The 55,208-nt window shown below is 59.8% G+C and carries 58 protein-coding genes and 1 tRNA gene (2 of these 59 running past the window's edge); 12 read left to right on the top strand and 47 right to left on the bottom strand.

Features of this window, described 5'->3' with window-relative positions:
• The 3 genes in view from gltB to ACR0K4_RS16060 are tightly spaced (at most 22 nt apart) and all read right to left on the bottom strand, a layout consistent with a single transcriptional unit that may run on beyond the window.
• Positions 1-811: the beginning of a glutamate synthase large subunit gene (gene gltB, locus ACR0K4_RS16070; protein ID WP_480854778.1), read on the bottom strand. Its footprint begins 3,722 nt before the window's first position; the window shows 811 of its 4,533 coding nt (coding positions 1-811); its start codon is at positions 809-811; its stop codon lies off the left edge, out of view.
• Positions 808-1,242: a GFA family protein gene (locus tag ACR0K4_RS16065; RefSeq protein ID WP_480854777.1), complete on the bottom strand. Its 435-nt coding sequence runs from the start codon at positions 1,240-1,242 to the stop codon at positions 808-810. Before ACR0K4_RS16065 ends, gltB begins: the two co-directional genes overlap by 4 nt.
• Before the next feature lie 22 nt (positions 1,243-1,264).
• Positions 1,265-2,698, bottom strand: a complete 1,434-nt coding sequence (locus tag ACR0K4_RS16060) for an NAD(P)-dependent oxidoreductase (RefSeq protein ID WP_480854776.1) — start codon at positions 2,696-2,698, stop codon at positions 1,265-1,267.
• A gap of 231 nt (positions 2,699-2,929) precedes the next feature.
• Between ACR0K4_RS16060 and ACR0K4_RS16055 the strand changes: the two genes are divergently transcribed.
• Positions 2,930-3,733 (top strand): undecaprenyl-diphosphate phosphatase, encoded by an 804-nt coding sequence (locus ACR0K4_RS16055; RefSeq protein WP_480854775.1) that lies wholly within the window; start codon positions 2,930-2,932, stop codon positions 3,731-3,733.
• Here the strand turns inward: ACR0K4_RS16055 and ACR0K4_RS16050 are convergent, their stop codons facing one another.
• The gene (locus tag ACR0K4_RS16050) at positions 3,734-4,714 is read right to left on the bottom strand and encodes a complex I NDUFA9 subunit family protein (protein ID WP_480520059.1); all 981 of its coding nucleotides are present in this window, start codon (positions 4,712-4,714) and stop codon (positions 3,734-3,736) included.
• A gap of 199 nt (positions 4,715-4,913) precedes the next feature.
• Here ACR0K4_RS16050 and ACR0K4_RS16045 point away from each other — a divergent pair.
• Positions 4,914-5,000, top strand: a tRNA-Leu gene (locus ACR0K4_RS16045).
• 249 nt (positions 5,001-5,249) lie between these two features.
• Here the strand turns inward: ACR0K4_RS16045 and ACR0K4_RS16040 are convergent.
• The 9 genes from ACR0K4_RS16040 to ACR0K4_RS16000 all read right to left on the bottom strand — a co-directional run bounded on the left by ACR0K4_RS16040 (position 5,250) and on the right by ACR0K4_RS16000 (position 13,549).
• On the bottom strand, positions 5,250-6,221 hold the full coding sequence (locus ACR0K4_RS16040; protein WP_480854774.1) for a zinc-dependent alcohol dehydrogenase: 972 nt from the start codon (positions 6,219-6,221) through the stop codon (positions 5,250-5,252).
• Between the two features lie 153 nt (positions 6,222-6,374).
• A complete protein-coding gene (locus ACR0K4_RS16035; RefSeq protein ID WP_480854773.1) occupies positions 6,375-7,211 on the bottom strand; it encodes a RibD family protein in 837 nt (278 codons plus the stop codon).
• Between the two features lie 39 nt (positions 7,212-7,250).
• Positions 7,251-8,030: a class I SAM-dependent methyltransferase gene (locus ACR0K4_RS16030; protein ID WP_480854772.1), complete on the bottom strand. Its 780-nt coding sequence runs from the start codon at positions 8,028-8,030 to the stop codon at positions 7,251-7,253.
• Positions 8,014-8,409, bottom strand: coding sequence for a 6-pyruvoyl trahydropterin synthase family protein (locus ACR0K4_RS16025; RefSeq protein WP_480520052.1), 396 nt, complete (start codon positions 8,407-8,409; stop codon positions 8,014-8,016). Before ACR0K4_RS16025 ends, ACR0K4_RS16030 begins: the two co-directional genes overlap by 17 nt.
• A 36-nt stretch (positions 8,410-8,445) precedes the next feature.
• On the bottom strand, positions 8,446-9,483 hold the full coding sequence (locus ACR0K4_RS16020) for a glycosyltransferase family 4 protein (protein ID WP_480854771.1): 1,038 nt from the start codon (positions 9,481-9,483) through the stop codon (positions 8,446-8,448).
• Positions 9,483-10,382, bottom strand: coding sequence for a lysylphosphatidylglycerol synthase transmembrane domain-containing protein (locus ACR0K4_RS16015; RefSeq protein WP_480854770.1), 900 nt, complete (start codon positions 10,380-10,382; stop codon positions 9,483-9,485). The genes ACR0K4_RS16020 and ACR0K4_RS16015 overlap by 1 nt, the downstream gene beginning before the upstream one ends.
• Positions 10,379-11,992 carry a sulfatase-like hydrolase/transferase gene (locus ACR0K4_RS16010; protein ID WP_480854769.1) on the bottom strand — a complete coding sequence of 538 codons (1,614 nt, stop codon included), beginning with the start codon at positions 11,990-11,992 and terminating at the stop codon, positions 10,379-10,381. The genes ACR0K4_RS16015 and ACR0K4_RS16010 overlap by 4 nt, the downstream gene beginning before the upstream one ends.
• Complete coding sequence (locus ACR0K4_RS16005; RefSeq protein ID WP_480854768.1) at positions 11,989-12,714, bottom strand: CDP-alcohol phosphatidyltransferase family protein; 726 nt, start codon at positions 12,712-12,714, stop codon at positions 11,989-11,991. Before ACR0K4_RS16005 ends, ACR0K4_RS16010 begins: the two co-directional genes overlap by 4 nt.
• Positions 12,715-12,802: 88 nt before the next feature.
• Positions 12,803-13,549, bottom strand: coding sequence for an endonuclease/exonuclease/phosphatase family protein (locus ACR0K4_RS16000; protein WP_480854767.1), 747 nt, complete (start codon positions 13,547-13,549; stop codon positions 12,803-12,805).
• A gap of 77 nt (positions 13,550-13,626) precedes the next feature.
• On the opposite strand from ACR0K4_RS16000, the gene ACR0K4_RS15995 reads away from it, so the two are divergent.
• Positions 13,627-14,208: a YceI family protein gene (locus ACR0K4_RS15995; protein WP_480854765.1), complete on the top strand. Its 582-nt coding sequence runs from the start codon at positions 13,627-13,629 to the stop codon at positions 14,206-14,208.
• Between the two features lie 63 nt (positions 14,209-14,271).
• Here ACR0K4_RS15995 and ACR0K4_RS15990 read toward each other — a convergent pair whose 3' ends face one another.
• Positions 14,272-14,970, bottom strand: a complete 699-nt coding sequence (locus tag ACR0K4_RS15990) for a YrbL family protein (RefSeq protein WP_480854763.1) — start codon at positions 14,968-14,970, stop codon at positions 14,272-14,274.
• A 315-nt stretch (positions 14,971-15,285) separates the two neighbouring features.
• Here ACR0K4_RS15990 and ACR0K4_RS15985 point away from each other — a divergent pair, with 315 nt between their 5' ends.
• Positions 15,286-15,786, top strand: a complete 501-nt coding sequence (locus ACR0K4_RS15985) for a hypothetical protein (protein WP_480854761.1) — start codon at positions 15,286-15,288, stop codon at positions 15,784-15,786.
• A gap of 12 nt (positions 15,787-15,798) precedes the next feature.
• Here ACR0K4_RS15985 and ACR0K4_RS15980 read toward each other — a convergent pair whose 3' ends face one another.
• From ACR0K4_RS15980 to ACR0K4_RS15870, 23 genes are all read right to left on the bottom strand, one after another.
• Positions 15,799-16,092: a hypothetical protein gene (locus tag ACR0K4_RS15980; RefSeq protein WP_480854760.1), complete on the bottom strand. Its 294-nt coding sequence runs from the start codon at positions 16,090-16,092 to the stop codon at positions 15,799-15,801.
• Positions 16,093-16,187: 95 nt separating this feature from the next.
• On the bottom strand, positions 16,188-17,207 hold the full coding sequence (locus ACR0K4_RS15975; protein WP_480854759.1) for a hypothetical protein: 1,020 nt from the start codon (positions 17,205-17,207) through the stop codon (positions 16,188-16,190).
• 177 nt (positions 17,208-17,384) lie between these two features.
• On the bottom strand, positions 17,385-18,116 hold the full coding sequence (locus ACR0K4_RS15970; protein WP_480854758.1) for a VPLPA-CTERM sorting domain-containing protein: 732 nt from the start codon (positions 18,114-18,116) through the stop codon (positions 17,385-17,387).
• Between the two features lie 103 nt (positions 18,117-18,219).
• On the bottom strand, positions 18,220-19,116 hold the full coding sequence (locus ACR0K4_RS15965; RefSeq protein ID WP_480854757.1) for an FAD:protein FMN transferase: 897 nt from the start codon (positions 19,114-19,116) through the stop codon (positions 18,220-18,222).
• Positions 19,113-19,628, bottom strand: coding sequence for a nitrous oxide reductase accessory protein NosL (locus ACR0K4_RS15960; RefSeq protein ID WP_480854756.1), 516 nt, complete (start codon positions 19,626-19,628; stop codon positions 19,113-19,115). Before ACR0K4_RS15960 ends, ACR0K4_RS15965 begins: the two co-directional genes overlap by 4 nt.
• Entirely contained in the window at positions 19,625-20,446 is an 822-nt protein-coding gene (locus tag ACR0K4_RS15955) for an ABC transporter permease (protein WP_480854754.1), read from the bottom strand. The genes ACR0K4_RS15960 and ACR0K4_RS15955 overlap by 4 nt, the downstream gene beginning before the upstream one ends.
• On the bottom strand, positions 20,443-21,336 hold the full coding sequence (locus tag ACR0K4_RS15950; protein ID WP_480854752.1) for an ABC transporter ATP-binding protein: 894 nt from the start codon (positions 21,334-21,336) through the stop codon (positions 20,443-20,445). The genes ACR0K4_RS15955 and ACR0K4_RS15950 overlap by 4 nt, the downstream gene beginning before the upstream one ends.
• Positions 21,326-22,582 carry a nitrous oxide reductase family maturation protein NosD gene (locus tag ACR0K4_RS15945; RefSeq protein ID WP_480854751.1) on the bottom strand — a complete coding sequence of 419 codons (1,257 nt, stop codon included), beginning with the start codon at positions 22,580-22,582 and terminating at the stop codon, positions 21,326-21,328. Before ACR0K4_RS15945 ends, ACR0K4_RS15950 begins: the two co-directional genes overlap by 11 nt.
• 2 nt (positions 22,583-22,584) lie before the next feature.
• Positions 22,585-24,492 carry a TAT-dependent nitrous-oxide reductase gene (gene nosZ, locus ACR0K4_RS15940; RefSeq protein WP_480854750.1) on the bottom strand — a complete coding sequence of 636 codons (1,908 nt, stop codon included), beginning with the start codon at positions 24,490-24,492 and terminating at the stop codon, positions 22,585-22,587.
• A gap of 14 nt (positions 24,493-24,506) precedes the next feature.
• Positions 24,507-26,630: a 4Fe-4S binding protein gene (locus ACR0K4_RS15935; protein ID WP_480854792.1), complete on the bottom strand. Its 2,124-nt coding sequence runs from the start codon at positions 26,628-26,630 to the stop codon at positions 24,507-24,509.
• A 44-nt stretch (positions 26,631-26,674) separates the two neighbouring features.
• Positions 26,675-27,139, bottom strand: coding sequence for a DUF2946 family protein (locus ACR0K4_RS15930; RefSeq protein ID WP_480854749.1), 465 nt, complete (start codon positions 27,137-27,139; stop codon positions 26,675-26,677).
• Between the two features lie 124 nt (positions 27,140-27,263).
• Positions 27,264-27,527 carry a hypothetical protein gene (locus ACR0K4_RS15925; protein ID WP_480854748.1) on the bottom strand — a complete coding sequence of 88 codons (264 nt, stop codon included), beginning with the start codon at positions 27,525-27,527 and terminating at the stop codon, positions 27,264-27,266.
• Positions 27,484-29,007: a cytochrome D1 domain-containing protein gene (locus ACR0K4_RS15920; RefSeq protein WP_480854791.1), complete on the bottom strand. Its 1,524-nt coding sequence runs from the start codon at positions 29,005-29,007 to the stop codon at positions 27,484-27,486. Before ACR0K4_RS15920 ends, ACR0K4_RS15925 begins: the two co-directional genes overlap by 44 nt.
• A gap of 76 nt (positions 29,008-29,083) precedes the next feature.
• Entirely contained in the window at positions 29,084-30,298 is a 1,215-nt protein-coding gene (nirJ, locus tag ACR0K4_RS15915) for a heme d1 biosynthesis radical SAM protein NirJ (protein WP_480854746.1), read from the bottom strand.
• Between the two features lie 3 nt (positions 30,299-30,301).
• Positions 30,302-30,784: a siroheme decarboxylase subunit beta gene (ahbB, locus tag ACR0K4_RS15910; protein WP_480854745.1), complete on the bottom strand. Its 483-nt coding sequence runs from the start codon at positions 30,782-30,784 to the stop codon at positions 30,302-30,304.
• Positions 30,781-31,230: an Lrp/AsnC family transcriptional regulator gene (locus ACR0K4_RS15905; protein ID WP_480854744.1), complete on the bottom strand. Its 450-nt coding sequence runs from the start codon at positions 31,228-31,230 to the stop codon at positions 30,781-30,783. Before ACR0K4_RS15905 ends, ahbB (ACR0K4_RS15910) begins: the two co-directional genes overlap by 4 nt.
• Complete coding sequence (gene ahbB / locus ACR0K4_RS15900) at positions 31,227-32,216, bottom strand: siroheme decarboxylase subunit beta (protein WP_480854743.1); 990 nt, start codon at positions 32,214-32,216, stop codon at positions 31,227-31,229. The genes ACR0K4_RS15905 and ahbB (ACR0K4_RS15900) overlap by 4 nt, the downstream gene beginning before the upstream one ends.
• Before the next feature lie 3 nt (positions 32,217-32,219).
• The gene (locus ACR0K4_RS15895) at positions 32,220-33,365 is read right to left on the bottom strand and encodes a cytochrome D1 domain-containing protein (protein WP_480854742.1); all 1,146 of its coding nucleotides are present in this window, start codon (positions 33,363-33,365) and stop codon (positions 32,220-32,222) included.
• A complete protein-coding gene (locus ACR0K4_RS15890) occupies positions 33,362-33,730 on the bottom strand; it encodes a c-type cytochrome (RefSeq protein WP_480854741.1) in 369 nt (122 codons plus the stop codon). Before ACR0K4_RS15890 ends, ACR0K4_RS15895 begins: the two co-directional genes overlap by 4 nt.
• Positions 33,723-34,484, bottom strand: a complete 762-nt coding sequence (gene cobA, locus ACR0K4_RS15885; RefSeq protein ID WP_480854740.1) for a uroporphyrinogen-III C-methyltransferase — start codon at positions 34,482-34,484, stop codon at positions 33,723-33,725. The genes ACR0K4_RS15890 and cobA overlap by 8 nt, the downstream gene beginning before the upstream one ends.
• 192 nt (positions 34,485-34,676) lie before the next feature.
• Positions 34,677-35,084 carry a plastocyanin/azurin family copper-binding protein gene (locus tag ACR0K4_RS15880; protein ID WP_170714011.1) on the bottom strand — a complete coding sequence of 136 codons (408 nt, stop codon included), beginning with the start codon at positions 35,082-35,084 and terminating at the stop codon, positions 34,677-34,679.
• 49 nt (positions 35,085-35,133) lie between these two features.
• Positions 35,134-36,915: a NapC/NirT family cytochrome c gene (locus ACR0K4_RS15875; protein ID WP_480519997.1), complete on the bottom strand. Its 1,782-nt coding sequence runs from the start codon at positions 36,913-36,915 to the stop codon at positions 35,134-35,136.
• 123 nt (positions 36,916-37,038) lie between these two features.
• Complete coding sequence (locus ACR0K4_RS15870) at positions 37,039-38,715, bottom strand: cytochrome D1 domain-containing protein (RefSeq protein ID WP_480519996.1); 1,677 nt, start codon at positions 38,713-38,715, stop codon at positions 37,039-37,041.
• 231 nt (positions 38,716-38,946) lie between these two features.
• Here ACR0K4_RS15870 and ACR0K4_RS15865 point away from each other — a divergent pair, with 231 nt between their 5' ends.
• The 7 genes from ACR0K4_RS15865 (at position 38,947) to ACR0K4_RS15835 (ending at position 45,673) form a co-directional block, all read left to right on the top strand.
• A complete protein-coding gene (locus ACR0K4_RS15865; protein ID WP_480854739.1) occupies positions 38,947-40,134 on the top strand; it encodes an NnrS family protein in 1,188 nt (395 codons plus the stop codon).
• A gap of 120 nt (positions 40,135-40,254) precedes the next feature.
• Positions 40,255-40,704 carry a c-type cytochrome gene (locus ACR0K4_RS15860; protein WP_480854738.1) on the top strand — a complete coding sequence of 150 codons (450 nt, stop codon included), beginning with the start codon at positions 40,255-40,257 and terminating at the stop codon, positions 40,702-40,704.
• A 16-nt stretch (positions 40,705-40,720) separates the two neighbouring features.
• Positions 40,721-42,088: a cbb3-type cytochrome c oxidase subunit I gene (locus ACR0K4_RS15855; protein ID WP_480854737.1), complete on the top strand. Its 1,368-nt coding sequence runs from the start codon at positions 40,721-40,723 to the stop codon at positions 42,086-42,088.
• A 5-nt stretch (positions 42,089-42,093) separates the two neighbouring features.
• The gene (locus tag ACR0K4_RS15850) at positions 42,094-42,903 is read left to right on the top strand and encodes an AAA family ATPase (RefSeq protein WP_480854736.1); all 810 of its coding nucleotides are present in this window, start codon (positions 42,094-42,096) and stop codon (positions 42,901-42,903) included.
• A 9-nt stretch (positions 42,904-42,912) separates the two neighbouring features.
• Positions 42,913-44,835: a nitric oxide reductase activation protein NorD gene (locus ACR0K4_RS15845; RefSeq protein ID WP_480854735.1), complete on the top strand. Its 1,923-nt coding sequence runs from the start codon at positions 42,913-42,915 to the stop codon at positions 44,833-44,835.
• Positions 44,832-45,380 (top strand): cytochrome c oxidase subunit 3, encoded by a 549-nt coding sequence (locus ACR0K4_RS15840; protein WP_480854734.1) that lies wholly within the window; start codon positions 44,832-44,834, stop codon positions 45,378-45,380. The genes ACR0K4_RS15845 and ACR0K4_RS15840 overlap by 4 nt, the downstream gene beginning before the upstream one ends.
• A 5-nt stretch (positions 45,381-45,385) precedes the next feature.
• A complete protein-coding gene (locus tag ACR0K4_RS15835) occupies positions 45,386-45,673 on the top strand; it encodes a cytochrome C oxidase subunit IV family protein (RefSeq protein WP_480519983.1) in 288 nt (95 codons plus the stop codon).
• A gap of 61 nt (positions 45,674-45,734) precedes the next feature.
• Here the strand turns inward: ACR0K4_RS15835 and hemA are convergent, their stop codons facing one another.
• Complete coding sequence (gene hemA / locus ACR0K4_RS15830) at positions 45,735-46,958, bottom strand: 5-aminolevulinate synthase (protein WP_480854790.1); 1,224 nt, start codon at positions 46,956-46,958, stop codon at positions 45,735-45,737.
• A 186-nt stretch (positions 46,959-47,144) separates the two neighbouring features.
• On the opposite strand from hemA, the gene ACR0K4_RS15825 reads away from it, so the two are divergent.
• Entirely contained in the window at positions 47,145-47,846 is a 702-nt protein-coding gene (locus tag ACR0K4_RS15825) for a Crp/Fnr family transcriptional regulator (protein ID WP_480519981.1), read from the top strand.
• Between the two features lie 34 nt (positions 47,847-47,880).
• Here ACR0K4_RS15825 and ACR0K4_RS15820 read toward each other — a convergent pair whose 3' ends face one another.
• The 9 genes from ACR0K4_RS15820 to dxs form a co-directional block, all read right to left on the bottom strand.
• Positions 47,881-48,138, bottom strand: coding sequence for a hypothetical protein (locus tag ACR0K4_RS15820; protein ID WP_480519979.1), 258 nt, complete (start codon positions 48,136-48,138; stop codon positions 47,881-47,883).
• 12 nt (positions 48,139-48,150) lie between these two features.
• The gene (locus ACR0K4_RS15815) at positions 48,151-48,852 is read right to left on the bottom strand and encodes a NapC/NirT family cytochrome c (protein WP_480519977.1); all 702 of its coding nucleotides are present in this window, start codon (positions 48,850-48,852) and stop codon (positions 48,151-48,153) included.
• A gap of 29 nt (positions 48,853-48,881) precedes the next feature.
• On the bottom strand, positions 48,882-49,313 hold the full coding sequence (locus ACR0K4_RS15810; RefSeq protein WP_480519975.1) for a nitrate reductase cytochrome c-type subunit: 432 nt from the start codon (positions 49,311-49,313) through the stop codon (positions 48,882-48,884).
• 12 nt (positions 49,314-49,325) lie between these two features.
• Complete coding sequence (gene napH / locus ACR0K4_RS15805; protein ID WP_480854733.1) at positions 49,326-50,243, bottom strand: quinol dehydrogenase ferredoxin subunit NapH; 918 nt, start codon at positions 50,241-50,243, stop codon at positions 49,326-49,328.
• On the bottom strand, positions 50,240-51,058 hold the full coding sequence (napG, locus tag ACR0K4_RS15800; protein ID WP_480854732.1) for a ferredoxin-type protein NapG: 819 nt from the start codon (positions 51,056-51,058) through the stop codon (positions 50,240-50,242). Before napG ends, napH begins: the two co-directional genes overlap by 4 nt.
• Positions 51,059-51,085: 27 nt before the next feature.
• Positions 51,086-53,578 (bottom strand): nitrate reductase catalytic subunit NapA, encoded by a 2,493-nt coding sequence (napA, locus tag ACR0K4_RS15795; RefSeq protein ID WP_480854731.1) that lies wholly within the window; start codon positions 53,576-53,578, stop codon positions 51,086-51,088.
• Between the two features lie 17 nt (positions 53,579-53,595).
• Entirely contained in the window at positions 53,596-53,868 is a 273-nt protein-coding gene (locus ACR0K4_RS15790) for a chaperone NapD (protein ID WP_480519969.1), read from the bottom strand.
• A complete protein-coding gene (napF, locus tag ACR0K4_RS15785; RefSeq protein ID WP_480854730.1) occupies positions 53,865-54,377 on the bottom strand; it encodes a ferredoxin-type protein NapF in 513 nt (170 codons plus the stop codon). The genes ACR0K4_RS15790 and napF overlap by 4 nt, the downstream gene beginning before the upstream one ends.
• 196 nt (positions 54,378-54,573) lie before the next feature.
• Positions 54,574-55,208 carry the 3' portion of a 1-deoxy-D-xylulose-5-phosphate synthase gene (gene dxs / locus ACR0K4_RS15780; RefSeq protein WP_480854729.1) on the bottom strand. 1,294 nt of this gene lie beyond the right edge of the window, so only the last 635 of its 1,929 coding nucleotides appear in the window; its start codon lies beyond the right edge, outside the window; its stop codon occupies positions 54,574-54,576.

Here is a 55,208-nt window from a genome sequence, read left to right as displayed (position 1 = left end):
GTGTATTGATCTCACCGTTATGGGCCAGCATACGGAACGGCTGCGCCAGCCACCATTGCGGGAAGGTGTTGGTGGAATAGCGCTGATGATAGATCGCGAAGGCGGATTCGAACCGTTCATCCATCAGGTCCGGGTAAAAGACCGCGACCTGTTCGGCCAGCATCATGCCTTTGTAGATGATCGACCGGCAGGATAGCGAGGCCAGATACAGACCCGAAATACCAGCCGCCAAAGCCGCTTTTTCAATGCGGCGACGGATGACGTAAAGCTCGCGCTCAAAGGTCTCTTCGTCCACGCCCTTCGAGTTCGAGATCAGAATCTGTTCGATCTCGGGCCGGGTCGCATTGGCCTTGTCACCCAGACAAGTGACATCGACGGGAACGTGCCGCCAGCCATAGATATAATAGCCCATGCGCAGAACTTCGGTTTCCACGATGGTCCGGCATTGTTCCTGCGCACCAAAATCGGTGCGCGGCAGAAAGACCTGACCGACCGCAATCAACTCGTCCAGATTGGGTTCATGCCCGGTGCGGCGGATCTGGTCATAGAAGAACTGAACCGGGATCTGCACATGGATACCCGCGCCATCACCGGTTTTGCCATCCGCATCCACCGCACCCCGGTGCCAGATCGCCTTGAGCGCGTTGATCCCCGCATCCACGACCTTGCGGCTTTTCTTGCCATCGACCGAGACCACAAGACCCACACCGCAAGAGGAATGCTCTTCTTCTTCGGAATAGAGACCGTTTTCGGCCATCCACTGGCGCTTGGTTTCCTCGGCTTTGACCCAATCGGCATCATATTTGGTCATTGGCTGTCTCCTTCTTCCGAGGGTGCAAACATGGCCTCAACTTGCGCTTTGGTCATTTGCTTGCGTTCACCTGCGAACGCGTACCCATAGGGTTTCTTGTCGATATAAAGTTCCAGTTGCAGATCATGGCCTGTGTCTTCAAACAGGCCCGCCGCCATTTGCGTCTGTCCGTGCATCTCGCCCGGAAGGGTGATCCGGTACCAAAGCGCCGACCCGCATTCGGCACAGAAGGCCCGCTCGGCCCAGTCGGACGAGGTGAAGGTTGTCACCGGGCCCAAAGCGGCATATCCCTCTTGCGCCTGAAACGTCACCAGCATGGAACTGGTCCAGCGGCGGCACTGATCGCAATGGCACGCACCCAGCGCGTCCTGCGCGGGGGTGGCGGTCACGGTGACCGCGCCACACATGCATTGGCCTTGCAATTCGGGCATCCAAGCCTCCTGATCGCTGGGATTATTCGGCGGCTATGGCTGCCTTGGCGTTGAACCGGTCGATGATCGCATCGGCACAGTCGCGCCCGTCGCGGATCGCCCACACGACCAGAGAGGCCCCGCGCACGATATCCCCGATGGCATAGACGCCGTCCATCTCGGTCTCGCCAGTCTGAAACGCGGCTTTGACCGTGCCCCAGCGGGTTACGGGCAGATCAGGCTGGCCGAACAGGGTGGGCAGGTCTTCGGGTTCAAAGCCCAACGCCTTGATGACCAGATCGGCGTCTTCGACATAATCCGCGCCTTCGATCACTTCGGGTGCCTGACGGCCCGAAGCATCGGGCTGTCCCAGACGCATTTTCTGCACCATCACGCCGGTGACCGTGTCATCACCGGTAAAGCCCCTGGGTGCGCTGAGCCATTCGAAGATCACGCCTTCCTCTTCGGCGTTCTGGGTTTCACGCAACGAGCCGGGCATGTTGGCCCGGTCGCGCCGATAGAGACATTTGACCGAGGTCGCCCCCTGACGGACCGAAGTACGCACGCAGTCCATTGCCGTGTCGCCGCCGCCAATCACCACGACCTTTTTGCCTTCGGCATTCAGACGGCCATTGTCAAAATCTTCAACCGCATCGCCAAAACTTTTACGGTTCGAGGCAGTCAGGAAATCGATTGCCTTCTCGACCCCGTCCAACCCGCTGCCGGGCATGGACAGATCGCGCGACTTGTAGACGCCTGTTGCGATGATCACCGCATCATGCTTGCCGCGAATATCTTCGAATTTCGCCGCGTCCACGTCGCAGTTCAATTCAAACGTCACACCGCCATCGGCCAGCAGATCATTGCGACGCTGAACCACATCCTTTTCCAGTTTGAAGCCGGGAATACCATACATCAAAAGCCCGCCTGCGCGGTCGTGGCGATCATAGACAGTGACCTGAATGCCTGCCTTGCGCAGCATGTCCGCAGCCGCCAACCCGCCGGGACCGCCGCCGATGATGCCCACGCTTTCGCCGCGCTCGGTGTCCGGCTGCACAGGTTTAACCCAGCCTTTGTCCCACGCCATATCGGTAATATACTTCTCGATAGACCCAATCGTGACCGTCCCATGACCCGATTGTTCGATCACGCAGTTGCCTTCGCACAGACGATCCTGTGGACAAATGCGTCCGCAAATCTCGGGGAATGTGTTGGTCGCCTGGCTGGTTTGATACGCCTCTTCCAGCCGACCGGTTGCGGTCAGGTTCAGCCAATCCGGGATATTGTTGTGCAGCGGACAGTGCGACTGACAATAAGGCACACCGCACTGGCTGCACCGGCTGGCTTGCTCGGCGGCTTTCTCGGCAGCATATTCGGCATAGATCTCATCAAAGTCTTCCGTGCGATCATTGGCGGCACGCTTATCGGGCATGACACGGTCGATCTGCACAAATTTCAGCATCGGTTGCTTGGCCACGGGTCAGACTCCATGAATTGGCTTGGTCGAGCCTCTTTAAGAGATGATAGTTTCGATTAAAAGTCAATTTCACTGACCTAAATTGAAAAATATTTAGATTTTCCCTCTGCTCGACCAAAAATATGTGAATTTTTAGTTCCGATTCGGACCTACTTGCGTCCTTTCCTTTTCCACACTGCGCTTATACCCATTGATCACAAAGAACACGTGACGGCAGCACGGGCAGTTTTAATGAGTCTATTTCAGTTGATTCTTGCGGCGATTATTCAGGGTGTTACCGAATTCTTGCCAGTCTCCTCTTCGGGGCATCTGATTCTGTTGCCCAGCCTTACAGGGCTGGACGATCAGGGGCTGGCCATTGATGTAGCTGTCCATGTGGGAACACTGGGCGCGGTCATTCTTTATTTCTGGTCAGACGTACGACAGGCAATTGCAGGACTGCCCGCCGCACTTGTCGGACGTACCGAGACCCCGCAGGCGAGGTTGGCGCTTGGCCTGATCGTCGCGACGATTCCCACAGTGATCGTCGGTGCAATCCTGTATGTCACCGATCTGAGTCAAGCCATGCGGTCCATGACAGTGATTGGCTGGACCATGCTGGGGTTTGGCCTGTTGCTGTACTGGATGGACCAGCAAGGCCCCCAAACCAAGGACGCAGAGGACTGGGGGCCAAGGGACGCCATCATAATGGGCCTGTGGCAGGTTCTGGCCCTGATCCCCGGCACGTCGCGGTCCGGCATCACCATTACCGGGGCCCGCCAACTGGGCTACACACGCGAAGATGGGGCTCGCATCGCAATGCTGATGTCGATCCCGACCATTCTGGCCTCGGGCACGCTTTTGTCGGTTGACGTCATACACGAAGCGGACGCCCAACTGGCCAGAGACGGAGCGATTGCCGCCCTGTTTGCCTTTGTCTCGGCCCTGCTTGCATTGACCCTGATGATGCGCCTGTTGCGCAGCATCAGCTTTACGCCTTATGTGATCTATCGCGTGATATTGGGCGTCATTCTGCTGATCATCGCCTACAGCTGATCAGATCCGCAGGTTCTTGGCTGAATTCTGAATGTCGTCATACTGACCCGACGGGCGGAACTTCCACAGATAATCGGGCAGCACGGATTCCATGGTCGCAGGCTCGATACCAAGATCGGCAAAGCCCTTGGCCTCTTCCGACACCACGTTGTCCTGACGCAGATTTTTGACCTGGTCCCGAGTCAGAATGCTGTTCGGGAACAGCTGAAAGCTGACAAATTTTGCAATATCCAGAACACCTGCCATGATCTTTGCGATCCCGAACGGCATTCCCACAATGACCCGACGCCGGTGAATGACCTCCAGCATCTGCTCCATCAACGCCCGGAAACTTTTGACTTCCGGCCCGCCCAGTTCATAGACACCAGCCGCCTGACCCAAAACGCCAAGAACAGCGGCTTGGGCCACGTCATCCACATAAACAGGTTGAAACCTTGTGTCAGCCCCGACCAAAGGCAGAAAGGGGCCCATCCGGGTCATCGTCGCAAAACGGTTGAAGAACTGATCTTCGCTGCCGAAAATCACCGACGGGCGCAATATCATAGCATTTGGCATATGGCTCAGCACGCCGGCCTCGCCCTGTGCCTTGGATCGCGCATAGTCACTGTCCGCCTCGGCATCCGCGCCAATGGCAGAGACATGCACCATGCGCTCGATCCCCTGCCCGGCAGCGATCCGGGCAACCCGCTCGGCCCCTTCTGCCTGGACGGCACCAAATTCGTTCTTACCCAGCTCATTCAGCACACCGACACAGTTCACAACCGCATCGGCCCCGTTCATTGCCGCCGCCACCGAGCCATCGTCGCGGATATTGCACAAAACCGGTTCGACCTGTCCGACCACCCCATAGGGTTTCACGAACATCGCCTCGTTCGGCCGCCGGACCGCAACACGTACGCGCCATCCCTCATTCGCCATCCGCCGCGCAATGTAACGACCGACAAATCCCGACCCGCCGAATATGGTGACCAGTTTGGACATATGAGGGCTCCTACCCGAGTGCTTCCTGATCGATCTAGCGCCACACCGTGCTTCAAACAAGGCGCAATAACGCCGCGCAGAGTTGAAAATGTCGGTTGGCTCGGACACATCCGGGCATCGGTCAAAAAACTTTCAAAATTCTTCCCGAATCTGGTTGACGCTTCCTTTCAGTGGGCTTAAACGCCCCTCCACGACACCTGCCCAGGTGGCGGAATTGGTAGACGCGCTAGCTTCAGGTGCTAGTGTCCGTATGGACGTGGAGGTTCGAGTCCTCTCCTGGGCACCAAAACATCCCGCTTTATTTCCTTAATGTCAAATGGTTGAGCGATATTGTACTTGTCGTGACCTCACGAAGTGCTCCGTTCCCTGACTGCCATAATTTACTATTCCCCAGCATTCCTAAGAATCACGAAAGCGATGCAGTCGCAGACAGCGCCATGCAATAGTGTTTACTTATTTAGTTACGTTATCAACCAATTGCCGAAAATGCATCTTCCGAGCACCGCTTCTTCCCGATCGTGCGGCCCGTGACCGGTTATTTCCGAGGATATTTTACTCGGTGACAGAGTGTTGCAGGATCATCAAGGATTGCACCGTAAGCTGCGGGCAAATCGTCGAACTCGGTTTCGCCGGAAATCAATGTGTCAAGCACGGGATCAGCCAACAGATCCATCGCCTTTCTTAACCGCCTGCTATGGGTCCAACGTGGTGCCATATGCGCCGGGACGCGACCGACTTGGCTGCTGACGATGCGCAAACGTTTCTGGTGGAATTGCGCGCCAAGTGGCACCGTGGTGGGGTGGTTGCCGTACCAGCTGGCCTCGACAATGGTTGCCTCGGTACCGGCAACGGAAAGTGCGGTGGTCAACCCCACCGAGGTTGCCGAGGCATGGATGACCACATCCGCATTGTCCTGCGCGGACTCGGGTGTCGCAAACGCGCATCCCAACTGTTGCGCGAGGGTCTGGCGGGCAGGGTCTATGTCAACCAGACACACCTCGGCTCCGGGAAATTTTGCACACAGATACGCCGTCAGAGCGCCGATCACACCGCCCCCGACAACTGTGATCCTGCTGCCCGCGCTGACGCCCGCATCCCAGAGGATATTAAGCGCGGTTTCCATGTTGGCCGCCAGCACGGCACGCGCAGGCGGCACGGATGGATCGACTGATATTACGGCTTCGGCAGGAACACAGAATTGCGTTTGATGAGGATGCAGCGCAAACACAATCTCGCCCGCCCGCGCACCTGATTGTATTCTGCCAACCGTCGCATAGCCATATTTGACGGGGAACGCAAAGCTGCCGTCCTGGAACGGAGCCCGCATGGTCTCAAACTCGCTGGGCGGAACCTGGCCTCGAAAGACGAGCCGCTCGGTTCCTCGACTGATCGCGGAATACATGGCGGTGATCCGCAGAAGGTCGGACCCCTCCGGGCACTCAACCTCGCGGATTTCCGCGGTCTCGGCGGCCGTGATCCACAATGCACGTGCAGGCTTGTCCATCATCTTATCGCCCGTTCAGGTTTCACTTTAGCCTCCGATTCAGCATGGCTGGGCCGAGCATCCTGAGGCGCCATAAGACATAAGATACTGGGATTTCATTGCGCAAAAGATCATGATTTCACTTTTTAGACTATTGTTTTCCCAGCTCCGAACTCATCAGGCGGGGGACCCGACATAAGCATGGCGGGCTGTGCGGCAAGGCAGAGGATACGGCGCGATCTGCGTATGTGCAGGTTCGAATGTGCAGTCAAACAATACGTCCGAGCCAAGACCGTAGACACCTGTTTTTGGCCGCAATGCCTGCGCCAGGGTGGCAACAGGGGAAGTTGTCAGCCCCTGTGGTCCGGCGCCGATCAGCAAAGGTGCAACCGCAACGTGCAGGCGGGTCAGCAGTCCGGCCTCGAGGAACTGCGCGATCGTGATCCCGCCGCCTTCGATCAAAATGCGGTTTAGACCGCGTTGCCGAAGAGCTCCAAGAATATGGGACGGAGAAATCCAGTGTGTGCGCGGCAGGTTGATTACCTCGACATGTTCTGGTCGCGGTCTGTTTACCGACTGGATGACGATGCAGCGCGCCTGGGTGTCCTGCATCAGACCAATGTCGTCAGGCATACGGCCACTGGGATCGATTATCACCCGCGCGGGGTTTGTTCCATTGACCATGCGCACGGTCAGACGCGGGTTGTCGTGCAGGGCCGTTTTCACACCAATCACCACCGCATCCGACAGGGCCCGCAGACGGTGCAGATGCATCAGACCATCCTTACCCGAGATATCCTTGGCATCCCCTGACTCGGTGGCGATACGACCGTCCAGAGACTGCCCGATCTGCGCCACAACCTGACCGGACGATTGCGGCTGGGCCAACGTGCCATAAAGGGCAAGCGCCTGCTTTTCGCCCGTGCTCCAGTCTTCGCTGCAAAGGCAACCCTGTCCTGCGCGCACGGCAAGGATACGGTTCCAGACCTTGTGGGTCACATCAACGTCACGCATGGATTTCTCCGCATTCTGAACATTGCATTCCTTGGTCTTTCATTGTGGGACCACCAGCAAATCCGTATGGCCGATCAGGACGGTTGTGTGGTCAATCGCGCTGCGTCGATCCCGGCCCCAGGATTGGGCAAAAGGCGCACCGGCCTCACAAGCGGCAGTTTCGATCCCGGCCAAAAGCGCATCGTGCAGCGCCGCGTGCGCAGGGCCAAGCTGCCACGGGCTTTGCGCCATCTCGACCTCATACCCTTGCGCCAAGCAGAGCCGTGAAAAGGTTGAACCAGCATCCGGGCCGAGGGCAGGGCCCACGCCTTTGTCCTGTTTTTGATGACGGTTAAACGCGCATGTAACTGCATCGTCGCGGGCATCAACGGGCGACCAGCGCATATCGCCATTATAGTTCAACGCAGTGTAGATCGGTATGCCCGCGTGACCGGCCCTGACACACAGAGCCGAAAGCCAATCTTCGGGCATCAGATCGAACAAGGCTGACGCTGTTATCAGCCCCACCCCTTGCAACGGTAAGGCGTCGATATCAGCCAGTTCGCCCTGCACGGTTTCCGAATTGGGATGGCGGGCCTTGGCCAGTTTCAGCAACCCAGGGTCATTGTCAAAAAAACGCCAGGGCAAATCAGGGTACCCTGCCGCAGCGAAAGCCCGCGCCGTTGATCCGGTGCCGCTGCCCAGATCGAGGATTGCTTTCCCGCTGTCTGCAATAATGGCAGCGCGGGACAACAACGCCGCGTCCCGCGCGCTGTGATCTGCCGGTTCGCGCAGGCTCAGCCAATCAGGTTCAAAGCTGGTCTCAGATGTCTGCTTCATACCATCCACGCGCCACATGGCTTTCGTGCAATTGCACCCGGATACGCCGAACCCGGCCATTATCGCCAAGCCCGCTTGTCTTCACCACTGTCCTGAGTTGATCCCAGATGTGATGGCACAGGAATTCGGTCGTGGTGATCTTGCCTTTGAACGCGGGGATGTCGTCAAGGTTGGAATAGCGCAGCGGTGCAAGCGTTTGTGCAAGCGCTTCGGTGGCCAGTCCGATATCGACAACCAATCCATTCTCATCCAGATCTTTCGTGTAAAAGGCAGCATCAACCACAAAGGTCGCGCCATGCACGCCTTGGGCAGGACCAAAGACAGGTGAAGGAAGGGAATGTGCGATCATCACATGGTCGCGGACTTCAACAGCAAACATAAGTGCTCCGGTTTGTTATGTGGGAAAAACTGCAGGTCACGGGGTAGCCTGCGCAATCACGTCGGCAATTTTTCGGGCGGTGTCGTGCCAGCTTGGCAAAGCTGCCGCACGCGCGGCAGAGGCCCGGCCAGTCTCGGCTGCCAGATCGGGGTTCTGCAAAAGGGCACGCAGTTTCCTGGCAAAGGCTGCGGGTTGATCAGGAGGCACCAGACATGCCGCATCTCCCACCGTTTCAGGCACAGCACCGACGGCGCAGGACACTACGGGCAGGCCGTGAAGCATGGCCTCGCTCAGTACCATCCCATATCCTTCGTATCGGGTCGCCAGCGCAAAAATGCTGGCCCGGGAATATGCCGCTCTGATCTCGGCCTCTCCAACTTCACCCATCAAGTTGATGCGTTTGTCCAATCCGGCATGGGTAATCTGCGCCGTCAATGCAGCAGTATAGTGTGCGTCCTGAAGCCGCCCTATGATCTGAGCCTGCCAGGACAAATCATCTATCAATCTCAAGGCCTCGATCAGGACATCATGCCCCTTGCGGGGCGACAATAGGCCCACGCTGAGGATTAGCGGCGGCGTCGCAGCCGCGCGCTCTGACTTGGGGCGATCGAACCCGGGCGTGGCGACCGTGATGCGGTCCGGAGAAACGGAAAACTCTGCGCTCAGTGTCTGGCCGATATGCCCACTGGTCACGATCACATGTGCCACGTGTTGCAGAACCTCGGTTTCATTGCGGATCAACTGGTTCGCACTTGTGTCGCCGATCCCTGTTTCCAAACCCAGCGGGTGATGCACGAGAGCAATGACAGGTGCCGGAATTTCGGCCACCCTGTTCGGGTCCATCGCACCCAGCGCCAGCCCGTCCACGATGATCGGGTTCCCGTCCGGCACAGCCATCAATGCAGCCAGCGCCGTGTCCATATCTGCCGGGGTCGGGTTGGGAAAACTGCCCGGCAATTCCAGATGTGACGTCGCGCATCCGATTTCGTTGAGCAGATCCAAAACGGTTGCGTCATAGATATACCCGCCGGTGCGTTGATCCTTATCTCCGGGAATTGCGAACACGGCAGGCATTATGTGTTCTCCACTGATTTGGCCGCAACCGGGTGCGAGGCAGGTACGAACAGAAATCCAATCGCGGGCAATGCCGCCACCAGCATGACAGCTCCATAGCATATTCCCATGGCGATCCCGGCCTCGGACGAGGCACCCAGCAGCGGAAAAAGCGCCGCAGCCGCGCCTTCGCGCCATCCCCACCCGGCAACTGAAATCGGGACCAACATGGCGTAAAGAACCAGTGGCAGAACCGTAAAGCAGGCTTCCAGCGGCAAGATGGTGCCGGTCGCCCTTGCGCTGGCGTACAAGCCCAGAATCAACAATGCAGTTGCAAGTATTGCCTGCGCACCCACTTCGGGGCGGATCATCAAACGCAGACAGAACCGGGTAAACTCCGCCGTCGACCTTATGCGAAGAGACCATGTGGCGACGATTCCCGCCAGGCCAAGACCCAGCACCAAGACCGACCCCGTGCCACTCGGCCAGACGACGCCGCCCGGCAATATCACGGCCGCGGTCATCCCCAGGGCAAGTACCAACAGCATGGCGGCCTGCCCCATCAGGCGCTCGGCCAGCACGGAATGCGCGGCGCGTTTCAGATCTCCGTGGTGGCGGGTTCGAACCGCACGGCTAACATCCCCGACCACCCCGCCCGGTAGAACGGAATTGGCGAGCAGCGACAGGTAATACTCCTTGAGCGCCGCGCCAAAGGTCAGGTCCAGCTCAAGCGCGCGGGCGGTGATCTGCCATCGGCGCGCCATCGAAAAGGTGCTGAGGCTGAGGGCCAGAATTGCGACCAAGACCCAACCCGGATCTGCTGCGCGCAGGCGCGACCAGACGACATCTGTCGCGCCCCACCACAGCACGCCGCCCAGCAGTATCAGCGATCCAAGAATTCGAATGAACCGGCCCGTCATTGATTGACCTCCGCCAAGAGGTCCGAAGAGGTGAACGCCGTCAGAAAATCATCCCGAAACGCGTCCATCCGGAGCTCCGGCCCGTTCTTTGAGGGTATGATGCTATCGGTCCAGCCCCATGGATCAATCATCGCGAGTACATGCGACGGGCCGATGATATGGACCGGCACATCGTGATTGTCGCTGCCAGCCACAAAACCAGCCGCCTGATGATCACCCGCAATGATAACCAAGGGCGCGCGCGGTCCCAGATCAGCAACATGGGAAAAGACCGCTTGCAAGCTGTAATCCACCGCGCGCCGATATGCGTCGCGCACGTCGTCGCGGTTCTTCCAAAGCGCGCGTGGGGTTGGCCCCGCCGCAGCCATCTCGTCGAACTCCGAACCGTCACCAATCTCGTCCCACGGGATCATGTGCGGGATTGGTGTCCATGGTGCATGAGACGAGATCAACGCGATCTGCACAAAATCCGGGCGCGGGTCTGCAGGCAAAAGGCCTGGATAGGCTGCCAGGGTGAACTGATCGGGCATGGTGACCCAATTGAACCGCTTTCCCTTGTACGGAATGTCAGCCGCCGCAAAAACATGATCAAACCCCATGACGCGGCTTTCCGGCCATGCCAGCGTGATCGCAGGCATGACAGCCGATGTGCGGTACCCGGCATCCTGTGCAAAGTGAAAAAGCCATCTGCGACCGCTGGCGATCATGGCATTGTAGCGACCATTGCCCGAGGTCCACAGGCCAGTGCCCAGCGCGCCGTGTGCCAACCAGCTTTGACCGCCTGCTGTAGGAGCGGTCAGCCATCCGCTTTTGACCGCCAGTCCGCTTTGGGCGATGGCGGCCTCAGCGCGATGCAAGGTCGGTAGATGAGTCCGGGCATAAAGCGGGTTGTCGAAACTTGCGCGCCCATAGCTTTCGATCCAGACAAGCAAAACGTCGCGCCCCTCAAGCCGGTCTAGCGGGTTTTCAATGTGCCGCATCGGATCCGACTGCGCATCACGGCGGAACCGGGACAGATCTGCCGCCGTCGCTTGCATGTCGATGCCCCGTTTGACGACAAGCCGGGTTGCCCAGGCGGTGCCCGGCGGGCTTTCCTCGAACCGCCAGAATTTCAGATGGTGCCCGACATCCGCGACCATCCATGTACCCGCAATCAGAACGCCCGACCCCGCCAGCCACCGGGCCCAGGCGGGAACAGGTAGAGCAGCCCATGCGCCAAGCCCAAAACGCAGCACGACAAAAAGCAAAACCACGAGCGCCAGGCACGTGATCGCCAGCGCGATTGTCGGCAGCGCGCCAAAGCTGTTCTGCAAAAGGTCAAATCCCGCGCTGATCAGGAATGTGTCAATGATCGGATTGAACGTCCGGTTATAGGCGGTGTACGTGCCATAGTCGGCCAGTTTCAACAGCACGAGGATCACCAGAGCACCTGCCAAAGCCGTTGCCAGTCCCCGCAGCCTGCCCAGCGCGATCAGCAACAACAGGATCACCGGAAGCTCAAGCGGCCATCGGTTCACCGCCGACCAGGTCATCGTCCCCGGGTGGTTCGGCAAGACCAGAATGCAAAAGACCAACCCGGCGCCAAGGATAAGAGGAAAAAGCAACCTCATGAGGGGCGGCGCAACAACCAGCGTGCGTCCACACCAAAGGAAAAGCACAACGCCATGGACGCGCCGATTGAGATCGGCAGGATCAGGCCCGCAGGGGTCCACGGGCAGACCAGCAGCAGCAATGCAGCGATTTGCACCACGCAGATTGCCTTCCGCCGAAACGACTCGGGCAGGTCGCCGCGCAACCGTGGCAGCACCCAGCTTGCGGCGACAAATGCGTAGCGCGTAAACCCAAGGATCAGAACTTCGGCGTGCGTCGTTCCCGAAAGCATCAACCAAAGCGCCAACACCGCGCCAAGCGCTGCATCCGTCTCCATGTCGAAACGTGCGCCGAATTCGGATTGAAGCCCGGACCGGCGCGCCAGCCAACCATCCAGACCGTCCATTGCAAAGGCAACAAGTCCGACCCAGAAAACCAGCCACGGCGATACGGCATCCAGCACAAACAACGCGCCAAACAAAAAAGCCACCATCGCCGCGCGCAATAACGTGACCGTGTTGCACAGTCCCAGCACGTCATGCGGATAGCGATGGGACAATCCCAACCCGGTGATGACAGAGGTCGCGAAAAAAGCACCAAGTACCCACAACGTGGATGGCAGTGTCAGTGACGCCAGCAACGCCAGGCCTGCGCCCATGATGATAACCTGCCCGACAAAAACGCAGACAGGCGAAAGCATGTGGCCGAGGATCAGTGGGCTTGCAATTCGGCGCTCCTTCATAACAGTCTCTGACCCTTTGTTTTGCTTGCTAAAAAGAAATAGTGCAGATTTCACTGCTGGCTAATTTGATAACAGATCGGGCGCGTGTTTATTCAGAACCTCGCGAAACCGTGATCGTGGCCGTCAAAGGCAAATGGTCGGACGCGGCGCGCAGAATGGACGAGTTGCAAACGCGTATATTCATGATTGCATCGGATCTGTCTGTCAAAATTCGGTCCAGAGGCAGGATCGGCCATTGGGCGGGAAACGTTGCCCGGGCCGGGCCTTGTAGATTGCATCCGATCAGGCGCGGATGAAACATCAGCCCACCCCAAGGCCGCCATTCATTGAGGTCCCCCAACACAACGGTTTGCATCCGGGGGCGGCGATGCAGATACTGACCGATGATCCGCATCTGCACCATACGCAGGGGCTGAAACAGGGACAAATGGGCCGAGATCACGCGGACCGGTATGCCATCTCGCAAGGTTTCAATGACAACAGCGCCGCGATGGCAATGCCCCGGCAAATCCAACACATCCTTGTGCGTCACGTCGTAATGCGGGCTCAGAAACAGGATAGTGCCCAGAAACCCGTCGCTGTCAGGGCCCCATCTCATCGTGTCGATGTCATGCTGATAGATCAGGCCAGTGTCGTCCGAAATGCGTGCAACGTCCAGAATACGGCCATGCGGGCGGCATTCCTCATCCGCTTCTTGCAGCGCCAGGATATCCAAACCCAGCGGGGCGAGGTCACCAGCGATCGCCCGATGAATCCGTTCGGGATCGACACGGGTGTCTTGTCCTCTGGCGCGGTGAACATTCCAGGTTGCGCAGGTCAACTGGGTCAGACGCATTGAGTTTACTTTATTGGCGCGAATAAAAGACTATATCGATACAGCAACTTAATTCGACAACCTGAAAAGGGCCAGCCATGCGTAAACTTGCCTTGAGCGTTCTGCTCGCGTCCACTCCGCTTGCCGCCGCAGCCGAAATGGCCAGCTATGAACTTGACCCGGATCATACTACGGTTTTTTTTACTGTTGAGCATATTGGCTATGCCAAAACACTTGGGGTTTTCGGCAAGGTTGAAGGCACATTTGACTACGACACGGAAAGCCAGGAACTGGCGAATGTTCAGGTCACGATCGACGCCGGCAGCGTCAACACGTTCCACAAGGCACGGGATGGGCATGTAAAGCACAAAGATTTTCTGCATGTGTCCGAATTCCCCGAGATCACGTTCGTCGCGACCTCCGGCTCTGCAAAAACTGAAACGTCCGGCACCGTCACCGGTGACTTGACCATCCTTGGCGTATCACAGCCCGTGACGCTGAATGTGACGCTCAACAAGTCAGAGGCCTATCCCTTCGGGCACAAACGCCATGTATTGGGCTTGTCCATTGATACAGCTATCCTGCGCAGCGATTTTGGTATGACCTATGCTGTCGACAATGGGCTGGTCGGCAATGAAGTGGATATCAGAATTGAAACCGAAGCCATGCAGATCAAATAAGCGCTGCGCCGCGCGCGGTTGACCGGTGCACGGACTCGCTGCCGATGTAGCGCGACACCAAAGTCAGGACGGCAGGGAAAACGCGCGCCTGTCCGGTTCGAAGGTCAGGTTGGCGCGCCGCGCCAGCTTGCAACACGCGTGAATGAGCTTCTTATGATTATACATAGCCGATCTGCCCCTGATTGAAATCATTCGGTGATCGCCAAACCCATCCACCAGAAAAAACTGTTTCACGCCCGCTTCCTGCCCAAATACGATGTTGCGAAAATGCAGGTCAGCCGCGACCAGATTCTGGTTGAAATAGGTGTTTACAAACTCGTTGAGCGGATCAAGTGCGTCCGCCATCTCATTTCTGGCAATGATCTCTTTCAAAGTCGGCGCCAACTTGCCATTGTCGCCGCTCACAGCATTCCACAATGCACCCACCCCGACCGAGGTTTCGACCAGCCCCAGAAACCTGGGAATTGGAAGCGGCGCGGCTTCGTGATCCCAATTCTCATTGACTTTCCGCCAATACGCGGCCTCTTTCAAAATAACACGCTGTTCGCTGGTGGCGTAGACTTTGCGCAAAGTCTGTTTTGGACGCGATAGCCGGTTGTAACGTTCTGCATATCGCGGAACCTTCAACACAACCGCGTTGTTCGCGCCCGTAAGACCCGCATCCCTGCCCTGTATCAAAAAGATGTCACGCTGTTTGCCGCGCGCCACCGGTTCATATGCGCGCAGATCAAAAAATCTGCGGCCCTTTGTGAAACGCTTCATGCACGAAGCCTTACCAAACGGGGTATTCACAAAACATAAACAAGCGCGTGACGAATGATCGAGATTGCGTGAACACAGAAGAAGAACAGGAAATGTGATAAAACCGGAATAAGGCGTTTTCTGAATATGTGACCCGGGCTTCTGACCCTCATCCGCAAGTCAGATTGCCCGGCACGAGACAACGAATACGGAGGAAGGGAATTGCGACTGTTAAGACTTCTATCTTCTCTCAGATATGTATTTGCTGTGCTCGCGGTGGCAGGGTTCGCTTTCCTCGGCTTTCAGTCTTTTACGTTTTCCGGCGGTGACATCGCTATGCCGGACACCGGCGGCGCTGTACCCGATCTTGGCGTCGGTCCCGCAATTCCCGATGCGACCGAACAATCGCCGGAGCCAGAACCTGAGCTCGCCGCACCTTCAACCTATGTGGTCGAGGTCGTCCTTCCCGTCGTCAGTTCGCTTCTTTCCGTGCTCGGCTTCCTTAGCCAGATGTATTTCACCAACCGGTCCGACCTGCGCGAGCAACAGAAATTCAACCTTGAGCTTCAAAAAACGGCGGCAGCGCAGTCCTCTCGCGGCAAACCCAAAAAGAAGATCAAGGCCCGTCACATGAAAACAGCGCCGCGCGACGGGCGGCTCATCGAGATTTACGCCGGTAAACGCTGGTGGCCGGTCCGGTATCAGGACTGTCGGTGGATGCGCGACGATCCCGATTTTGGCAACGAACCCGACTTCTGGGAGATCGATGGCCTGAGGGGTCCGATCCGGATCGAACTGCATCAAGCCAAGGCGTGGCGGCAGGCCCGGGCTGGCTGAGATCAACGTTCGTTAAGGGCGGCAATAGGGAATGTCGCAACTCAAGTCATTCGAGAAGCGCACCGACTGCCCGTTGATTTCGACGATGAACCCGGATGCTGCGTACCACCAACGGCCTTCCCCCACACCGGGCTGGGCCGCGTCGCATTGCTTGCCAAGATAATAGGTTGCGCCGTTTGGTGTTTTGACAACTGCGCCATGCTGATTGCAGGCAATCGACAATTCCAGCGGAATGTTATGTTCGGTCGCAAATGCAGATGTCCCCAGAACCGCCAGAAACAGGGCGCAGGTTTTCAGATTATTCATTTTTCAATCCTATGGTTGGTTCAAAAAATTTGGCTTTGACGCTTCACAGATTAAGCAAGCTTCGTCGCACCGGAAACCCTTGACTGAAAAGACCCCTACCCGCCAATCGGAGATATTCCACCAGCAAATGCCGCCAGAATAGGTGCGGCCAATGCAAAACCTGCGCGGAATATATCACTGCCCCCTTCTGACAGGCCATGCGTCGCGCGCCAGTCGTTGACGTCGAATTCATCGGTATCAGACCCATCCCGCCGCGCCACCATCGCAAGTGTCTTGACCCGACCATCCAGAATAACGGCCACCGGCAGGAAGTAGCTGAGCATCAACAGGCAAAAATAGGTGCCGGTAAACAGAGCTGACGCAGTCACCAACGCGCTATATGCGCTTTTGTCAGCATCCGAGATCAGCGGAAGGGGCCAATACATCCAACTGGTTGCGAAAAACATGCCGAAGGTCAGGATCAGGCTGGAAAGATACAGTTGCTGCCGCATATGACGCAGGCTGCGTGCCAGTTCATCTGCCGATTTTTCATTGTCGCCGGGCGCGCGCGAAGCAAGGCACAGGATCATGCCGACAATCAAAGACCCCACGGCAAGTCCGGCCAGCGCGTTGATGATATCCAGAACGCGCCGGAACAAGGTGAACACCGGAATATCTCCGCACCGGCCCAGCAGCCAAATGTCGTCCGGTGTTCGGCACCCCGGCAACTCGCCCCGCGCCAGCGCCATTTCGAAAACGGCTTTCCCGACCTGATGGTAAATCTGGGGTGCCTCGCCCGTTGAATGCTGTTGCACCGTCGGAATGATCGCCAGCGCAAGAACCACTAGAACGGTTACGATAGACGCGATTTTGGTCCGCCGCTCCAACGGGCGCATCAGGTTGCGCGCCAGAACGGCCACTGGCAACAACGCCAGCGCCGAAAAGAACCAGGAAGCGGCCAGAAACCGAAACCGCCCGATGGATTCAAACCAGGTAGGTTCGGCAACCAGGATCGAAACCGGAACCTGAAGATCAGCAGCAATCATATGCTGCTGGATCAACTCATGCGTCACAAACACCGCAACTGGCAGCAACACAATCGCAAAATAGCGCAACTCCACCCGGCGCTCGGACATCTCCAACCCTTTGCATTGTCACCCAAAGTCACATCGAGTCTAACATGAAATGCGAATGTTAGTATTGAATTGCAGTGAGAGGCGCGCCTCAAGAGCAGGACGTTTCGTTGCCAAAATCCCGGCACCTGTGCCGCCATGCGGAAAAGCGCTGCAAGCTGACTTGTCTTTACCTTCTGTTCAGGCCAATTCGGACCGAACGGTTTTACGCCTGCGTAACGCTGCCATCGCACCCATTCCACCGATCAACAGCCAACCGCTTGCCGGAAGCGGCACCGGAGCCGGAGTCGTGTACGTTCCGGCGGCGTTACCATAGGCTTGCGCAAAAATGGCCCCGCTGGAATCGGTGCCAAAGTTAATGTTGTGGGATCTGTTGATATTCAGGAAATCTGTCGATGTAATCGGCGCCGTACTGCCCAAACTGGAATTGAAAGCTGTCACCAGGCTGAACTCTCCGATCACGTATCCGTTTATCGTGCCTGAAAAGCTTGCCCCTCCGGTTCTGGCAAAAATCTGCTGTGCATTGAAGTTGCCAAGCCCCCAGTCGTTGTAAACCCCAAGCGATGCATTGGTAATGTTAACGACGTTGCTTCCATACCGCAGCGTTCCCAAAACGCCGTCATAGACTGTGAATGTCCCGCCGCTGGAGTGTGTCCGAGTCGAGGACGGGCTTGCGGCGCTGTCGAAGGAATATTGGAATGTCACCTGATCATTTAAGCCACCACCGAATTCGGTTGCATTGACAGTGGTTGAGAATTGATGTGTGACCGTCATGGCCGCCGCCTGCAATGCACCGATGACCAAGAAAGATAACGCTCCAAGCGCGATACCTGCCAGTTTGTTTGCAGCCATGTCCCCGACCCCTGAAATCATTAACACATATAATAATTCCAATTGTTGCAAAAATGCCAAGAGCTGTCAATTTTGCGCTTTTCGACGCTGGTCTGCATCGAAAAAGAGACGCCAAGCTACGCCAGAGTAACGCATAACGGCATGGTTTAGTTTGACAATTATGTCAGGCAATCAACTCGACATGTGCCTCGGGAAAAGCCGTCAGAACGGAATTGGTCTCTTTGGGCGATAACAAACACAGTGCGGTGGACAGTCCATCCGCCAGTGCTGTCTCAGGGGCAGAGACCGAAACGGTCCCGCGTATTGGTGCATTGCCTCGCGGATGCAGAATATGACCTTGATCGTCCGAAAGCCGCATTGCACCGGGAGAAGACGTTGCAACCGCACGGTCAGTCAGAGTGATGCGTCTTGCGACCTTTCTGTGCGCGTTGGCCAAGCCAATGGACCATGGGGAGCCGTCACTGCGGCGACCCAGGGCTGCGACCTCACCCATATCCACCAGAACGTTGCGCAAGCCATAAGAGCGCAGCAGCGCCGCGATGCGGTCCGTGATTGCGCCCTGCGCGATGCCATTCAACGTGATCGCAGACAGACCCGGCTGCGGCAGGCGAATGGCGTCCGTGCCGATCTGTACCTTGTCCCAGCCGATACTTTGCTGCGCCACGTTGACCACGTCTGCAGACGCACCCGCAGCAAGCGCCGTCCACAAGGGTTGAACCGTCGGATCAAACACACCGCCCGAGGCCGTGTGAATGACCGAACACAGGCTGAGAACGCTCAGAAAGTCCGGGGCCGGACCAGACAAAACCCCGTCACGGTTCAAAAGGCTGATCTGCGAATTGGGTCGGTAGAGGCTGAAGATATCTTCCAACCGGCGCAGTTCGGCTTCGACGGCGATAAAGATCGGGGCGGCCTCAACGGCAGAGAGACCTTCCAGACGCAGGCTGGCCCGCGCGCCCAGCGCCACGCCGGACCAGTGGGCTGATGTGGCTGCCGCGGCGGGAAAGGCTGTGCAGGCGGCCGAGATGGTCAGGAAACGGCGGCGGGACAGGCGTGTCATGCGGGGGTCTCCAGCTTTAGGTCCAGATCGACGGGGCCCAGGACCTCGGCATCGGGAATGTCCGACAGAGGCAGGGCGCTGCCGCCATAATCGTTGATGAACGCCTCGGCGGCAGTCGGGTCGGCAAACGGCACAACCTCACGCGCGCCCATGCCGCCCTGCACGTTGGCTCCGACCACGAAGGTCGCGCCATCGGCGGGAATCCAGTTCGAGATACCCGGTTGCCGCCAACTGGGGGCGACGCTCATGTCACTGACATAAACGGCGGTGATTTTGGCGTCGCGTTCGGGGCTTTTGAGATAGGCCACCATGTCGCGGACCTGAGCAAAGAACAGCGGCGCAGGGTAGCCCTCCAGATGGATCTGCCCCTTGGGTCCGCCATGTTCGGCGATGTTCATCTGGCAGAAAAAGCTCAGCGCGTCAGGGGTCAGGTCCACAGGGTCGGGGGCCTCGGCGACCTCTTCCTTACAGGCACTCAGCGCGATCAGGGCAATCAGGCACAGGCGTTTCATGGCTCGACCCTCCGGAACGCGGCCCGCGCAAGGGCAAAGCCAATCACCGGCCAGATCAAAAGCGATGCAGGTGCCGCCCAGACCGGCAAGGCCTGCGCGGCCCCGGTCATGCCGGACGCCATAGCGACGCCTTCGGTTGCGGCGATGTTCCACAGACGGAATGCGTCGGCCGGGTTGGCCACCATCACCCACGGAAAGACGGATTGGGTGAAGACGCCGCCCTTGTCCATGACGACGGCCCCCAACAGGCCCAGATCATAGAGGACGACAAAAACCAGCCAGAGCCCGGCCGACAGACCCGCCGCCGCCGTAGCCCCCTTAGCCAAAGCGGACAGCAGGTATCCCAGCGCCAGAAACACGGCGCCCAGCAGGATCGAGGTGAGGATAAGGCGCGCCAAGGCCATCAGGCTTTCCGGACCCGCGCCCCCGAAGAAGGCGGCCACCGCGCCTGCGGTGCCAAACCCCACGGTCATGGCGAAGGCCAGCGCGGCCAGATGGGCGGTGAACTTACCCAACAGGATTTCGCCGCGCCCCGCAGGGTAGGAGAGCAGTAGCGAAAGGCTGCCCCGGTCCACGTCGCCCGCGATGGCATCAAAAGAAATCATCAGCGCCAGCAAGGGCGCAAGGTAGACCGACAGCGTGGTCATCGACGCGACCGAGACGGTCAGCATGTCCACGCCCAGCGTGCCGGTTGGCGCGCTGCCTGCAAAGGTCAGCGCCAGCGCGAACAGCACCATGATCAGCGTCGCGACCAGCAGCCAGCGGTTGCGGCGCAGGATCAGCATTTCGGTGCGGGTGATGGCGAGGAAGCGGGTCATAGCCTCTCCTCCTGTGCGTAGTGGCGATAAAGATCTTCCAGCTTGGGAGGCGTCATCTCGACATCCGCCACCGCGTCGCCCAATCCGGCGATGCGGCGCAGGGCCTCCATCTTGTCTTCAGGGGTGCAGAGCAGCTCAACCGACGCGCCGTTGATCCGGTTGCCGCCCAGTTCGGCGGCCAGCGCATCAGGGTTGGCACTGGCGCGCACCTTCAGGCGGATCGGCAGACCGGCCAGCGCAGACAGGTTGGTCAGCGTGTCGTCGGCCACCATCCGGCCCTTGCGCATGATGGCGATGCGGTCGGTGCGGGCCTCAACCTCGGTCAGGGCGTGAGACGCAATCAATACGGCGGTGCCTTGTGCAGCCAGCTCATCAATGATGGCATACAAATCCTGCCGCGAGATCGGGTCCAGCCCGCTCGTTGGCTCATCCAGCAATGCGACTTTCGGCTGACCCAGCAGCACCTGTGCCAGACCCAGACGTTGGCGCATCCCCTTGGAATAGGCCCCAATCCGGCGGTCCAAAGCGTCGCTCAGGCCAACCCGCTCCAGCAGGCCGGGTACGTCTGCCTTTGCGCCCGAAAGCTTGGCAAACAAGGTCAGTTGCTCGCGGCCCGTGAGCGCCGGATGGAAGGACACCGCCTCGGGCAGATAGGCCGTCTCGCGCCGCGCCTGTGCGCTGCCGGGGGTGGCCCCCCCGATCCGAATGGCTCCGCCATGGATCGGCGTCAGGCCGAGGATGGATTTGATCAGCGTCGACTTGCCTGCGCCGTTATGGCCCAGCAGCGCAACGCGCTGACCGGGGGCAAGAGACAGGGTGATGTCGTCAAGAACGCGGGTCTTGCCACGGTCCTTGCAGACTTGGTTAATCGTCAGGGCCTTATCCGTCATGAGGCACCTTTTTCATAGCTGGGGGTTCAGGGGCTTGCATCAATGGGTTGCTGTCCATCACACCCCCCGGCAACAGCGCCGGGAAGGCCGATTGCGACCAGCGCACCAGCTGCACGGCAGGCGAGCCGAGCAACAATTTGGCTGCGGGTTGGGTCCACAGCACGTGGTCCATTGAATCGTTGGGGCGATAAGGGGCATCGGCCACGCCGTTGCCATCCACATCATAGGCGGCGAAATCGGACCAATAGTTTCCGCGCCCGTCTTCTGACCACTCGACCCATTTGGTCGAGACATATTTCACCTGCGTCCGGTTGCCGACAAAGGCATTGCCGACGATCCGGTTGCGCTCACTGCCAGCGGTAAAGTGGATGCCGATGCCGCAACCCTGGAACCAGTTGTCGGTGAATTCGTTCTTGTTCGAGTTATAGAGGAAGGTGCATTTTTCCTTGGCACCTTTCACCACATTGCCGGTGATGACGCTCTTGTTGGCATAGTTCAGCATCACGCCATGTTCGCGGTCGTCAATCGACACATTGTCGGTGACTCTGACGTTTGAGGTGAACATCACCGCATAGCCCAGATCGTTGCCGATCGAGACATTGTTGCTGACCTCGGAATTGTCGGCATACATATAATGCACCGCAAAACGCAGATCGCGGAACAGGTTGCCGGTGAACAAATTCTTCTTCGAAGAATTCACGAAAATCCCATCGCGGCCAAACTGAATGTCATTGTCGGCGACAACGGCACCCGGTGCGTTCCAGACATAAACACCATTGCCGCGCGCGTTCATGTGGCGGTCCTGCCGCCCTTCGATCCGGTTGCGGCGCACGATGCTGTCCTTGGCCCCGTGGATGTCGATGCCATAGAGATTGCCCAGCAGCACATTATCCTCGATCACCGGCGCGGTGGCCGTCTTGGTCAGCTGGATGCCACTGTCGATCCCATCATGGCTGTCGCCTGATCCGATCACCGTCAGCCCGCGCACGATCACGCCGGGCCCGGTCACGGTGATGACGCTGCCCTCACCTTGTCCGTCAATGGTGGCCTGTCCCAGCCCGTCGATTGTGACGGGCCGGTCCAGAACAAGCCTTTCGGTATAAACACCGGGGCTCAGGCGGAGGGTGTCCCCATCCGCCGCCTGCGCCAGTATCTCGTTGATGGCCCCCGCCCGGTTGGGCACATCCCAGTCCGCCGCCCAAAGGGGCGAGCCGAGCAGGAGCGGTATGAGCAGGGACCAACGCATCGTTACGCGCTCCGCGGCTCAACGAACATCCGGCCGCGCATTTCCATGTGCAGCGCGTGGCAGAACCACTGGCAATAGAACCAGTGCACGCCCGGACGGTCGGCAATGAACGTGACCGAGGCGGTGGCCTGCGGTGCAACTTCCATTGCGACGCCGAAATTCGACAGGCAGAAGCCGTGGGTTACATCATCCACATCATCCAGGTTGGTGACATAGACAGTGACTTCGTCGCCCTGTTTGACAGTGAACTTCTCCATGCTGAATACAGGCGCGACTGAGGTCATGTAGACCCGCACCTTGTTGCCATCCCGGATGGGTTCCTCGGCACCGTAATCCAGATCGACGCCATCGGCCTCGGCCTGTTTGCGCGCATCTTCCCACATCGGGTCGTTGCGATCCCAGACATTGACCGGGTTCACCTTGGACCGGTGCACAAGGATCGAATCGTGCGGCTCGGCGAAGGTCGGGCCGTCATGGACCACCTTCATCTTGTCGCCCGAGATGTCGATCAACTGCTCGTTTTCGGGCTTCAGCGGACCGACGTTCAGGAAACGGTCTTTCGAGAACTTGTTCATCGAAATCAGCCACTTGCCATCCGCTTCGGCGGTTTCACCCATCGAGGTCGAGTTGTGACCCGGCTGATACTGCACGTCCACCTTGTCAAGGATCGGGTCAACATCCGCGCCGCCATATGCTTCGATGGCTTTGGCGATGTCCCATTTCACCACCTGACTGTCCAGGAACAAGGTCGTAAAGGCGTGACCTTTGCCGTCAAACGCGGTGTGAAGCGGGCCAAGGCCCAGCTGCGGTTCAGCTACGATGGCCGAACGCGGATCGGCGTTGTCGGCAAACAGCGCATCCAGTTTTTCAACGTCGATCACGGACACGGTCGGCGACAGCTTACCGTTAATCATCACATGTTTCTTGTCAGGGGCGACGTTGACACCATGCGGCGAGTTCGGGATCGGGATGTAACGGGTCAGGTTGCCGCCCGCCTCTTTGCGGCCATCCACAACCTTGACGCCGTTCAGTTCCTGATAGTTACCGGCAGCGACCGCATCCTCGATGGCCTTGAGGTTGAACACGACCACATGGTCCAGCTCGCTCTCGGTCATCTCGGCCAGGTTCATCCCCATTTCCGAGTTGTACGAGGTCGAGAAGGCGTATTTGCCCTGATAGTCGCAGTCGGTGTTGTCGAGGTTGCCCGACACCATCACCTGCCATGCGATCTCCATCGTGTCGCCGTCAATGGCGGTGAAGATGTTCACGTATTGCGACGGATCATCGAGGATCTGGCCATCGTTGACCAGCGGTGCTTCGTGTTCGCCATTGGCAAAGACATAACCGGTGCGCGGGTATTTCTGCGGACGCAGGCCGTGGATGTCATGCGCGTTCGGGATCTCGATGATCTTGTCGCATTTCATTACATCGCAGCGCACACGGGCCACGCGGGTGTTGGCCTTGTCATTCATGAACAGATAGCGGCCGTCATAGGTGCCATCGGTGAACGACATATGCGGGTGGTGCAGGTCGCCGTTGTCATAGGTGACCTTGCCATTTGCGGCCAGGAACTCTTTGGTTTCGGGCAGCAGGCCTTCGGTCAGGATCTTCAGCGATTCATTGGTCTGACCCCAGCCGGTGGCCGAGCAGCGGTTGAACACCGGCACCCGCATCAGCTCGCGCATCGAAGGCACACCTAAGATTCGCAGCTCACCGGTCTGGCCCGAGGACCAGAAGCCGTAATATTCGTCCAGCTCACCCGGTTCCAGATGGGCATTGGCGGCGGCACTCGCCTCGCGCGCGGTCATCAGGGTTGAACCCAGTCCCGTCCCGGCAATCACCGCGCCGGTTGCGGTGGCCCCCAGCATCCCGCGGCGTGTGATGTTCAGTTTCTTGTCATGTTCCGACATGATCGTCCCTCCTTTTAGGAAACGGTTTGCGGTTTGGCGTTTGGATGGTTCGCCGGTGGTTGTCCGAGTGGGGTCTTCATCTGGACCGACCCTGTCTTGGCCCGCCGTTTCAACTGACGGATAACGACGGGACATTTGTCCTCGGACTGATAGAGCACCTGACAATGCAGGCAGGTGACGCACTCGTTCGGATTGATCTCACCTGTGGGGTGGATCGCCTGAACGGGGCATTCATTGGCGCAGGTCTGACAGGGGGTGCCGCAATCCTTGTAGCGGCGCAGCCAGTCGAACATGCGAATACGGGCAGGGATCGCCAGCGCTCCGCCCAACGGACACAGGTAGCGGCAATAGAACCTTTCCACGAACAGGCCGATCCCCAGCAAGGTCAGCGCAAAGACCACAAACGGCCAGTCGCGCATGAATTTCAGGATGATCGCGGTCTTGAACGGCTCGACCTCGGCATAGGTTTCGGCCAGCGGGATCGAGACAAAGCTGATCCCGAACAGCACCAGAAAGATCATGTATTTCGCAGGCCAGAGGCGTTCGTTCAGACCCCAGGGCAAGGTCCATTGCGGCACCTTGCAGGCCCGCGCGATCTTGTTGGTCAGTTCCTGCAATGCGCCAAACGGGCACAACCAGCCGCAATAGGCCCCACGCCCCCAGAACAGCAGCGCGGCGGCGACGGCGAACCATTGGATGAACACCAGCGGGTCCAGCAGGAAGGCATCCCATGAGAACCCCGTGCGCAGGCTGCTCGCCAACGCCATCAGATTCACCACGCTCAGCTGCGCATTGGCGTACCAGCCGATGAAGAACAGGGTCATGGTCAGATATCCGATGCGGAACCAGTAGAAGACCCGCGCATTCATGGTGGCGTGGAACTGGAAGAAGAAGGTCGCGGTCAGCACCAGCAGCATCACACCCAGCACACCGATCTCGACCGTGCGGTCCTTCCAGATGCGTTTCCACAGCGCGGCCTTGGCCGCCGCCTCGCCGCTGGCGTCATCGACGACCACAGGGGCCGCGACGGGCAGCAGATACTGCTCGGGCAGTTTGTAGCCCAGATCGAAGGTCAGGAACGTTTTCTCGACCGCACCCACGGCCCGCTGCGCCAGCAGTTGCAGGCGGAAGGGCTCGGCCGGATCGAACTCGGCTGCGGCGGGGATTTTGAAGATGTCCAGTTCCGTAAAGCTTGGGGCATCGGGGGCTGCAACCTCGCCCAAACGGCGCTGCTGCTTGTCGAAGAACCGCACAGAATTGTCGCCTTGGATCAACTGAATCCGGTCGAAAATCCCACCCCGGACATAGCCTGAGCCCTTGAAGCTATAGGCCCCGCGCCCCAGCACCAGAATGGCCTGTTCGCCCTCGTCCAGCCAATCGACCATGTTCTGATATTCGGCCTCGCCCAGCAGCGACTTGCCGATCGACGGCACCGAGACCAGCGCCATATGCATGTCGATATAGGTGTCATCGGGTTCGCCCGGTTCCGGGCGCTTGATCGCCCGCTGATCGCCCGTCGCTTCGAACGCCGCGTTGACCTGCCCGATATCCAGTGTCAGCCGCCGGACCGAGCCGTCGCCCGACAGCGTCGTCCAGTCATAGATGGCGTCCTGTGCCAAATCGACCTCGCGCTTGGGTCCATCGGCCTGCGCCGGTGCCAAGCCGCCCAGCCCCAGCGCGCGCGCCACCTTGATGCCGCCGCGCACAAGACTGTCATCGATCACCATGATCGTGACCGTCGCGCCCGAAATAATGTCGAGGTCATGCCCCTCACCGCCAGTCTCGGCCTCAATCTTCAGGTCCAGCCCGGCATAACCTTCGGTCAGTTCCACCATGCGGGAATTGGGGATGCCGATCAGCACGATGGGTTCCGAGTGCTTGACCAGCTGCACCCCGGTCAGCACCGCCTCATCATCGATGGCGGCAACCACATGAATGGGCTTGCCGGAATAGCCGGTGGTGCCCACCAGATCAGAGGTTAAGAAAGCCCAGGCGATGCGGTCGCCGTCTTTAAGAACGGGGGCCACCGGTACATCGTCGCGGACGGGACCAAAGGCATCGGCACCGGGGGCCAGATTGGCGGGCTCAATCTCGGGCAGGAAGCTGGCAAGGCTGTCGGCATGGGCACTGATCGCCATCAGGCAGGACAGGGCAAGGGCCAGCAGGAAATGGATTGCGCGACTTACGACCACGGCGCACCTCCGGGAATTTGGGTGAATGCCATGGACGCGCGCAGGGCGCGTTCGGTTGTGATTTCGGGCACACACGGGGGCCCTCGGGTCTCAGGCCACAGCCGATGAGTTTGGTACAAAACGGAAGAAGCCCCGATTTTCCCATGTACAAAATGGAAGATTCCGGCCTGCGCCACCTGCGCCAGCTCGGGCATCGGCGCGGCGCTGGTGACAGCGCACAGCGCGCAATCGGCGCATTTGGGGCAATACGCGGTCAGGTCTTCGGCACCCTCCTCAAGGTCAACCTCGACCCAGACCGCGCCGCCTTCCGAGCAGATCTCCACCCAGACACTCTCACCGGGACTCGCCAGCGCCGGTGCAATGGTCTGCAACAAAAGAAGGATTATACCCGCCAACCCGGCTGCCGCGCGAACCGCGCGGTCAGGGAGATTGTGCAGAGGGGTCAGGGCAGGCATGGAGTCTCCGACTCGGGAAGCTATGCCTTGGTGGTAGAGGATTTGACCGAGTCGCCACTTGACTTAGGTCATTTATTTTCGAACCGGCCAAAAATTAATCAAATTCGAAAATTTACATTTATAATCAATCGTCTGCTTCATCCATCAATCCGCGCACCCAGCGTCCCGCCAGCCAGGCCGCTGGGACACCCAAAGGGATGGACCACAGGATTGCAGGCACCGGACCGATGGCGCCAAAACCTGCGCCGTGCAGGATCAGCCCGGCCAGAAACAGGTTGATGGCGACAGTCAAAGCCGTGGCCGGATAAAGCAGGATGGCCAGTTTCCAGACCGGCCATCGCCCGTCAGTGGCTGGTGCCTTCCGAGAAGGTGATTTTGTTCCAGACATTGTACTTTCCAGACGGTTTGCGCATAGGTAGACGCCGCACTTCCTCAAGCGTCTGCGCGTCATAAACGATCACCGCGCCGTCATCTTCCCAGATCGACACCAGCGCATGGCTGCCATCTTTGGTGAACTCTACATGCGCCACGGTCTTGCCGGGCGCAGGGCGCAAGGTCTTCACGATCTCAAGGCTCTGCTTGTCGATCACATGCATGGCGTCTTTGTTGGGGCCAAAGAACACATCGGCCCAGACATACGGCGAATTCTCATGGCTGCGCATGAAGAAACCCGGTCCTTCGGTCTTGATCCGCTTCACGGTTTCCCAGCTTTGCATGTCGATCACCGAGACAGTGCCGTCGCTCAAATGCGGGGTCGCCATCACCGTGGTATCCCCATGTTGCCAGGTGATCCCCGAACCCAAATGCGGCATCCCCGGCAGGTCCAGATCGGCCACTTTCTGCCCGATCACAAGGTCGATCACTTGTCCGCCCTCACCGCCTCGAGACGCCCCCATGACGTATTCATAGCTCTGGTCGAAGAAGAAATCGTCCAGGTAGTCAGGCGTGGTGATCTTGCGCACCGGGAATGGATCGGGGTTCTTGAACTGACCCTCGATGCGGAAATCATGCCCCAGTCCGAATTGCGGCGGGTTGTCGCCGTAAAACACCTCCCAAATCTCGGGCACATCTTTCAGTGCCAGCACAAAGCTCTCGCGGGGCGGCGCCTGATAGACGGCAGAGACGCGGCTGGGAACGCCTTGTTTACTTTTTACTTCAATGACTTTGGCCACCGACAGATCCTCTGTCGACAGCAGCGTCAGCGAGTTCGGCAGGTAATTCGCCACAGCCACCCATTTGCCATCGCCCGACATGGCGATGTTGCGGCTGTTCAAACCGGCACGCACGCGGCCCACCTGCTTCAATGCCCAGATGTCATATTTCTGCACCCAGCCATCGCGCGACATGATGAAGACATAGCGCCCATCGGGGCTGAACTTCGGCCCGCCATGCACGGCAAAAGGCGTCTCGAACCGGTCCAGAACTTCGAACGTATCCCCGTCCAATACGCTGACATGATGGTCACCCGTTTCGACAGCCAGAGTGATATTCATCGGATCGCTGTCCCAGACCGGCGCATCGACCGCCACGTAATCCTCATCCAACGTGCGGCTGGCCATGATATCGGCCTCACCCCAATCCGGATCGGTCTCCAGCGGCGATTTAAGCCACCCCGCCAATTCCTCGATCTGCAACGCATCCAACTCGTGCGAGAACGCCGGCATCTGCGTCGCCGCGCGCCCCTCGGCAATCACGGCGGCCACCCTTGGCCCGCGCATCCGTTTCAAAGTCTCGGGGATCAGCGCGGGCCCAACCCCGCCCAGCCGGTTCTCACCGTGGCACGCGGCACAATGCTCCGCGTAATCCGACGGCGCATCCGCCCAGGCTGCGCCCACACTCAGAAGACAGGCCAGCCCCCCGATCTTCATCTTTTCAAAAATACTCTCGCCGGAGGCTCCTGCCCTCGCCGCACGCGTAACGGCCGGGCCAGCAGGACCAAGGATTTCAAAAGAACTGATGTGCCGGATCATGACGTTTCCCCCGGAAAGGCGTGACCTGCAGGCGTTCGCCCGCCTCATCCACGCCGATTTCTTCGTTTGACAGATAGCAGGCCGGATCTTCGGCCCACGGATCGCCGGTCAGTTGCAGCGCCCGGATGCGGGTATTGCCGCCGCAGACGTCCTTGAGCTGACAGGCCCCGCAGCGCCCCTTCAGCGGGCGCGGACGGGTGCGCAGCATCGCCAGCATCGGGTCATCGCTGGTCCACAGCTCGGAAAACGGTGCCGTTTTCACATTCCCAACCGTGTAATCCGACCAATAGGTATCCGGATGCACCCGGCCCAGATTGTCGATATTGGCCACACCCAGCCCGCTGGAGTTTCCACCCCACGCGGCAAGATGTTCTCGCACATGCGCCGCTTTGTCGGCGTCGAAATGCGCCCGGACCCAGTTCAGGAAATACCCGGCATCGGCATCATTGTTGCCGGTCACGATGTCCAGCGGGCGGCCCCCGGATGCCGCCTCCCACGCGCGTTCCAGTAGCAAATCCAGACCTGTGCGGGTGCGCAGATGCTCGGCATCTTCGCCCCGGTTCTTATCGCCGCGCCCGGCATAGACAAGGTGGGACAGGTAGAACTTGTCGACACCCTCATCATCACACAGCTTCAGCAGATCGGGCAGATGATGTTGCGTTCCTTCAGTCAGGCAAAACCGCAGGCCAACCTTGATGCCGCGTTTCTTGCATTCACGCACGCCCCGCAAGGCGTCGGCAAAGGCGCCCTCGACACCTCGGAACCAATCATTCGTGGCACCGATCCCGTCCAGCGAGATGCCCACATAGTTGAACCCCACATCGGCAATCATGTCGGCGGTTTCATCGTAGATCCGTGTGCCGTTCGTCGACAGCGCCAGCATCGGCACCAGGTCACGCGCACGTTTGGCGATATCGAAGAAATCGAACCGGTCCAGCGGCTCCCCACCCGAGAGGATCAGGGCCGGGACGCGAAATTGGCCCAGATCCTTAAGGGTTACCATGGCTTGCTCATGGCTGAGCTCGCCGGGGAAGGCCACATCCGCCGAGACGGTGTAGCAATGGCGGCATTTCAGGTTGCAGCGCCGGGTCAGGTTCCAGATCACCACCGGTTTCACAGGGCCGGGGCGGCGCTTGCGCACCGGGGTCGGCTTGACCAGCTGGTGCATGTATTCGGTCAGGCGGAACATATCTCAGCCTTTCGTTTTCAGGCGCAGCCCGGTCTTTTTCAGGATGCGCGTGGAATAGAGGATATCTTTCGCCCGGCAGGCATCGCCCAGAATGGCCGCGATCTCGGCGCGCTTCTCCTCGACCTCGGCCCGGTCGGTGCCGTGGACCATGGCAAACAGGTTGTAAGGCCAGTCGGGCAATGCGCGGGGGCGTTCATAGCAATGGGTGACAAAGGGCAGAAGGCCGATCTGGGTGCCCATCTCGGCCACTTGATCATCCGCCACATCCCACACGGTCATGCCGTTCGACGTCATGCCCAGCTTGTAGTGGTTCGGAGCCGCCGCAATGCGCCGGATCACGCCGCGCGATTTCATGTCGGCGAGACGGAACATCAGGGTGTCTTCATCCAGACCCAACCCCTCGGCCACCTGCGCGTAAGGCGCAGGCACCAGCGGCAGGCCGCCTTGCAGCGCCTCGATGATCTCTCTGTCTTTTGCGTCGATCATGCTGCCACCCGGAAGCCGATGAAAAATTCCTGAAGTTTGGGAAATTGCAGGACTGCGATCCCGGTTTCCCGTTCGATGGCCTCGGCTGCGGTTGCGATCCCTTCGGGTGTTTCGGTCGCCAGAACGAACCACATATTCAGCCGGTGCGTGCGCTCATAATTATGGGCGACCTCTGGATGCGCATTGACTTTGGTCAGGACGGTTTCGAAATCCTGCGGAGGTACGGCCATTGCGCACAGGCAAAAGGCCCCGCCCATGGCGGCGGCGTCAAAAAACGGGCCGAACCGGGTGATCACACGTTCGTCTTTCATCCGGGTCAGGCGGCTTAGCAGTTCGGATTCCGCGATACCCAACTCCTCAGCAATCGCTGCGTAGGGGTGTGAGATCAGCGGCAAATCATCCTGCATCCGGTTCAGGATCGCGCGGTCGGTGTCGTCGAGTGTCATGCTGCCACCTCTTTGGGTTGGATCAGCGCGCCGGTCTGTTTGAAACACCGGGTCGAGAACAGAACCTTGTGCCGTGCGCCCGCCAGTTCGGGCAGGGCGGCGGCCCCGGCCAGAACCTCCATTGCCTCGGGGCGCGAGCGCGCGTGGATCATGGAATACAGGCGATAGGGCCAGACATCTTCGACCGGGCGACGCTCGTAACACAGTGTCACGCCGGGATGCGCGGCCAGCGCCGGACCGGCGGTGCCGACCTGATCGGCGGGCATGTCCCAGACTACCATCGCATTGGCCGACCAGCCCAAAGCGCGGTGGCGCACGATGACGCCGAGGCGCGAGATGATCCCGGCCCGGTGCAAGGCCTCCATCCGGTCCATCACATCGACTGTGCTGCGGCTCAGGGATCGGGCCAGTGCGGCATAGGGTTCTGCAACCAGCGACAGCCCGGAACTCAGCGCCTGCAACAGGGGCCGGTCGCCTTCGCGCATGGCCGAGCAATCCACTTTGCGGGGCCCCGGAACATTGCGGGTCTCGCCCGACATCCGGAAGCCCAGATCGACGTTGAATGGGCGCACCAGCCGTAAGTCCAACACGCGCAATCCGGTGCGGCGGCTGATCCGAGCAAGCGTTTCGTTCACATGCGCGCGGTCCGGGCCGGTGGCCACGAACCAGAGGTTCCAGTCATCCTCGCGCTGGTAATTGTGGTTCACGCCGGGTTCCGCGTCGATCAGGGCGGCGACCTCTTCCAGACGCGCGTCAGGGGCGGCGACAGCGGCAAGGGTGCTGGCGGATACCGCGCCGGGGGCAATGGTCGCGCCTACCCGGGTGATGCGCCCGGTCTTGCGCATCCGCGCCAGCCGGTCGAGCACTTCGGCCTCGTCCAGACCAAGCGCGTCGGCCAAAACCTGAAACGGACGCGTGGTTATGGGGAAATCGCGCTGGAACTCGTCCAGCAGACGGCAATCGATGGGGTCAGTGATATGTTGCATCGGTTACAGCCCCGTTCTGTGCGCGCGGGCGGTGAAGAAAATGCCGGAGGGGCTGTCGGCCTCGATCTCGCGCAGTTTCTCGAAGCTCTGCGTGTCGTAGACCATGACCTTGTTGGCATCGCGCACGCTGATCCAGACCTCATGCCCGCGTGGCGTGAACTCCATATGCAGCACGGCGGGGCCCGGTTTGAATTCGTGGATGATTTCTTTGGTCACTGAATCAATGACCTGAATCGTATCGTTCAGCGGGTGGGCAAAATTCACCCAGACCTGCCGCCCGTCAGGCCGTGCCATGGCAAAGACCGGCTGGCCGTGGGTTTGCGTGCGCCCGGTTTCAGTCAGGGTGTCGGCGTCGATCCACAGAACCTCATGGTGGCCGACGGCGGGCAGCACGAACTCGCGCCCCGTCAGCGCCCAGCCTTCGAGGTGGGGCATCTTGTAGACCGGCATTTCCTCTTGCCCGCGCCCGTAGTTGGGCAAAACGCGGATGGGTTCGGGCGTCTCGGCCCACAGGTCTAGCGCGGTCAGACCGTCCTCGCCAAACAGGCCGGTGATATAGGTCCGGCCATTGGCGGTGATCAGCGCGTCGTAGGGGTTCTTGCCCATGTCGGGGATCTTGGTGATCGCAGGGTCGCCCTCGGCGAAGTCGGCAATCCAGGTCTCACCCGTGTCCCACATGGTGAACACGAACCGGCGACCCGGCGCGTCGACCAGACCGATAGTTTTGCTTTCAGTAGGAATGTCGGCGACCATTTCCAGCGTGTCCGCATCAAAGACACGCACGCCGCCGGGTTCATAGTTCGACACGGCGACCAGTTTACCGTCATCCGAAATCGCACCGCCGATGGCATTGCCAGCCTGCACCACGCGGTTCACGATCTGACGGGTGACGATATCGACCTTGGTCAGCCCGCCGTCACGGCCGAAGACATAAGCAAAGCGTTCATCGGGCGAATAGACTAGCGAGGCATGGGACAGGTCGCCCAGCCCCTCGATCCGGGCCAGCGCGGCGCGGTCGGATTGATCGACCAGCAGGACCGAGCCCTTGGCGCGTTCGATCACAAGGCCCAGATCACCTGTCGCGGTGGGTTCCGCCTGCGCGGTGGTCATCAGCAGGGTGGCGGCGAGGGTGAGGATAAGCTGTTTCATTGTGCCTCCTGTGCCAGCAGGTAACGGGCGATCCATTCGGCCTCTTCTTCGCTGATCAGGGGCCGCCATGGGGGCATCGCAGTGTCGGGGATGCCATCGAGGATCACGCCGGTCAGAACCTCGGCGTCGTAGTGTTCAAGGGTTTCGGATCGCAGATCGGGACCAAGGCCGCCTTTCAGAGACAGCCCGTGGCACGAGCCGCAATCCTGATGCACAAGGCGTTTTAGGGCGTTGGGGTCGAGCGTGTCGGCGGCAAAGGCCGTTGTGGCCACAAGCACAGCCGTCGAGAGGGTGGCGCGCGCGGTCCAACCCTTGTGTCCCGCCGATGGTCGCTGTGCCGGCTTTCTACGGCCAAGCTTAGCCATGAGCCTGCTCCAATAACTCAGCCACAGGCTGTTCTGCGTATAGCGAAACCACATTGCCGATGATGAACAGCGTGGGCGCTTTCAGATCAGCCTCACGCACATCGGCGGCCAATCGGTCCAGTCGGGACACCATGCGGCGCTCGTCGGGCGTGGTGGCTTTGCCAACGGCCAGAACGGGGGTCGAGCCGGGCAGGTTCTCGGTCATCAGCCCCATGGCGATTTGGCCGATATTGGCAACGCCCATATAGACGACCAGCGTCGAGTCGGGGTCAGCAAGACGTTTCCAGTCCAGATCCAGCACCTTGTCGGCCTGCCGGTGCCCGGTGACGTATTGCACCGAGGTCGCAAGCCCGCGATGGGTCAGCGGTACGCCGGTCGAGCAGGACGCGCCCTGCGCGGCCGTGATCCCCGGCGCGTATTCGACCGGGATGCCATTTGCCATCAGATACGCGGCCTCTTCCGAGCCACGGCCAAAGATCATCGGATCGCCGCCTTTCAGCCGCGCGACCGTGTGACCGGCGCTGGCCTCTTCAACCAAAATCTCGTTGATGCGATCCTGCGGCACCGTATGGCACTTGGGCGCCTTGCCCACCGGGATCAGCCGCGCGTCATCCGCGTGCAGGTTCAGAATGTCGGCCGAGACCAGACGGTCGTAAACCACCACATCCGCCTCTTGCAGCATCCGCAGGGCGCGCAGGGTCATCAGTTCGGGGTCGCCGGGGCCTGCGCCAATCAGAAAAACCTTACCGCTCATGTGTGAACTCGCTTGGTCTGAATGTTCTTTGAGCCCGAAGGTCCTGCGCGATCTGGTGACGTTGCTGGGTGAGCCGGGCGTGTCATGCTGTGCAGACTGGCGGAATCGAAAACAAACCTCCTTGACATAAGTTAAGGAGCGCGGGTTTTGCGCCCACGCTCCTCACTCTCATGCCTGTATGATTGCCTCGGCTCAGGGTTCGACGGTGATCATTCCGATCATGTTCTGCGTCTCCCAATGCGGTCCGCACAGGTAGTCCTGCGGCCCGGGGGTGAGAAAGGTCAGATCAACCGATTCCTCAGGAAACAACCGGTCACTTTCGGGTTCGCTGCCATCTTTCAGCAGAACCGAATGGCTGGTGCGTTTATCGACGTTCACCCAGCGCACGGTGGTGCCTGCCTTGACTGTCAGTTCAACCGGGCAGAACAGGTACTTGTACATCAGCACCACCTCGGCATCTTCGACAGCAGACGAGGGCTGGCCGAACAGTTCGACATAACGCTCTTCGGCCTCGGCGCAGGTGGCGGCGATGTCGTCATCCGCTGCCAGCGCGGGGGAGGCCAGAAGCAGCAGGGCAGGAAGAAGGTTTTGGGGTTTCATCGACCTCTCCTTGGGTTGGGAAGGGGCCGGACTGTCCGGCCCCGATCCGTTACTGTTTGACCACGTTGATGAAGGCGCTGTCATCATCCAGCGCCAGGCTGGTATCCAGCGTCACATGGTGGAACCGTGCAGCGGCAAAGTCATCGTGGATGGCAAAGCCGACCGTATAGGTCTGACCGGGTTCCAGCGGCACATCACCTGCTGCGCCCGAGTTCAGCGGCCGGGTGAAGACCACCGTCCAGGTGCCGCCCTCCAGGCTGGCCGAGGCGGCGATTTCACCGTCATTGACCACGCGCTGTTCCAGCAGATAGCCGTTGGTGGCGCTGCCGTCGGCATAGACACGCATCAGGTCCAGATAGGTGCCGTCGGCCAGATACTGCTCGATCTGTTCGGCCGCGTGCAGCTTGTCCCAGCCGCCCATCGGTTTGCCACGGCGGCCTTTGGTGTCGACCTCGGTGCGGCTTTCGCTGATGTACTTGGTCACGGTGTCCTGCGTTGTCATGCGGCTGGTGAAATCACCGTTGGCGGCAATCGCCTCGGCGCCGGGATCAAAGGGCATGTAGGTGTTGTCGGCGTGGCACGAGGCCCAGCAGCCCACCTGATCACCCATTTCGATCCCCGTTCCGGTGATCATCATCGCCACCTTGATCTGGTTATCGGGGTCCATCTTGCCGCCATCGACGAAGGGTGCCGGGTTGTGGCCCGCATCCGGCCATTGCAGTCGGATATACAGGTTCTCGTCATCATGGGCCGCTTGAACCGTCGCGTCGATCACGCCGCGCTTACCGGGGATCGGCGTTGGTTCCAACTCACCCCCTGCAACGATCTTGTTGCCGATCGTGTCCAGTTCCTTGGCGTGGCAGGTCGTGCATTGATCACCGCCTTTGGTCAGAGGACGCGCACCACCGTGGAACTTGCCGTTTTGTACCCATTCAAACGAGGCCTGACCGGGGTAGAACAGTTTCAGGTCGGTGCCTGCCACTGCAGCCCAGTCGATATTGGTCGCGACATCACCGCCGGCTGAGGGCGTTGCGGCCTCTTGCCCTGCGGCCTTGGCACGTTCCTCGGCCACGGCGGCATCCACAGCGGCTGCGATCTGCGCCTGCACGGCTTCTTGCTGCGCTGCGCGGGCGGCTTTCTCAGCCTCGGCTTCAGCCGCTTCCTTGGCTTCGATCCGCTCAAGGCTGGCCAGATATTCGGCCGGGATTTCGCGGATAAAGTCGGGGTTCGGGGCTTCGAGCTGCTCCAGATACTCTTCCTCGGCCCGGTCGCGGGCATCCGAGTGGGCAATCCCCTTGTGGCAGTCGATACAGGTCTGACCCACGGTCATCGCGTTCAGGTGCTGCTGACGTGCACGGGGTTTCTGGAACTCGGGCATCATCGATTCGAAATCGTGACAGTTGCGGCATTCCCGCGAGTCGGTGGCCTTCATCCGCTCCCATTCATTCATCGCCAGATGCACGCGCTTGGCTTCGAACTTCTCGCGGGTGTTGATGGTGCCGACCATCTTGCCATACAGCTCTTTGCTGGCCTTGATCTTGCGGATGATCTTATGCGTCCAGTCCTTCGGCACGTGGCAATCGGAACAGACGGCACCGACGCCCGACCGGTTCACGTCATGGATCGTGCCGGTGTATTCTTCGTAGACGAAATCGCGCATCTCGTGGCACGAGACGCAGAATTCCTTGGTGTTGGTCGCTTCCATGGCGGTGTTGAACCCGCCCCAGAAGATGATGCCGGCAGCAAAGGCCGCGGCGATGCCGGCCACGGGCATTCCCCACAGGAAATACCGGCGCCAGATCGGTTTTTTCTTTTCCGGTTCCGAGGTCATATCCGGTCTCCGTTGGCTTTCTTCTCTGGCCTTCGGTGTCAGGCCTGTGGATTTGGCTGATGTGTCAAACGTGGAAAGGGCGGGCGAGGGGCCCGCCCTTTCCGGTGTCAGGTGCTGAACCCGTCAGGTGACGTGGTTCGAACGGTTGTAGACGTTGAACTTACCGGTCGGTGCGAACAGGCCCTTGATGCGCGCTTTCTCTTCCAGCGTCTCCGCATCGTAGATCACGATCTCACCGTTGGGCTCTTTCGAGTCCGCCAGGTTCCAGTTGGACACCCAGACCTCGGTTCCGTCTGCGTTGAACTCGAAGTGGACGGCGGCGTGGCCTTCCTGTTCGGTCAACTGGATCGTTTTCACGATCTCACCGGTTTCCTTGTCGATGACCTGAACCGATTGCTGAATCTCGGGCTCAGGGTGTTTGGTCTGGTCCGCCCACACATATTTCGAGTTGGGGTGGGTACGGATGAACAGGCCGGGGCCGTCGGTTTCAACTTCGTAGCAGACCTTCCAGGCGTCGTCCGGACGGTTCTCGGGGTCGTTGCCCCAGACGGTCACGGTGCCCACGCCAAGGTGAGTCGTACCGGCCACAGGTCCGCAATTGGGATCGTTCCAGTTGGCGCCGGGGCCGGGGTGCGGCAGGGCGGCAACGTCGATCAGCGATTCCAGCTTGCGGGTCTTGGTATCGACAACAACCATCTTGTTCGACGCGTTTGCGGCAATCTGGAAGTAACGGCCTGTCGGGTCAAAGAACCCGTCGTGCAGGAACTTGGCAGTGTCGATCTTGTCGATGCGCAGGTTGTCGATATCGGAATAGTCGACCTGCCACATCTGGCCCAGCTCTTTCACCGCGACCAGCCAGCTTGGCTCGTTCGGGGTGGTGTAAATCGCGGCCACGCGGCTTTCTTCGACATAGTCCCCGTCGATGTTCACACCACGGGTCGAGACAACCTTGAGCGGCTCCATCGTCACCGCGTCGACGATCGCGAAGTGGGGCGGCCAGTAGCCCCCACCGATCACGTATTTGCCGTCGCCAGAAATGGCCACGTCACGCGCGTCGTAGGCGATCTTGACTTCGGACACCAACATCTTGTCCGGCGTCTGCCAGAGGTCGATCTTGGTCATCTTGCCGTCGCGGCCCATCGTGTACCAGAAACGGCCCGGGTTTTCGGGTTCTTCCAGCTTGTGGTGCTCGGACGCCTTGATCACATGCACCGCATAGCCGGTGGGAATGTGAACCAGCACCTCTTTGGTGTCACCGTCGATGATGGCAACTTTACCCACGTCACGCTCGATGACGACAAAGAAGTTTTCCCAGTTACGGCCGTGCAGCGGCTCGGTCGGATAGTCGGCTTCTTCGACATAGACCTTGCGGGTCGCCTTCATCTGATCCAGCGACATCTCAGGCGGTTTCGGCGGCTCCATCATGATGTAGGTCGCCATGTCCCGGATCTGATCTTCGGTCATGATGTCCGAGAAGTTGTTCATCCCGCCTTCGGTACCCCAGGCGATAATTTTCTCAAGGCGTTCCTGACCCAGTTGCAGGGTCCCGCCTTCGGTCACCGTGCCATCGGCTGCGGTTTTCTTCCAGTGCGGCTCCAGCCCTTTACCGGTAGCACCTTTACGCAGGACGCCGTGGCAGCCCGCGCATTGTTCAAAGTAAAGCTGCTTGGAGGATTCAAAGGCTTCATCGCTCAATGTAGGCTCTTGGGCCAGGACCGGTGCGGCCGCAGAACCCAGCAGCATCGCCAGACCAACACCCAGAGTGCGGCTGGCTTTTGTGTAGCTGATTCCAAGTGACATGATCACTCTCCGTTTGCTGGTGAGGCAGGTCCTAGGGTGGGACATCACGCGGATGTCATCCTTGACGAAAGTCAACGGAAGGCGCGCAAACTGGGCTGCGGGACCAAAAAACGGCCCCGCAAAACAAAGGTTTTTGAGATATCTTTTGCCCTTCTTGATCTTGGTTAAGTCAACCCGATCCGATCCCCGCTAGGGTTTGCGCCAACGCCATCAGGGCCGAGGAGAGCAGGCATGTCGGCAGTCATCGCACGCGTTTTGGGCGAGGGGTTTCGGGTGTTTTTCCTATCCGCCGGGCTTTATGGCCTGTTCGTGGGCGGCGTCTGGGGTATCTGGCTCATGACGCAGACCGGGGCGGTGCCCTACGCTGATCCTTCTTATGCGATGACCCCACCGATGTGGCACGCGCATGAGATGATCTTTGGCTATTCGACCGCCGCGCTGGGCGGGTTTTTCCTGACTGCCGTGCCAAACTGGACCGGAGCGCCCGAGGCGCGCGCCCGGTTCATCACCCTGGCCGCGGGCCTGTGGCTGCTGGGCCGTCTGGCGATGTGGTTCTCGGGCGTGGTGCCGCCGGTGCTGGTAGCTGTGCTTGATCTGGCCTTCGTGCCGATTCTGGCAGCGAAGATCGCGACTCAGCTGATCCGACGCCCAAAACCGCAGAATATGGTGTTCCTGCTGCTGCTCAACCTGATCTGGGTTGCCAATCTTCTGACTCATCTGGAGTGGATCGGGGTCACCGATGATACCTTGAATCTCGGCCTGCGCGCAGGGTTGCTGACCTTATGTTCGATGATCGCGATTCTGGGCGGGCGGATCACCCCCGCCTTCACCCGCAACGCAATGAAACGCGACGGCGCGCCCGAGGCGGCGTGGCCCGTCTCGGTGGCGGCGCTGGACAAGGCCGGAATGATCATTGCCCTTGTGCTCCCGCTGAGCGCGCTTGTGCTGGGCCTCGGCCCGGTAACCGGCGTGGTCGCGCTGCTGCTTGGCGCGGTGCAGATCCTGCGGATGGTGCGTTGGCGGTCGGTCTGGGCGCTGCGTCAGCCGATCCTGATCGCGCTGCATGTCGGGCTGGGGATGCTGGCGCTGGGCTTGATCCTGTGGGGCCTGTCCCTGCTGGGTATCGGTAACGAAATCGCGGCGCTGCATGTACTGGGCATCGGCTGCGTTGGCGGCATGACCCTGGCGGTCATGAGCCGCGCCGCGCTGGGTCATAGCGGGCGGGCGCTGATCGCGCCGCCGCCGATGGCGGTGGCCTATGGGCTGATGGCGCTGGCGGCGATTCTCAGATGGGTGGGGTCGGATCTGACCACTGGCTATCTGACCGTGATGCTACTGGTGGATGGGCTGTGGATCGGGGCCTTTGCGCTCTATCTGATCGCCATGTGGTCGGCCCTGACCGGTCCACGCACAGCCTGAATATTCATATATTCCGTGGTCTTAACCATTCCCTCACGCAGTCTTGACTTTCGTTAAGGAAGCCCCGCGGCCCAACCGCCATTGTCACCATACGAACTAATCTGCGCAAAGGAGAGCGCAATGCGAGAAGTCATGACAAAGAGCATGGCTCGCAACATATTCTATGGCGGGTCCCTGTTCTTCATCCTCATCTTTCTGGCCCTGTCGGCCCATTCGCACTATTACATCGTGAATTCCGAGAACTCGGCAAAGCTCGATGAAAGTGTGGTTCGGGGCAAGCATGTCTGGGAAAAACACGCCTGCATCAACTGTCACTCGATCCTCGGCGAAGGGGCCTACTTTGCCCCCGAGGTTGGCAATGTGATGACCCGCTGGGGTGTCCTGGACGACCCGGAATCGGCCTTTGACTCGCTCAAGGGCTGGATGGAAGCACAACCGACCGGCATTCCCGGTCGTCGGCAGATGCCCAATTTCAACCTCAGCGACGACGAGCTGCGCGATCTGACCAACTTCCTGATCTGGACGGACAATATCGACGCGCAGGGCTGGCCGCCCAACGAGGCGGGCTGAGAAAGGGACAAGGACAATGAAATACGAATCCCAAAAAATCGCCTACGCCTACTTTGCCGTAGCCATGGGCCTGTTCGCGATACAGGTGATCGGCGGCCTGCTGGCCGGTCTGATCTATGTCTTCCCGAACTTTCTGAGCGAGCTTCTGCCGTTCAACATCGTGCGGATGCTGCACACCAACTCTCTGATCGTCTGGCTGATCCTTGGGTTCTTCGGGGCGGCCTACTTTCTGATCCCGGAAGAAGCAGAACGCGAGATCCACTCGCCCAAGCTGGCCTATCTGCAGCTGATCATTCTTGTGGTCGGCACTTTGGGCGTGGTTGTGACCTATGTCTTCAACCTGTTTGAAGGCAACTGGCTGCTGGGCAAAGAGGGGCGCGAGTTCCTTGAACAGCCCAAATGGGTCAAGGCGGGCATCGTCGTGGCCGCGCTGATCTTCCTTTACAACGTGTCGATGACCGTGCTGAAGGGCAAGAAGACCGCCATCACCAACATCCTGTTGTTGGGTCTGTGGGGTCTGGCGCTGCTGTTCCTGTTTGCCTTCTACAACCCCGGCAACCTGTCCTTGGACAAGCAATACTGGTGGTACGTCGTCCACCTGTGGGTTGAAGGTGTGTGGGAGCTGATCATGGCCTCGATCCTGGCCTATCTGATGCTCAAGCTGACCGGTGTGGACCGCGAGATCGTCGAGAAATGGCTCTATGTCATCGTCGCCGCGGCACTGTTCTCGGGCATCCTTGGCACCGGTCACCATTACTACTGGATCGGCACCCCCGGCTATTGGCAGTGGATCGGGTCGATCTTCTCAAGCCTCGAAGTGATCCCGTTCTTTGCGATGATGGCCTTTGCCTTCGTCATGGTCTGGAAGGGCCGCCGGGACCATCCCAACAAGGCCGCACTGCTGTGGTCGCTGGGTTGTGCCACATTGGCCTTCTTCGGTGCCGGTGTCTGGGGCTTCCTGCATACGCTGCACGGGGTGAACTACTATACCCACGGCACGCAGATCACTGCAGCCCACGGTCACCTGGCCTTCTACGGTGCCTATGTCTGCCTCAATCTGGCGATCTTCAGCTATGCAATGCCGATCCTCAAGAACCGCGATCCCTATAATCAGGTTCTGAACATGGGCTCGTTCTGGCTGATGACCAGCGGCATGGTCTTCATGACCTTCGTGCTGACCTTCGCCGGTACCGTTCAGACGCACATGCAGCGTGTTGTAGGCGACTACTTCATGGATGTGCAGGATCAGGTCGCCATCTTCTACTGGATGCGCCTTGGCTCTGGCATCGTCGTGGTCCTTGGTGCGCTGCTGTTCATCTACTCGATCTGGGTTCCCCGGAAAGAGATCATTGAACCCGGCGCAGCCGAAACCCCTGCGGAGTGATGACTATGGACGGCTCCATGAAACTGACTGAGGGGGCGGCTGACGCCCCCTTCTACCTCGCCCAGGGCGATGAATGCGATGTCTTCTGCGCCGCTTACACCAACGACCTGCCGGTTCTGCTGAAAGGCCCGACAGGCTGCGGCAAAACCCGCTTTGTGGCCCACATGGCCGCCAAGCTTGGCCGCCCGCTCTATACCGTGGCCTGCCACGATGACCTTGCCGCTGCTGACCTGATCGGGCGCTATCTGCTGAAAGGTGGCGAAACCGTCTGGGTCGATGGCCCCCTGACCCGCGCGGTGCGCGAAGGCGCGATCTGCTACCTTGATGAGGTGGTCGAAGCCCGCAAGGACGTGACTGTCGTGCTGCACCCGCTGACCGACGACCGGCGCATCCTGCCGATCGACCGCACCGGCGAGGAGCTTGAGGCCGCGCCCGGCTTCATGCTGGTTGCCTCGTATAACCCCGGATACCAGAATATCCTGAAAACCCTGAAACCCTCGACCCGTCAGCGGTTTATCTCGCTGGAGTTCGACTTCCCTTCGCCTGAGATGGAGGCCGAGATTGTCGCGCAGGAAAGCGGCCTGCCGCTGGAACGTTGCAAGCCGCTGATTCGGCTGGCGAACAAGCTGCGCGGGCTCAAGGGTCAGGACCTTGAGGAAGGCGTCTCCACCCGTCTGGTCGTCTATGCCGCGACGCTGATCGCGCAGGGCATGTCCACCGACCGCGCCATCCTCGCCGCTATGGTTGAACCTCTGACGGATGATGAGGACATCAAACGCGGGCTCCTCGATCTTGTCACGGCTGTCTTTGGGTGAGGCCGGCCGATGGTCAGGATCGATTTTGAGCCATGGGAACCCGAAGAAACGATCGGGAAACTGTGGCACACCCTTGCCAGCCGCCTCGATGCACCTTTGGTGCATGATGGAGCCGCGGTCGACCTCTCAGAGGTCGCGGGGCGGCTGGCCGTCCTCTTCCGAGGACTTGGGGGTAGCCCGGGCGTTGAATTGCGCCCGGTCTCACCCGAGATTTCACGCCACCGCCTGAGTTGGCGTCGCAAACTGGCAACCGAGGCCGAGTTGATGCCGCGCGCGTCCTTCGACGGCGAAGTTCTGCGCCTGCCCGACCGGCTTGCCGTATTCCCTGCGCGCGAGGCCAATGGCGCGCTTTATGTCTGGCTGGCCGCCGCTGCCGCCCATGCCGGAACACGAATTGACGAAGATGATCCGCTGCGCGCCGATCTGCGCGCGTTGATGGCAGCGCAGGACATGGTCGCAGCGACGCTGGACGACGCCCCCGGCTTGCGTCCGCTTTATGTCGAGCTTTGCAAAGGTGTCCTGCACCACCGCGACATTCCCGGCCTGCCGCCGGTTGAGGCTGCGGTTGAGGAACTGGTTCGCCATATGCTGGGCGACTCCGCGCCGCTGTCTGAGAAAGCTGAACAGCTACTGGCGCTGGACGATGACCTGACCGCCCCGCGTGGCTATCAGCCGATGCGCCCGGTGCCCCTGTGGCCCGAACTGCGCGCCGTTGGCTTTTCCGAACATAACGAAGTCGAGAACCCTGACACCGAAGGTGAGCCCGAAGAATCGGGTGAGAAAACCCACCGCGCCCGCCGCCGTAAATCGGATCAGGCGAACCGCAGCGACAGTTTCATCCTGCATAAGTTCGAAGCGATCCTCAGCTGGGCCGAGTTCCTGAATATCAACCGTCGCATCGACGACGACGACCCCGACAACGCCAAGAAAGCTGCTGACGATCAGGAGGAAATCGGGCTGGGGCAGATCTCCAAGGCCCCGCCGACGAAGCTGAAGCTGCACTTGGACCTCGCGCCCGAGGACGTGAACCGCGAACGCCTGTCTGGCCGCATCCTCTATCCCGAATGGGATGTGCGCACCGGGCAGTACCTGCCGGACCATGTGAACGTATTGCTGTCCGATGCCGACATCCGTGAGGATGCGGCTGAATTCGGCAAAGACCCCGCCACCGCCCGCCGCATCCGCGCCGTCAAACGCCAGTTCGAGGCGTTGCGCCCCGGTCGCGTGATGACACGAGGCCATCTGGACGGTGATCAGCTGGATATCGAAGCCGCCGTGCGCGCCGAAACCGACCGCCATGCCAGCGGCGAAGGCAATGAACGCATCTGGATGCAGTCCCGTCCCGAGGCGCGCGATCTGGCGGTCTCGATCCTGCTGGACGTCAGCCGCTCCACCGAAAGCGCCGTCACGGGCCGCGCCGTGATCGATATCGAACGCGAGGCGCTGGCCGCTTTGGCGTGGGGCCTGAATGCCTGCGGAGACGATTTCGCCATCCACGCCTTCAGCTCGCTGAAACGCCAGCGCGTCTACGTGCAACGCTGCAAGCGGTTCGATGAGCCGATGGGCACCAAAGTTGAACAACGCATCGCGTCGCTGCGCCCGGGCCACTACACCAGGCTGGGCGCTGCGATCCGCCATTGCTCGGCCGATCTGGCGGACCAATCCCGCAAACGTCGTCTGCTTCTGGTCATCACCGACGGCAAACCCAACGATCTGGACCATTACGAAGGCCGTCACGGCATAGAAGACACCTGCATGGCCATCCGCGAAGCGCGCCGCGCCGGGCGATCGGTCTTTGGCGTCACCATCAACAAAACCGGCAAAAGCTGGTTCCCCCGTATGTTCGGTCAAGGCGGGTTCGCCGTCATCCCAGACCCGCACCGCCTGACCATGGCGCTGCCGCAGATATACCGCCAACTGGTCGGCGCATGAGCAGCACTTCCCTCATCGACGAGCTTCCGGGCGAGTTGCTGATGTGGGTGCTGATCATCTCGGAACTTCTGGTCTTCGGCGCGGGGCTGATCGCCTTCATGGCAGTGCGCCTGACCGATCCGGTGGGCTTTGCCGAGGCGCAATCGCATCTCTATCGCACTGGCGCGGCGCTCAATACCGCCGTCCTGATTACGTCCGGCTACCTTGCCGCGCAGGCTCTGCAATGGCGGCAAGCCGCGCGCCGCGCCGCCGCCCGAATGGCGCTGATCGCGGCGGCTGCGCTGGGCGTTTTGTTCCTGATCATAAAAGGCGCGGAATATGCAGGCAAAGCCGCGCAAGGCATCACCTACGAAACCCACCCGTTTTTCCTGTTCTACTACCTGCTCACCGGCTTTCACGCCGCGCATGTACTGGCCGGCATCGCCATCCTGCTGCTGGTCGCATGGCGCGACGATCCCCGGAACATCGAGGCCGGCGCGCAGTTCTGGCACATGGTCGATCTGGTCTGGATCATGCTGTTCCCCGTGATCTACCTGCTGGGATAAGCGCGATGCCCGCCGCTTCATCTTTTCAAAAATACTCCCGCCGGAGGCTCCCGACCCCTCTCACACGCGCATGGCTTAAGTTAATAGCGCTCAGCGTCACATCAGCGATCCTGACAACGGCGCCAATCCCGTCGAACATCCTTGGCGCAGGTATCCTGATCCTCGCACTGGCCAAATCCCGCGTCATCCTTGCGCAATATCTCGACCTTGCGAAATGCCCCGCCTGGTTGCGCGGCTTTACGGTTGTTCTGACAGCCTTCGCCCTGCTGATCTTCGCGCTTTACCTGATCTGAACAAAGAAAGACGCCACCCCTGAAAGAGGCGGCGTTTTTCCAAGCGAGGGGGCGCTTTTGGTTATTGGGCCGCCATCGGCATCCGAGCGATCTGACAACGTTGCCACAAGGCCGACAACGCGCCGACCAGATGGTCGATATCCTTATCCGTATGCACGGGCGAGGGCGTGATCCGCAGGCGCTCGGTGCCTTTTGGAACCGTGGGATAGTTGATCGGCTGGATGTAGATGCCGAACTCTTCCAGCAGCGTGTCCGAGATGAACTTGCATTTCACCGGATCGCCCACCATCACCGGGATGATATGGCTGGGGTTGGGCAGATGCGGGATACCTTCTGCATCCAATCGGGCGCGCACCTGAGCGACGCGGGCTTTTTGCAGATCACGCTCGGTATTCGACTGCTTGAGGTGCCGGATCGAGGCCGCGGCACCTGCGGCAATCGAGGGCGGCAGGGCGGTGGTAAAGATAAAGCCGCTGGCAAAGCTGCGCACGAAGTCGCAGAGCGCGGCGGATGCAGCGATATAGCCTCCGACCACACCAAAGGCCTTACCCAGAGTACCTTCGATCACTGTCAGCCGATCCATCAAACCTTCGCGCTCGGCAATGCCGCCGCCGCGCGGGCCGTAAAGGCCCACGGCGTGGACCTCATCCAGATAAGTCATCGCACCGTATTTGTCGGCCAGATCGCAAATCTCTTTGATCGGGGCGATGTCGCCATCCATCGAATAAACCGACTCGAACGCGATCATCTTCGGCGCACCGGGTTCGGCGGCGGCCAGTTTCGCCTCAAGGTCTTCCAGATCATTGTGCTTCCAGATCACCTTCTGCGCGCGCGAATGACGGATGCCTTCGATCATCGACGCATGATTCAACGCGTCCGAAAATACGATCAGCCCAGGGATTTTCGCGGCCAGAGTACCGAGGGCCGCCCAATTCGAAACATATCCGGAAGTAAAGAGAAGCGCGGCTTCTTTTCCGTGCAGATCGGCCAGTTCAGCCTCTAGCAGCACGTGGTCGTGAGTGGTGCCCGATATGTTTCGCGTGCCCCCGGCCCCTGCGCCGCAGCGGTCCAATGCGTCATGCATTGCGCCGATCACAGATGGGTGCTGACCCATGCCAAGATAGTCGTTGGAACACCAGATACGCACGTCCCGCTGTACCGTACCATCGGTCTGACGCGCGTTCGGGAACGATCCGCAACGGCGTTGCAAGTCGATGAAAACGCGGTAATTTCCTTCTTCCCGCAGATCTTCAAGGCTCTGACTAAAAAAACGCTCGTAGTCCATCTTGCGTGCTCCCCGGATTACTGGCTTGACCTGAGAATAAGGCAGCGCAGAACGGCGGAACATGACAATTGTCAAGTTCAAGCGGTATTATAAGGGTGGTGTACTTGGTCGGGGTTTGGCATAGCCTGATGCAGGGATGGACAGTCCGTGCGTTCGGCGCGGACAGGAAGGAACGGGGGCGTCTTCATGTCTCATGAGGCACAAAAGTCAATCGCGCGTCAGTCGCTGCTGCTGCGCAGCCTGCCGGATCAGCATGTCGAAACGCTGCTCAGCCATGCGATCTGGCGTCAGTATGATCGCGGCGAAACGATCTTTCTGCAGGAAGAAACCGCACAGGCGATTCATGTTGTGCTGGATGGCTGGGTCAAGCTGTTTCGCATGACACCCACAGGGGCCGAAGCGGTGGTCAGCGTCTTCACCCGAGGCGACAGTTTCGGCGAGGCCGTTGCGCTGCGCAACGTACCCTACCCTGTTTCGGCCGAGGCGGTTTCCGCCTGTCAGGTCATGCACATCCCCAGCCCGATCCTGACATCCCTGATGAAAGAGGACCCCGAGATCGGCATATCGATCCTGGCCGCGACCTTCACCCATCTGCATTCACTGGTCGCCCAGCTGGAACAGCTCAAGGCGCAAACCGGCGCGCAAAGGGTGGCTGAATTTCTGCTGGGTCTGTGCAGTCTCGAGGAAGGCGGCTGCGATGTGGAACTGCCGTACGACAAGATGCTGATCGCCGGTCGTCTGGGCATGAAACCCGAAAGCCTGAGCCGCGCGTTTTCGCGGCTCAAAGCCGTGGGTGTCAAAATCAACCGCAACCATGCGGAGATCTCGGACATCACCCTGCTGCGTGACTATGCCGAAAGCGACCCCTCCGAGAATTGGGGACGCTAGCCCGGCAAGCGGAACCTGCCGGGCTGGATAAGACTCAGGCAGTTGCACCTTTGATGCGAAGACCCGTGCCAAGGCTGCCCGCGCACACGCCGACAACGATGGCGATCAAAAGTTCCATCGTTTCGACATTCGCGAATTGCCAACCGGCAAAAACCAGCGTCTCAAGCACGCCGACAATACCGCCCATCGCGGCACCAAGCCACAATTTCCGGGTCATCATCCCCAGGGCCAGACCGAGAATGCCGGGCAGGCTCAGGATATTGCCACCGATGGTTCCAAGTATCTCAAGCATCTTGTGTGCCCCTTAGTTCTTGCTGTCGCTCAGGAAGGTCCGGATATCATCCCCGGACGCAGCGGCGTGTTTCTGCAGGGCGTCACCGTTCGACGCACTCAAGCCTTCGGTCACTTTCTCATAAGTATCCAGATAATCAGGCGGCAGGCTGTGCGCGATCCCCTGGTGGCAATCGATACAGGTCATACCGGTGTCGATTGCACGCTGGTGTTCGGATGCGGCACGGGTTTCCTGAATGGTGAAGTCCATATAGTCAAAGTTGTGACAGTTACGGCACTCACGGCTGTCGGATTCCTTCATCTTTTTCCACACGGCCGAGGCCATGCTCAGGCGGTGATCCTCGTATTTCTCGGGGGTGCTGATGGTGCCTGCCAGTTCATGATAGACGTCTTTGACGGCCATGATCTTGGCTTTGATCTTGTGGTTCCATTCATTGGGCACATGGCAATCCGAACAGATCGCCCGCACGCCCGAATGGTTGTTATAGTGGATCGTTTCGCGATATTCGCCCAGATTGGTTTCCATCGTGTGACACGAAACGCAGAACTCTTCGGTATTGGTCAGTTCCAATGTCCAGTGGAACCCACCCCAGAACAGGATACCACCAAGAAAACCCGCAACCAGCAGAAAACCGGTGCTGAACAGCGCCGCCGGGGTCCAGAACCCGTTCCAGATGCGGCTGATCCAGCCGCGTTTTTCGGGGGAGTCGGCCATATCGGTGCTCCTTTCAGACTTACGTTGGATCAGTTGGAGGGCTGGAAGACGTTGTCGACCAGAGGCGGCGCGTCAACCTGCGGCACGTGGCACTGGTTGCAGAAATACCGGGTGCCGGCAATCTGATCCAATTCGTTACCATCGCGGTCCAGGTAATGCGTCATCGACAGAGTGGGCGCGTTGCGTTCACCGGCCTTGGTCCAGTCATGGCAGGACAGGCATTGATTGGTGCGCACATCGATCTGATACTGGTCGATCTTGTGCGGGATCAGCGGCGGCTGCTGGCGATAGTTTCGCTGAACACGGCCTTCGACATTGCGGTGTATCTGATCCAGCGCGACGGGTTCATCAACTTCCGCACCACGCAAAGTGTTGACATCGGCGGATTGTGCGAGCGCAAGCCCGCACACGAGCAAAGTAGGTATCAGGGCGGTAAGGCCTGTCACGATCGACTTGTTCATCTTGGCACTCCCTTAGATGTGTCTGGCGGCGCGCGCCTCGGGCGCGGCGATGGGATCGGGTGGCGCGACGAGATCCTCGTCGAACCGGTGAGTAAACTTGAAGACGTCAACGGCGCAGATATCGATACAGCGACCGCAGTTTGTGCAGTCCGGCGAAAGGATCAGCGGGGTGCTGTCCACCTTGCCTTTCAACGCCGGAGAGATGACGTGGTTTTCGGGGCAGACTGCATAGCAGTCCATGCAATCGTCACAGGCCGAGCGGTTGGTTGCGCTGACCCGCAGCATCGCTTTATGGCCGACCAGCCCGTAGAAGGCACCAACCGGGCAGACATGGCCGCACCAGCCGTGGCGAGAAACCAACAGGTCGAACAGAAAGATCGCGATGACCATGGCCCAGACGAAGCCCATGCCAAAGATCAGGCCGCGATGCAGCATCGTGATCGGATTGACCAGCTCCCAGGCGATCACGCCGGTCAGGCCGGATACGATCAGAACGGTGACCATGATCCACAGGCGCGTGCCGCGTTTGGGTTGCCACCCTTTCTGCAGGCCCAGCTTGCGGTGCAGCCAGTGCGCACCGTCCGTCACCGGGTTTATCGGGCAGACCCAGGAACAATAGACACGCCCGCCAATCAGGGCATAAGCGACCAATACGATGGCCGCGCCGATGGCCGCGGTCAATTCAGGCCAGTGCCCTGCGATAAGGCTCTGCAGGAACACAAACGGGTCGGTCAGGGGCAACACGCCAAGGGTCAGAGACCCCGCCAGCGTGCCTTGCACGATCCAGATCCCGAACCACGGCCCCACAAGGAACAGGGCCAGAAAAAACAGCTGGCTGGCGCGGCGCAGCAGCAGGTATTTGTGGGCCCCAACCCAGCCTTTGACCTGAACGGCTTCTTGTCCCAGCGGCAGATGTGTGCGGGCGGTCATTGCGTCACCCCCGGCAATTTAAAACTGGGCTCAAATCCGCCCGGCGCGGCCAGATTGTCGGTACCCGGTCCCGGCAGGCGGTCGGGCAGGTCGATGATGCCTTCGACGACCGGTGCGCCCTTGGCCTCTTTTTCTTCCCAGCCTTTGCGGTAGTGATCCGCGCTGGACCCGCGCGCCAGCCGGGCGGGCAGAACCTTGATCGCGGCCTCGGGCAGAACGCAGCTTTTCTCGCACATGCCGCAGCCGGTGCAGTGATCGGCATGGACAGTCGGTATGAAGATCGCGTGATGGCCGGAACGGGCGTTGTGTTCGGTTTCCAGCGTGATCGCCTCGTCGATGACGGGGCAAACGCGGTAGCAGACATCGCAGCGCAGGCCGAGGAAGTTCAGGCAGTTTTCCTGATCCACCAGAACGGCTACGCCCATTTTAGCGTCGTCGATATTGTCCAGCCCCGGGTCCAATGCGCCGGTCGGGCAAGCGGCGACGCAGGGAATATCGTCGCACATCTCACACGGCACATCGCGGGCGGTGAAATAGGGCGTGCCGGTGGCGACCGCATCCACACCCAATTCGGCCAGTTTCAGAGTGTCATAGGGGCAATCACGTGCACATAGACCACAGCGGATACAGGCCGACAGAAAGTCTTGTTCCGGCAAGGCACCGGGGGGTCGCAATGCTTCGGCTGGCAACGCCCGTGCGTCCTGCGCCAGCCAGGCCAACAGGGACCCGGCTGCCACGCAGCCGCCCGCTGCGCGCGCCGAGTCCTGCAGGAACCGGCGCCGCTGCGGCGAGAGGGGAGAGCCAACACCAGACATGGGTCTTACCTTTGCCTTGCCAGCCTTTTACGCGCGCTCGACCTTACAGGCGCATTTCTTGAAGTCGGTCTCTTTCGACAGCGGGCAGGTCGCGTCCAGCGTCAGCTTGTTGGTCAGTTGATGCTCGTCAAAGAAGGGCATGAAGACCAACCCGCGCGGAGCCTTGTTGCGTCCGCGGGTTTCAACCCGGCTGGTTACCTCGCCACGGCGGGTCGAGATCACGATCTCTTGCCCGCGTCGCAGACCACGATCACGCGCGTCGTCGGGGTGCATGTAGACCACAGCCGACGGATAAGCGCGGTGCAGTTCCGGCACGCGGCGGGTCATCGACCCGGTGTGCCAGTGTTCCAGCACGCGCCCTGTGCACAGCCACAGATCGTATTCCGCATCCGGTTCTTCGGCTGCCGGCTCGTAAGGTGCAAAGATGATGTTCGCCTTGCCGTCCTTCTTGCCATAGAACTTCACCCCCGCCCCTTCGGGCACATAGGGGTCATAGCCTTCGCGGAAACGGTACAGCGTTTCCTTGCCGTCCACGACCGGCCAGCGCAGACCGCGGGCCTGATGGTAGACCTCGAACGGGGCCAGATCGTGCGCGTGGCCGCGCCCGAACTCGGCATATTCCTCGAACAGACCCTTCTGTATGTAATAGCCAAAGTGTTCGGATTCGTCGTTGTCGAATCCTTCGGCGGTCTCCGACAGCGGGTATTTGTCGACCACGCCGTTGGCGAACAATACGTCATACATGGTCTTGCCGCGATGCTCGGGCATGGTGGCCAGCAACTCTTCACCCCAGACTTCTTCGACGGTGAAGCGTTTCGAGAACTCCATGACCTGCCAGACGTCCGACTTGGCTTCACCCGGCGCCTTGACCTGCTGGCGCCAGAACTGGGTGCGGCGCTCGGCGTTGCCATAGGCGCCTTCCTTCTCGACCCACATGGCCGTGGGCAGGATCAGGTCCGCCGACAGCGCGGTCACGGTCGGATACGGATCCGAAACGGTGATGAAGTTCTCGGGGTTGCGGTAACCGGGATAACCTTCCTCGTTGATGTTCGGTGCGGCTTGCATGTTGTTGGTGCATTGCACCCAATACGCGTTCAAATCACCGTCTTTCAGCTTGCGGTGATGCAAAACGGCATGGAAGCCGGGTTTTGGCGGGATGGTCCCTGCCGGGACGTTCCATGCGGTCTCGCAAATCTCGCGGTGCTTGTCGTTCATCACCACCATGTCGGCGGGCAGACGGTGGGCAAAGGTGCCAACCTCGCGCGCCGTACCACAGGCCGAGGGCTGACCGGTCAGCGAAAACGGCGAGTTGCCGGGTTCCGAGATCTTACCGACCAGCAGGTGCACGTTATACATCAGCGAGTTCACCCAGGAACCGCGTGTGTGCTGGTTGAAGCCCATGGTCCACAGGCTCATGACCTTGCGGTTGGGATCGGCATATTGCTGGGCCAGACGCTCCAGCTTGTCAGCCGGAACACCGGACAGTTCCGCTGTATATTCCAGCGTGTATTTCGAAACCGCCTCGGCATATTCCTCGAAACTGATGGGTTCCATCTTGCCGACATTGGGGTTCTCGGCCTCTTGCTGCAGCGGGTGATTGTCGCGCAGGCCATAGCCAATATCGGTGGCGGTTTTGGTGATATTGACGTGGTTCTTGACGAACTCTTCGTTCACCGCGCCATTCTGGATGATGTAATTGGCGATATAGTTCAGGATCGCCAGATCGGTCTGCGGCGTGAAGACCATGCCGTTATCGGCCAGTTCGAACGAGCGGTGTTCATAGGTGGACAGCACGTGCACCTCGCAGCCCGGTTTGGTCAGGCGCGTATCGGTCAGGCGCGACCACAGGATCGGGTGCATTTCCGCCATGTTCGAGCCCCAGAGCACAAAGGTATCCGCGTGTTCCAGATCGTCATAGCAGCCCATCGGCTCATCAATGCCGAAGGTGCGGATAAAGCCCACCACAGCCGAGGCCATGCAGTGCCGCGCGTTGGGATCGATGTTGTTAGACCGGAACCCCGCCTTCATCATCTTGGCGGCGGCGTAGCCTTCCCAGACGGTCCACTGGCCCGAGCCGAACATACCGATGCTGGTCGGGCCTTTCTTGGCCAGCGCTTCTTTCCACTTGGCGGCCATGACGTCAAAGGCTTCATCCCAGCTGACCGGTTCGAATTCGCCGTTCTTGTCATATTCGCCGTTGGTCTTGCGCAGCATCGGCATGGTCAGGCGGTCCTTGCCGTACATGATCTTGGACAGGAAATAGCCCTTGATGCAGTTCAGGCCCCGGTTGACCGGTGCGTCCGGGTCGCCCTGAGTGGCGACCACACGGCCTTCCTTGGTGCCGATCAGAACCGAACACCCGGTGCCGCAGAACCGGCACGCGGCCTTATCCCAGCGAATGTCGGGGTTTCCGACCTGTGCGCTGGCCTGCCCGGTTGCAAGCGGCAAACCGGCGGCCGAGGCAGTCGCGGCGGCGGCGGTTGATTTCAAAAAGGTCCGACGGGATTCAGAGATGGTCATGACATGGGTCTCCGGCTTTATGTCTGGCGGGAAGCATCAAGATGCGGACGAGTTTCCGCGAGGTCTTCGAAATGGTGATAGGTGAGCGACAGCGAGATCACGCCCGGGATCTGGTGCAAATCCATGATCGTCTCGGACGCCAGTTTTTCCGGCGTATCCTCGACCACGACAACAAGGCGGCCATCCTCGGCCGCCGCGTGAACTTCGGCCCCGTTCACCCGCGCAATTGTATCCTGCGCGCTTTGGGTGGTCTCTGGGGTGACATGTACGAGGCATCCACAGATGTTCATAAGGCAACCTCCGGTGCGGGTGGGGTGTGGCGTTCAAAGCTGACGGATCCGGCAGGGCAGGCGCTGGCGCAAGCACCGCATCCGGTGCAGCTGTCGGTGTCGAGCGTCGGTTCAGCCCGACCTCCCTTCTTCAGCTTAAAACGGATCGCGCCATGGTCGCAGACGTCCTGACACATCCGGCAACTTACGCCGTTCATGGACAGGCACGACGTCGATACTTTCGCCCGCCACGGCCAATCGGCCACATGTTCGGGGTCCAGCGCTCCGGTGGGACAGGCGGTGGCGCAATCGCCACAAAAGGTACAGGTTCCGGCATTCAGTTGAACAACTGGCCACCCGTGCGAATCGAATGTGATGATTTCTTCCGGACAGGCTTCGACGCATTCGTCGCATTGCGTGCACAGATCAAGGAATTCGACCTCATCTGCACCGGGCGGACGGATAGATGTCCGATCATTACGCAGCACCTTTCCCTTCAGAAAGGCGCGGCGGCTGGCTAACTTATTCATTCGCTCGCGACCTTTACGACAAGAGCAGGGGTTGGGCCTGCTCTGTCAGCCTTGTAGCGAGTCGCAAGTGACCGGAAATTGACTTAAGTCATTTCGAGAAATGTTTATTTTTTAGGCACTTTAAAAAACATGACAGAAAAATACATGAATTCAAATGCATGAGTGTGAGTCGTTCTTGAGTCGCGAGCCCCGACCCTTAGGCGCGTTTCTCACTGATCGAAGATACACCCAGAACCGACAGCACCTTGGCTTCGATCTGTTCAGCGTTCATACTGGCCACCGCATACATGTCCGCAGGATTAGCCTGGTCAATGAAGATATCCGGCAGAACCATGGACCGATACTTGAGCCCCTGATCAAACACGCCCTCATCCGCCAACAGCTGCGCGACATGGCTGCCGAAACCGCCCACGGCCCCTTCTTCTATGGTGATCAGGGCCTCATGCTGTGCGGCCAGATCCAGAATAAGTTCCTTGTCTAATGGCTTGGCAAACCGGGCATCCGCTATGGTGGGCGTAATACCCTTGGCAGACAAAGCTTCGGAGGCTTTCTGAACTTCGGCCAGCCGTGTTCCGAATGACAGCAGGGCAACCCGCGCGCCTGTCTGGATGATCCGCCCCTTGCCGATCTCAAGCACGTCGCCCCGTTCCGGCAAGTCAACGCCGACGCCCTCGCCCCGCGGATAGCGGAAGGCGATTGGGCCATCGTTGTGGGCCACAGCAGTGGCAACCATATGCATCAGTTCAGCCTCATCCGCAGCGGCCATGACAACCATGCCGGGCAGGTTGGCCAGATAGGCGATGTCAAAAGAACCAGCATGAGTCGCCCCAT

The organism is Ruegeria sp. K11 (genome assembly GCF_056531905.1).
Note: the sequence above shows the minus strand (reverse complement) of the source record. Positions and strands in the feature narration are given on the sequence as shown.

What these genes read in the sequence shown, in the direction of transcription:
- ACR0K4_RS16065 (WP_480854777.1), bottom strand. Translation starts at nt 1,242, where the DNA reads ATGCCCGAATTGCAAGGCCAATGCATGTGTGGCGCGGTCACCGTGACC.
- ACR0K4_RS16055 (WP_480854775.1), top strand. Translation starts at nt 2,930, where the DNA reads ATGAGTCTATTTCAGTTGATTCTTGCGGCGATTATTCAGGGTGTTACC.
- ACR0K4_RS16050 (WP_480520059.1), bottom strand. Translation starts at nt 4,714, where the DNA reads ATGTCCAAACTGGTCACCATATTCGGCGGGTCGGGATTTGTCGGTCGT.
- ACR0K4_RS16040 (WP_480854774.1), bottom strand. Translation starts at nt 6,221, where the DNA reads ATGATGGACAAGCCTGCACGTGCATTGTGGATCACGGCCGCCGAGACC.
- ACR0K4_RS16035 (WP_480854773.1), bottom strand. Translation starts at nt 7,211, where the DNA reads ATGCGTGACGTTGATGTGACCCACAAGGTCTGGAACCGTATCCTTGCC.
- ACR0K4_RS16030 (WP_480854772.1), bottom strand. Translation starts at nt 8,030, where the DNA reads ATGAAGCAGACATCTGAGACCAGCTTTGAACCTGATTGGCTGAGCCTG.
- ACR0K4_RS16025 (WP_480520052.1), bottom strand. Translation starts at nt 8,409, where the DNA reads ATGTTTGCTGTTGAAGTCCGCGACCATGTGATGATCGCACATTCCCTT.
- ACR0K4_RS16020 (WP_480854771.1), bottom strand. Translation starts at nt 9,483, where the DNA reads ATGCCTGCCGTGTTCGCAATTCCCGGAGATAAGGATCAACGCACCGGC.
- ACR0K4_RS16015 (WP_480854770.1), bottom strand. Translation starts at nt 10,382, where the DNA reads ATGACGGGCCGGTTCATTCGAATTCTTGGATCGCTGATACTGCTGGGC.
- ACR0K4_RS16010 (WP_480854769.1), bottom strand. Translation starts at nt 11,992, where the DNA reads ATGAGGTTGCTTTTTCCTCTTATCCTTGGCGCCGGGTTGGTCTTTTGC.
- ACR0K4_RS16005 (WP_480854768.1), bottom strand. Translation starts at nt 12,714, where the DNA reads ATGAAGGAGCGCCGAATTGCAAGCCCACTGATCCTCGGCCACATGCTT.
- ACR0K4_RS16000 (WP_480854767.1), bottom strand. Translation starts at nt 13,549, where the DNA reads ATGCGTCTGACCCAGTTGACCTGCGCAACCTGGAATGTTCACCGCGCC.
- ACR0K4_RS15995 (WP_480854765.1), top strand. Translation starts at nt 13,627, where the DNA reads ATGCGTAAACTTGCCTTGAGCGTTCTGCTCGCGTCCACTCCGCTTGCC.
- ACR0K4_RS15990 (WP_480854763.1), bottom strand. Translation starts at nt 14,970, where the DNA reads ATGAAGCGTTTCACAAAGGGCCGCAGATTTTTTGATCTGCGCGCATAT.
- ACR0K4_RS15985 (WP_480854761.1), top strand. Translation starts at nt 15,286, where the DNA reads ATGCCGGACACCGGCGGCGCTGTACCCGATCTTGGCGTCGGTCCCGCA.
- ACR0K4_RS15980 (WP_480854760.1), bottom strand. Translation starts at nt 16,092, where the DNA reads ATGAATAATCTGAAAACCTGCGCCCTGTTTCTGGCGGTTCTGGGGACA.
- ACR0K4_RS15975 (WP_480854759.1), bottom strand. Translation starts at nt 17,207, where the DNA reads ATGTCCGAGCGCCGGGTGGAGTTGCGCTATTTTGCGATTGTGTTGCTG.
- ACR0K4_RS15965 (WP_480854757.1), bottom strand. Translation starts at nt 19,116, where the DNA reads ATGACACGCCTGTCCCGCCGCCGTTTCCTGACCATCTCGGCCGCCTGC.
- ACR0K4_RS15960 (WP_480854756.1), bottom strand. Translation starts at nt 19,628, where the DNA reads ATGAAACGCCTGTGCCTGATTGCCCTGATCGCGCTGAGTGCCTGTAAG.
- ACR0K4_RS15955 (WP_480854754.1), bottom strand. Translation starts at nt 20,446, where the DNA reads ATGACCCGCTTCCTCGCCATCACCCGCACCGAAATGCTGATCCTGCGC.
- ACR0K4_RS15950 (WP_480854752.1), bottom strand. Translation starts at nt 21,336, where the DNA reads ATGACGGATAAGGCCCTGACGATTAACCAAGTCTGCAAGGACCGTGGC.
- ACR0K4_RS15945 (WP_480854751.1), bottom strand. Translation starts at nt 22,582, where the DNA reads ATGCGTTGGTCCCTGCTCATACCGCTCCTGCTCGGCTCGCCCCTTTGG.
- nosZ (WP_480854750.1), bottom strand. Translation starts at nt 24,492, where the DNA reads ATGTCGGAACATGACAAGAAACTGAACATCACACGCCGCGGGATGCTG.
- ACR0K4_RS15935 (WP_480854792.1), bottom strand. Translation starts at nt 26,630, where the DNA reads ATGGCGATCAGTGCCCATGCCGACAGCCTTGCCAGCTTCCTGCCCGAG.
- ACR0K4_RS15930 (WP_480854749.1), bottom strand. Translation starts at nt 27,139, where the DNA reads ATGCCTGCCCTGACCCCTCTGCACAATCTCCCTGACCGCGCGGTTCGC.
- ACR0K4_RS15925 (WP_480854748.1), bottom strand. Translation starts at nt 27,527, where the DNA reads ATGTCTGGAACAAAATCACCTTCTCGGAAGGCACCAGCCACTGACGGG.
- ACR0K4_RS15920 (WP_480854791.1), bottom strand. Translation starts at nt 29,007, where the DNA reads ATGAAGATCGGGGGGCTGGCCTGTCTTCTGAGTGTGGGCGCAGCCTGG.
- nirJ (WP_480854746.1), bottom strand. Translation starts at nt 30,298, where the DNA reads ATGTTCCGCCTGACCGAATACATGCACCAGCTGGTCAAGCCGACCCCG.
- ahbB (WP_480854745.1), bottom strand. Translation starts at nt 30,784, where the DNA reads ATGATCGACGCAAAAGACAGAGAGATCATCGAGGCGCTGCAAGGCGGC.
- ACR0K4_RS15905 (WP_480854744.1), bottom strand. Translation starts at nt 31,230, where the DNA reads ATGACACTCGACGACACCGACCGCGCGATCCTGAACCGGATGCAGGAT.
- ahbB (WP_480854743.1), bottom strand. Translation starts at nt 32,216, where the DNA reads ATGCAACATATCACTGACCCCATCGATTGCCGTCTGCTGGACGAGTTC.
- ACR0K4_RS15895 (WP_480854742.1), bottom strand. Translation starts at nt 33,365, where the DNA reads ATGAAACAGCTTATCCTCACCCTCGCCGCCACCCTGCTGATGACCACC.
- ACR0K4_RS15890 (WP_480854741.1), bottom strand. Translation starts at nt 33,730, where the DNA reads ATGGCTAAGCTTGGCCGTAGAAAGCCGGCACAGCGACCATCGGCGGGA.
- cobA (WP_480854740.1), bottom strand. Translation starts at nt 34,484, where the DNA reads ATGAGCGGTAAGGTTTTTCTGATTGGCGCAGGCCCCGGCGACCCCGAA.
- ACR0K4_RS15880 (WP_170714011.1), bottom strand. Translation starts at nt 35,084, where the DNA reads ATGAAACCCCAAAACCTTCTTCCTGCCCTGCTGCTTCTGGCCTCCCCC.
- ACR0K4_RS15875 (WP_480519997.1), bottom strand. Translation starts at nt 36,915, where the DNA reads ATGACCTCGGAACCGGAAAAGAAAAAACCGATCTGGCGCCGGTATTTC.
- ACR0K4_RS15870 (WP_480519996.1), bottom strand. Translation starts at nt 38,715, where the DNA reads ATGTCACTTGGAATCAGCTACACAAAAGCCAGCCGCACTCTGGGTGTT.
- ACR0K4_RS15865 (WP_480854739.1), top strand. Translation starts at nt 38,947, where the DNA reads ATGTCGGCAGTCATCGCACGCGTTTTGGGCGAGGGGTTTCGGGTGTTT.
- ACR0K4_RS15860 (WP_480854738.1), top strand. Translation starts at nt 40,255, where the DNA reads ATGCGAGAAGTCATGACAAAGAGCATGGCTCGCAACATATTCTATGGC.
- ACR0K4_RS15855 (WP_480854737.1), top strand. Translation starts at nt 40,721, where the DNA reads ATGAAATACGAATCCCAAAAAATCGCCTACGCCTACTTTGCCGTAGCC.
- ACR0K4_RS15850 (WP_480854736.1), top strand. Translation starts at nt 42,094, where the DNA reads ATGGACGGCTCCATGAAACTGACTGAGGGGGCGGCTGACGCCCCCTTC.
- ACR0K4_RS15845 (WP_480854735.1), top strand. Translation starts at nt 42,913, where the DNA reads ATGGTCAGGATCGATTTTGAGCCATGGGAACCCGAAGAAACGATCGGG.
- ACR0K4_RS15840 (WP_480854734.1), top strand. Translation starts at nt 44,832, where the DNA reads ATGAGCAGCACTTCCCTCATCGACGAGCTTCCGGGCGAGTTGCTGATG.
- ACR0K4_RS15835 (WP_480519983.1), top strand. Translation starts at nt 45,386, where the DNA reads ATGCCCGCCGCTTCATCTTTTCAAAAATACTCCCGCCGGAGGCTCCCG.
- hemA (WP_480854790.1), bottom strand. Translation starts at nt 46,958, where the DNA reads ATGGACTACGAGCGTTTTTTTAGTCAGAGCCTTGAAGATCTGCGGGAA.
- ACR0K4_RS15825 (WP_480519981.1), top strand. Translation starts at nt 47,145, where the DNA reads ATGTCTCATGAGGCACAAAAGTCAATCGCGCGTCAGTCGCTGCTGCTG.
- ACR0K4_RS15820 (WP_480519979.1), bottom strand. Translation starts at nt 48,138, where the DNA reads ATGCTTGAGATACTTGGAACCATCGGTGGCAATATCCTGAGCCTGCCC.
- ACR0K4_RS15815 (WP_480519977.1), bottom strand. Translation starts at nt 48,852, where the DNA reads ATGGCCGACTCCCCCGAAAAACGCGGCTGGATCAGCCGCATCTGGAAC.
- ACR0K4_RS15810 (WP_480519975.1), bottom strand. Translation starts at nt 49,313, where the DNA reads ATGAACAAGTCGATCGTGACAGGCCTTACCGCCCTGATACCTACTTTG.
- napH (WP_480854733.1), bottom strand. Translation starts at nt 50,243, where the DNA reads ATGACCGCCCGCACACATCTGCCGCTGGGACAAGAAGCCGTTCAGGTC.
- napG (WP_480854732.1), bottom strand. Translation starts at nt 51,058, where the DNA reads ATGTCTGGTGTTGGCTCTCCCCTCTCGCCGCAGCGGCGCCGGTTCCTG.
- napA (WP_480854731.1), bottom strand. Translation starts at nt 53,578, where the DNA reads ATGACCATCTCTGAATCCCGTCGGACCTTTTTGAAATCAACCGCCGCC.
- ACR0K4_RS15790 (WP_480519969.1), bottom strand. Translation starts at nt 53,868, where the DNA reads ATGAACATCTGTGGATGCCTCGTACATGTCACCCCAGAGACCACCCAA.
- napF (WP_480854730.1), bottom strand. Translation starts at nt 54,377, where the DNA reads ATGAATAAGTTAGCCAGCCGCCGCGCCTTTCTGAAGGGAAAGGTGCTG.